We start from the raw sequence: 55848 nt of genomic DNA, 5'->3' as shown, positions 1-55848 counted from the left end.
CGCTGGCCTTTTTCCCGGACTGGCCTATGATTTCCCGGAATGTATGCGCCCGGTCGAACGGAGTTTCGAAATGCTCGAACGAAATCAGCTTCCTTTGCGCCCGGCAGCTCCCGGTTTCGCCGTCGCCTGGGTCACGGTCATTGCCGGCGCCAGCGTCGCTCTCAGCCTGCTTTTCGCCTGCGTCACGCCTTTCGTTGCCCTGGCGGCAGTCTCGGCGGTCGTTCTTCCCCGAAAAATGGCGATAATGGCGGTGCTGCTCGCCTGGCTTGCCAACCAGACGGTCGGATATCTCATACTCGGCTATCCCCAGACCTTCGACAGCTTTGCCTGGGGGCTGGCGATCGGAATCGCCGCATATGGATCGCTCGTGGCATCACTCGGCGTGCTCCGCCTCAAGGCCAGCCTTGCCGTCACCATGGCCGGCGCCTTTATCGCCGGGTTCGTCGCCTATGAAACAGTGCTCTTTGCCGCGACGGTCGTGCTTCCGTCCGGCGATGGTGCGTTTTCGGCAGCCGTCGTCGCCGAGGTTTTTTTGATCAATTCTCTCGCCGCAATCGGGCTGATCTGCCTGCATGCCGGTGCAGCGGCCGGCCGCGCGCTCGTTGCAGCACAGCCGGGACCGGCGCTGCCTTAGGCCTTTGCCTTCACACATGTCGTTTCGGCTGCCCGGTCGCCTTCCGACACTATGCAGAATGCGCGAAGGCGGGTTGAGATAGCGGCGGGCAACGGCTATCTCGTTCAGACCCGCAAGCGGATCCTCCGCCAAACCACAAGGCGCATAGCTTCGATGAGCCCCGATTTCCTCGTTACCCATTCCGGTGGTTTCCATGCCGACGAGCTGCTGTCGAGCGTCATTCTGACGCGGCTTTTCCCCCAGGCGCGTCTGATCCGCAGCCGGGCGCTGGAATGGATCACGCCAGCCCCGGACCGGATCATCTATGATGTCGGCGGGGCCTATGATCCTGCCGCCGGCATATTCGATCATCATCAGCGCGGCGCGCCGCTGCGCGACGATGGCCAGCCCTACAGCTCGTTCGGCCTGATCTGGAAACATTATGGCCGCGAATATCTCGCAGCCACCGGTCTTCCCGATCTTCATCTCGAGGCCCTGCACGCCGCTTTCGACACCGGTTTCGTGCTGCCGATCGACCTGACCGACAATGGCGCGCTCAGCCCCTCGGGGCCTTTGGCTGGCCTGACGCTGCCGGTGCTGCTCGAGACCCTGAAACCGGTGTTCGATGAGGAGGAACCCGAGGCTGACGATCGTGCCTTCCATGCGGCGCTGGCCATTGCCCGCAGTTTCATCGATGCCGGGATCGCCCAGAGGGCCGCAAAACTGCGGGCCGAGGCGATCGTCTATCGGGCGATCGAGGCTGCTGGGCAGGGGCGCATTCTGGAGTTGCCGAGAGGGATGCCCTTCCGTCCCGCCATCGTCAAGGCCGGCGCCGATCACCTGCTGTTCGTCGTCCACCCGCGCGAAAAGGATTGGTGCGTGACCGGCATTCGCCGTGGCGACGACGGGTTCGAGCTCCGGGCCGATCTGCCGGCAACCTGGGCCGGCCTTACCAATGGTGAGCTGGAGGCGGTCTGCGGCGTCGAGGGCGCGAGCTTCTGCCATAACGGCCGCTTCATCGCTGCCGCCAAGACCCGCGACGCGGCGCTTGCCATGGCCGAAATGGCGGTGCAGGAGGCGCTTTCGATCGAAGTATAAGTCGGATGGCGCGGCGCCATTCTCCAGCAGATCACCGAGTGCTGGCCGGATTTCGGATCCGGTATTGGCGTTGGGGCCACAGGCTATCGGTTTTCGCCCAGGTGGCATCAATCGTGGAAGCGATTGACTTGCATCCGCAAAGGACTAACTTTAACCCGTAGCAACCACCACCACCGCGCGAATGATGGCCGAGGGTGAGAGTGGCTGGCGACCTTAAGGAGGATGAGGTTTGCCGTGGATTACCGTGTTATTCTGCTGATCACTGCATCCGTCATCGCCCTTTTCCCTCTCAACGCTGGAGCGCAGGAGGGGGACGCGACGGCCGGCGCCACCGTTTTCAAGAAATGTGCCACCTGTCATGTCGCCGAGTCCGACACGAACAAGGTGGGTCCGTCACTGAACAAGCTGTTCGGCCGAAAGGCCGGGACGCATCCTGATTTTGCGTATTCTGCGGGGATGAAGGCGGCCGGCGAGGGTGGTCTCGTCTGGGACGAGGCGACGCTGCGTGAGTATCTGCACAATCCGAAAGCGAAGGTGAAGGGCACCAAGATGGCCTTCGCAGGCGTGAAGGATGACCAGGAGATCACCAACCTTATCGCCTATCTCAAACAATATTCCCAATGATGGGCCATACTCCAAATGACGGGTTGCCGGCGGCGGCGCATGCCTAAATCGCCGTAATTGCCGACATTTTCTATTTGTGCGATAATAAACTCGACATTTGTGGAGTGCGGTTTCACGGTCGGTCGGCCCAGGAGGGGCGGAAATGGCTGTTGTACTGGTTCTCGTCCTGGTTGTCGTTGGCTCCGTGCTCTTCCATGTGCTGAGCCCGTGGTGGTGGACCCCGATCGCGTCCAACTGGAGTTATATCGACAACACGCTCGTCATCACCTTCTGGATCACCGGCATCGTCTTCGTGGGGGTGATTTCCTTCATGGCCTATTGCGTCTTCCGCTTCCGCCACAGACCGGGCAACCGGGCGCATTATGAGCCTGAAAATCGCAGACTGGAATTGCTTCTGGCCTCGGGAACGGCGGTTGGCGTCGCGGCAATGCTGGCGCCCGGCCTGATCGTCTGGAACCAGTTCATCACAGTACCCGCCGATGCCGCATCGGTCGAAGTGGTCAGCCAGCAGTGGCTGTGGAGCTTCCGCCTGCCGGGTGCGGACGGAAAGCTCGGTCGTGCCGAGACGCGTGACGTCACTTCCGACAACCCGCTGGGCCTCGACAAGAACGATGCAAACGGCCTTGATGACATCATCGTCGAAGGCGGCGAGCTTCATCTGCCGATCGGCAAGCCCGTGCACATATTGCTGCGCTCCGTCGATGTGCTCCACGATTTCTACGTGCCGGAATTCCGCGCCAAGATGGATATGATCCCTGGCATGGTCACCTATTTCTGGCTGACACCGACGCGCACGGGCACGTTCGAGATCCTCTGTGCCGAACTTTGCGGCGTCGGTCATCCGCAGATGCGCGGCACCGTCATTGTCGACAACGACGCGGACTATCAGACCTGGCTCGGGCAGCAGCAGACATTCACTCAGCTGACGGCGTCATCGGGAGAGCCGCCACCGGCGAACTGAACTGGCGGGAAGACGGCCGAGGCCGCAGGCCGGTTGAACCAACCGGCTGACATAGGAGGAGATATCATGGTCGAGATTCCGTCCGGCAGCGCAGGTGTCATCCCGACCGCCGAAGTCGAGGATGTCGAGCTTTATCATCCGCACAGCTGGTGGACCAAATATGTGTTCAGCCAGGACGCCAAGATCATTGCCGTCCAATATTCGCTGACCGCCATCTCTATCGGCCTGGTGGCGCTGGTGCTCTCCTGGCTGATGCGCATTCAGCTCGCCTTTCCCGGCTATTTCGCCTTCATCGATGCCGATCACTATTACCAGTTCATTACGATGCACGGCATGATCATGGTGATCTATCTGCTCACTGCGCTCTTCCTCGGCGGCTTCGGCAACTACCTCATCCCGCTGATGGTGGGTGCGCGCGACATGGTGTTTCCCTATGCGAACATGCTGAGCTACTGGATCTATCTGCTTGCGGTGCTGATCCTCGTCGCCGGCTTTTTCGCGCCCGGCGGTCCGACAGGGGCCGGCTGGACGCTTTATCCGCCGCAATCCGTCTTGTCAGGCACACCAGGCGGCAAGGACTGGGGCATCCTGCTGATGCTCACCTCGCTGATCGTCTTCATTATCGGCTTCACCATGGGCGGCCTGAATTATGTGGTGACAGTGCTGCAGGGCCGCGCCCGCGGCATGACGCTGATGCGGATGCCGCTCACCGTCTGGGGCATCTTCACCGCAACCGTCATGGCACTCTTGGCCTTTCCGGCCCTCTTCGTCGCCTGTGTGATGATGCTGTTCGATCGCCTGCTCGGCACCAGTTTTTTTATGCCCGCGATCGTCGAGATGGGCACGCAGCTGCAGCATGGTGGCGGCAGCCCGATCCTGTTCCAGCATCTGTTCTGGTTCTTCGGGCATCCAGAGGTCTATATCGTCGCGCTGCCGGCCTTCGGCATCGTTTCCGACCTGATCAGCACGCATGCGCGCAAGAACATCTTCGGCTACCGCATGATGGTCTGGGCGATCGTCATCATCGGGGGCTTGAGCTTCGTCGTCTGGGCGCACCACATGTATGTCAGCGGCATGCACCCGGCCTTTGGCTTCTTCTTCGCCACCACGACGCTGATCATCGCCATCCCGACGGCGATCAAAGTCTACAACTGGGTGCTGACGCTGTGGCGCGGCGATATCCATCTGACGCTGCCGATGCTCTTTGCGCTCGCCTTCATCGTCACCTTCGTCAATGGCGGCCTGACCGGCCTATTCCTCGGCAATGTCGTCGTCGACGTGCCGCTGTCGGATACGATGTTCGTCGTTGCGCATTTTCACATGGTCATGGGGGTCGCGCCGATCCTCGTCATCTTCGGGGCGATCTATCACTGGTATCCGAAGGTGACGGGACGCATGCTGGACAATACGCTCGGCCATATACACTTCTGGATCACCTTCCTCGGCACCTATGCGATCTTCTTTCCGATGCATTATCTCGGTCTGCTCGGCGTGCCGCGCCGTTATTTCGAGATGGGGGAGACGGCCTTCGTTCCGCCTTCTGCTCACACGCTGAATATCTTCATCACCGTCATGGCGCTTGTGGTCGGGGCCGGGCAGATGGTCTTTCTGTTCAACCTGGTCTGGAGCCTTTTGCGGGGGAAGGAGGCGGGGGGCAATCCTTGGCGGGCGACGACGCTCGAATGGCAGACGCCACAGACGCCGCCCGCACACGGCAACTGGGGCACGGATTTGCCCGTCGTCTACCGCTGGGCCTATGATTACAGCGTGCCTGGGGCGGCCGAGGATTTCATTCCGCAAAACGTGCCTGCAACGGGCGGCACCACGCGGGAGGTTCCGGCATGAACGTCATGCTGACCTTCCTCGCCGCTGTCGCCGCCATCATCATCTGGTGGCTCTCCGGACAGCGGCTGGCCTCGAAGCCCTGGCTCGAAACCGGATCGGTGCAGCTGCCGGCGCATGGCGGCGCCGAACGGCCTCCCGTACCGGCGGTCAAGATCGGCCTCTTCGTGTTCTTGGGCGTCGTCGGCGCGCTCTTCAGCCTTGCCGTCAGCGCCTATTTTATGCGTGCGGCCTCGGCCGACTGGTGGGGGATGCCGGTTCCGCGCCTGCTCTGGGTAAATACCGCAGCCCTTGTGCTCAGTAGCGCGGCGCTGCGATGGGCCAAACGCGAAGCGCAGCATGGCCGCATGGAAAGTCTGCGACCGGCGCTCGTCGCCGCATTTGCGCTTGCCGTCTTCTTTCTCGCCGGGCAGATCCAGGCATGGCGGGAGCTGATGGCGGCCGGCTACGTGCTGGCCGATAATCCCGCCAACAGTTTCTTCTATATGCTGACCGGCCTGCACGGGCTGCATATTTTGGGCGGGCTTGCCGTCCTCGCTCATACGACGGTCAAGGCGTTCGCAGCCGATGTTGCGCCGGAGAGACTGCGCCTCAGCGTCGACCTTTCGGCCATCTATTCGCATTTCATGCTCGCCGTCTGGCTTTTGCTGTTCGCGGTCTTTGCCGGCTGGGCGAATGATTTCGTCGACCTCTGCCGCACGTTGATAAGCTAGGGGATTTGCAGATGGCACAGACTATCGAGACACACGGCGATGCAAACCTCAGGCCCGGGGGCCTACGCGGAGTCGCCGCCGATTTCAGCTCGGATCAGCGCGCCTTCAAGACCGCCTCCTGGGGCAAGGCGATGATGTGGATCTTTCTGCTGAGTGACACCTTCGTCTTCGGCTGTTTCCTGATCGCCTATATGACCGCCCGCATGTCGACCCCCGTCCCCTGGCCCAATCCGAGCGAGGTCTTCGCGCTGCATATTGGCGGCCAGGATGTTCCGCTGATCCTGATCGCGATCATGACCTTCGTGCTGATCTCCAGCAGCGGCACCATGGCGATGGCGGTCAATTTCGGCTATCGCCGCGACCGCCGCGTGACCGCGATACTGATGCTGCTGACAGCACTTCTTGGCGCAACCTTCGTCAGCATGCAGGCTTTCGAATGGACGAAACTGATCACCGAAGGAGTGCGCCCCTGGGAGAACCCCTGGGGCGCGGCGCAATTCGGATCGACCTTCTTCATGATAACAGGCTTCCACGGCACCCACGTGACGATCGGCGTCATCTTCCTGCTCATCATCGCCCGCAAGGTCTGGCGGGGCGATTTCGACGTGGAACGGCGCGGCTTCTTCACCAGCCGGAAAGGCCGCTACGAAGCCGTCGAGATCATGGGCCTCTACTGGCACTTCGTCGACCTTGTCTGGGTCTTCATCTTCGCGTTTTTCTATCTGTGGTGAGGTCGTCATGAGCGAGACAACGGCGCATGCCCAAACCCAAACGGTGCATGCACAAGCACACACTGGACAGCAGCATCCGATCCGGCTCTATCTCTTCGTCTGGGGCTTGCTCTTCGTGCTCAGCGCCTTTTCTTACCTTGTCGACTATTTCGGCATTCAGGGTTATCTCAGATGGACGCTGATCCTTCTGTTCATGATGCTGAAAGCCGGGCTGATCGTAGCGGTCTTCATGCATATGGCCTGGGAGCGGCTGGCGCTCGTCTACGCCATCCTGATGCCGCCGGTGCTGGTGCTGGTCTTCGTGGCGCTGATGGTATCGGAATCGCAATATACGATCGTTACGCGGCTCGCCTTTTTCGGAGCAGCCCCTTAAATATTGTCATCGGGGCCGAGTGCGACGCCTGAGATGACTGCCGCAGGCCCAGTCTGAACTCCTCTGAATTTTCTTATCGAGCGGGCCAACACCTCGACGGGAGACGCCTTATGACTGAGATCTTGCTGTTCCATCACGCACAAGGGTTGACCCCTGGAGTGCGTGCCTTCGCAGACGACATCAGGGCGGCGGGCCACATCGTCCACACGCCCGATCTGTTCGACGGACGCACGTTCCATAGCATCGAGGAGGGGCTTGCCTATGTCGGCGAGATCGGATTCGACGCCATCAGGGAACACGGCGTCCGGCTCGCCGACGAACTGCCTTCCGAACTGGTCTATGCCGGCTTCTCATTTGGCGTGCTGCCAGCGCAGAAGCTGGCGCAAACACGGCCTGGAGCCCGCGGGGCTCTGCTTTTCTATTCCTGCCTGCCGATCAGCGGCGAGTGGGCCTTCGGACCCTGGCCAGACGACGTCCCGGTCCAGATCCACGGCATGGACAAAGATCCGATCTTCGTCGGCGAGGGCGACATCGATGCCGCCCGCGAGATCGTGGCAAAAGTCGCGGACGCGGAGCTTTTCCTCTATCCCGGCGACCAGCACTACTTCGCCGACAGCTCGCTTCCGTCATATGACGCCGATGCGACCGTGCTGCTCACTGACCGCGTGCTTGCGTTTCTGGGGCGCGTCTGATTCCGGCGTTCATGGTTCGCTCGAACGCCGCGACCGCCAATCCAAAAATTCCCACATAAAATATGTTCTAAAACATGATGGAGGTCGCGCTGGGCGGCGGTCTCGGCAATGATGGCGCCGTTCGTCATTCCGATCTTGGAGTCCCATGATCTTCATTCCGCTTCCCTTCGTCGTTGCTCTCCTGCTGCTCATCCTCTTCGCCACTGTTCTCAGGCGCGATGAGGAGGTGGCGCCGAACCTGCCTTTTCTGGCGCTGATCTTGGTCTCGGCGCTGCAATCCGCGCTTTCCGGCCTGCGTTGGGGCTATGGCGTGCAGGGGGTGGGGCTGGTTGCGCCCGTGATTGCAGCAGTGGTGCCGCCGCTTGCCTATGCCGGGGTTTCCAGGTTGGTGAGGACGAGCCGGCGGTCGCTTGCTGCGCGGATCGGGCTGCATGCCGTGCCCGCTATCCTCATCCTGCTGCTGGTGAGCTTCTGGCGGGATGCGATCGACGTGGCGCTGGTGCTCGTCTTCGTCGGCTACGCCGTGGCGATCCTGCTTTTGATGCGCCCGGGGGCGGACGCGTTGCGGCTCGCGCCCTTCGAAGGCGCCGTTCCGGCCTATCGGGCGATCATCTTCGCGGCAGCCGCGCTTTGTCTCTCGGCTGCCGTCGATACTTTCGTCTTCCTCGATTTCATCTCGGCGCATAGCGAGCGGGCGCTGGCGCTGATCAGCGTGGGAAATCTCGCCGCCCTCGTTATCCTCGGCATTGCTGCGGCAGCCGCCAGCCGCAGCCGGGTGCCGCCGGAGATAACAGAGCTGGCGCCGAGGTCTGATACCAGCGAAGACAAGGCGACGATCGCGGCGGTCGATGCGCTGATGGAGGCAAAAAAGCTCTATCGCGACGCCAATCTCAATCTCGACCGGCTCGCCCGCAAGGCCGGGATCCCCGCCCGCCAGATCTCGGCAGCGATCAATCGGGCGATGGACAAGAACGTCTCGCAATATGTCAACGACTATAGGATCGACGAGGCCTGCCACCTGTTGTTCGCCACTGAAAAATCCGTCACCGAGGTGATGTTCGAGGTCGGCTTCCAGACGAAGTCGAACTTCAATCGGGAGTTCCGGCGCGTGACCGATATGACGCCGGTGGCTTGGCGGCGGAGGAAGAGGTGAGGTGCGGGGCCACCCGGCCTTGCTCTTCTGTAGGACTCGCCATCGATTGTTGTGGCGGGCGTGCCGTGGGACACCCCCCTCTGCCCTGCCGGGCATCTCCCCCCACAAGGGGGAGATGGGCTGGGCGAGATGGCTTCCTCAAACAACCAAAGCCCCAAAATAACGAAAGCATTGTAATTGTCGATGCCGTTGGAGAGGGACCAATGGTCAAGCCTCTTGCCGATCTCCACCCTTGTAGGGGAGATGCCCGGCAGGGCAGAGGGGGGGCCACACGGCAATACAGTTGTTGAGTGAGGCGCGCATGCGCAGTCACGGCCGCCAATAGTGCAGCCACCACGTACACAATCGCGATCGAGGCATGCCTGAAACATGTTCCAGGTCGCGGTTTTTTCGCCCGCGGTCATTCTGTCGGCATGAACACGACATCGGAACATGAACGACACCTTGCCGCCAGGCTCAGATCGCTTTCGATCGAGCCCACGGTCTTCGAGATCGAGCCGCGGGAGCGCCGAGCCCGGCGGCGGGGAGTATCGGCGATGCTGGCCCTTGCGGGGGCGGTGTCGCTGGCGGTGGCTCTTCTTTATCGGCCGGACGCGCTGGAGCGGATCGCTACCCTTGCAAGGTTTATGGGCGGTGACGCAGTTCTATCGGCTGGTGGAGCGGCGTTGCCAGTCACGACTTTGCCTGAGGATGCGGCGATTGACGACGCCACGCCACCGGGCATCGTCGCACTGAACCGGGGTACGCCAAGCCGCGAGATCACAGGCTCCGGTTATGTCGTGGCGCCCGACATCGCCACCGTTTTTTCCAAATATGAGGGGCGGATCGTCGCCGTCGAGGTCGAGGCAGGCGATCCGGTTGTTGCTGGCCGGGTGCTCGTGCGGCTTGATGATACCGGTACACGCTTCGCGCTCCGAGGCGCTTATATAGCAGGGCGGGCGGCGGAGCTGGCGCTGGAGGCGAGGAACATCACACTTGCCCAGGCGCGGTCGTCGCTGGATCGTGCAGAGCGGTTGGCTGGGCGCGACGCCATGTCGGCCGAGGCGCTGGAGGCAGCGCGCACCACTTTCGATACGGCCGGGAATGCCGCGGCACAGGCAAGGCAGGATCTCGAAAAGGCGAAGCTCGATATCGACAGGGCGCGCGAGCAGATGGAGGCGCTGACCGTGCGGGCGCCGATTTCCGGCACCGTGACGCGGCTTGATGCGCATGTCGGCGACACCGTGCTGTCGCGCGAAGATAGCGTACGGGAGAACGAAAGCCTGCTTGCCATCACCGATACCGCAAGTCTGGTCATCGATGCCGATGTGGCCGAGGTCAATATGGCGCTGCTGCACCCGGGTCTCAACGGCGAGGCCGTGCTCGACGGCTTCCCCGATAAACCATTCACAGTCGAAGTGGCGAAAATTGCGCCGGTTATTTCCAAGGAGAAGGGCACGGTGACATTGCGCCTGTCGCCCTCTTCGCCGCCACCGGGCATGCGGCCTGCAATGGCGGCGCGCATTCGGCTGGTGGTGGGCGAGGGGGCGGGTGTTGCTGTTTTTAGAGGCGATCCTGCGGATCGCGCGTCAAGATGAGAATGGCGGATGCCGCGGTTGTCCCCTGCGGGAGGCCTTCTGGCCGGAGAGAGGACGTGCCCGCGCAAAGTCCGCGGCTTGCTCCCCCTTCTCCCCAGCGGGGAGAAGGTGGCCCGAGGGTCGGATGAGGGGGCCGCACGGCACGCCGTTCATTGCCCTTCGCTTGCCCCTATGGAGAAGGGCATTCACGGCAGCCTCTCCGTCCCCTCAAAGCTCGGACTAGTCAAGCAACACCAAGGAGCAAAACCATGACCGACACCGCAGAACCCTATATCGCCCTTGTCGGCGTCAGGAAGTCCTTCAGGATCGGAGCGGAGACGATTTCGATCTTTTCCGGGCTCGATCTCTCCATTCCGCGCGGCGATTTCGTTGCTGTCATGGGACCCTCTGGCTCCGGGAAATCGACATTGCTCAACATGCTCGGCGGTATCGACAGCCCGGATGCCGGTGAAATCAGGGTCGGCCGCAGCCGTCTCGAGCAGATGGGAGAAGGGGCAAGAGCGGTCTGGCGGGCACATGCCATGGGCATCGTCTTCCAGTTTTACAATCTGCTGCCGATGCTGAATGCGGCGGAGAATATCGAGTTGCCGCTGCTGTTGAAGCCGCTCGGCCGCAGGGAGCGGCGGGCTCGCGTCGATACGGTCATGGATCTCGTCGGGCTTGCGGGCCGGCAGCGGCAGTTTCCGTCGAGCATGTCGGGCGGGCAACAGCAGCGCGTCGGCATTGCCCGCGCCATCGTCACCGATCCCGATCTTATTCTGTGCGACGAGCCGACCGGCGATCTCGATCGCAAATCGGCCGATGATATCCTGGCGATGCTGAGTTTTCTCAATCGCGAGCTTCAGAAGACCATCATCATGGTCACGCATGATCCCGAGGCCGCTTCCTTTGCCCGTCGCACTCTCCGTCTCAACAAGGGTGAATTCGTCAGCGAGGAACGGACGGGCCGATGACCTTCCTTCAGCTCATGCGGCGCAATGTCTGGCGCAAGCGGCTGCGCGCCATTTTGCTGATGTTTTCAGTCGGCGTCGCCTTCCTGATCTACGGGCTTACGGCGAGCTTCGTCAGCGGCAGCCAAGGAGCGGCCGGCGCCAGCGACAATCTGCTCGGAGTCTTCAACAAAGCGAGCCGCGGGCTGCCGTTGCCGCTTGCTTACCTCAATCGGATCGCGGCCGACCGGGATGTCGTCGCAGTCGCCTATACCGCACGGATGCGGGGCTTCGTCGAGGTCGAAAAGAATGTGGTTGCCGTCAGCGCCGTCGATCCACAGGCGATCGCCGCCGCCAACGGCGACGAGCTCAAACTGACGCCGGAGTTGGTCGCGGCATTGGACGAGGCCGGTGATCGGGTGCTGGTCGGCAGGGCACTGGCGGAAGCCGAGGGCTGGTCGATCGGCCAGCGCATCGGCTTTACCGGGCAGCTTGCAAGGGCTGACGGCAGCCGCAATTGGAGCTTCACGATCGCGGGTATTTTTGAGGGCGCGGATGCCAACACCGATACCTATTTCATGCTCGCCCGCTACGACGCCCTCAATGCGGCTCGTGCGCGCGACAAGGATACTGTCGACGCCTTTGTGGTACGTCCGCGCCCAGGCGTGTCACCAAGTGTGCTGGCAGCGCGGATCGATGCTCTATTCGCCAATTCGGCGGCGCAGACGAGGACGCAGTCGGAAAAGCAGTTCCTTGAAGCGTTTCTCCGGCAATTCGCTGATATCGGCCTGATCGTGAGCCTCGTCGTGGGGGCGGCCTTCGTCACCATCCTGATGATCGCGGTCAACACTATGCTCTTCGCGGTGAGAGAGCGGCGTTTCGAGATCGGCGTCTTGAAGGTGCTCGGCTTTTCCAGTCCGCGGATTCTCGCGCTCATTCTTGGCGAGACGTTGTTTATCTTTCTTGTCGGCGGCGCGGGCGGACTTGTTCTCGCCAAGCTTGCGACGCTTTTCATCGGACCGGAGTTCGGCCTCGTCTTCGGCACGAGCGTGCTTGCGAAATCTCTCGCCATCATGGCAGGGCTCGGCCTGCTGACCGGGCTGTTGCCTGCGGTGATCGCAGTGCGCCTGCCCATCGTCAACGCCTTCAGAACGAGATAATCCAATGTCATCAACGCTCAAGCAGACCTTTCTTATGATCAGAGTCAACCTTGGCAGCTTGCCGCGCCGGCTGTGGATCTCGTTGTCGATGGTGCTGTCGGTCGCTCTCGTCGTGGCGGTGCTCTCAGGTTTCCTGGCGATGGCGCGCGGCTTCGAGGCGGCGCTCGCCGGCGCCGGCTCGCCTGATATCGCAGTCATTCTCGGCGGCGGCACCAACCAGGAGACTGGTTCGGAGGTGCCGGCCGAGGCAATCCGCAGCCTTGCGGCCATGAGTGGCGAGACCGGGATCGCTCGCGACGGCGCGGGCGGGCCCGCATTGTCGCGCGAGACCGTCGTTCCCGTCGACGTCAGACAAGATGAGGGCATCGAGCAGACGCTGTCGCTCAGAGGCATGGATCCGGCAGGCCCCGGCTTGCGTGAACGCGCGCGGCTTTCGCGGGGGCGGCTGTTTTCGCAAGGCGCGCGCGAGATCGTCGTCGGCGCCCGCATCGCCGATACTTTTCCCGGCTTTGCGGTCGGCGACACGATCCGACTCGGCGCGCTCGACTGGAGGATCGTCGGACATTTCACTTCAGGCGGCAGCGCCTTTGAATCCGAGATCTGGGCGGATCTGGAGGCGGTGCAATCGGCTTTCGACCGGCAGGGGCAGGTGCAGAGCCTGCGTGTGCGGCTCGACGGCGAAGGCGATCCCGCAAGAGCACTGGCGGCATTGCGCGATCGGTTGTCGGCCTTGCCTGGCACGCCGCTCGTGGCCGTTTCCGAGATTGAGCTCTACGCCGGCCAGGCCGAGCGCACCGAGAGCCTGATCCGCCTGTTCGGCTGGCCGATCGCGCTGCTGATGGCGATCGGTGCGGCGGCGGGTGCCTTGAATACGATGATGAGTTCGATTTCCGACCGCAGCGTTGAGATCGCTACGCTGCGCCTCCTCGGCTTTGCCCGCCTGCCGGCTTTGGTCGCTACCTGGGTGGAGGCGGTGCTCCTGTCGGTGGCCGGCACCGGCCTCGGTGTCTTCGCCTCCAAGCTCGCTTTCGATGGTTGGCAGGCAAGCACGATGGGCGGCAACACGACCAGGATGGCCTTTCAGCTCGACGTCACTCCCGACGTGGTGTTCACTGCCGGCCTGCTGGGCCTTGCCATCGGCATCCTGGGCGGCGCCCTGCCGGCGATTGCCGCCGCTCGCCTGCCGTTGACTTCGGCGCTGCAGGCGAGGGGAGAAATAGCGCTGAGATGATCACCCGCCCCGTCATTCGAGAGGCCCTCTGGCCTGCTCACGATTGGGGCTGCTTGGCATAGCTGGCGCTGTGGCTTCATGCGAATCGCAAGCAGAATCACTGCGGTACAGCCTGGAAAGAAGATATCTCGCTGCCCCGACGTTCCTCGATTTTATTCGCCTCTAAGTGGCTCTTTTCCCTGTTTTGGTTGCGGCTTTTCAGCGCCTTGTCAGACCGGGCGCCGTTGCCTGTGGAACAAAACCCGTAAACCGGTCGCTGCCGCATTGACAACATCTTCTCGCCTTCTTGCCGTGGACGGTTGCCCCGGCCGCAGGACGATTGGCCGATCCCGGTCGGTCTCAGTGGCGACATAGCGATCCGACGAACAGGGCAACATTGGTGATATGACAATCTACTATGTGAACTCAGCGACTGGCTCCGACCGCAACAATGGGACGAACCAGAACTCGGCTTTTGCGACTTTGTCCAAAGTGGAATCCTTGGCACTGAAACCAGGCGACAGCGTGCTGCTCGCCAAGGGGAGCGTGTTCAACGAACAATTCGATATCAAATATTCCGGTAGCGCGAGCGCGCCCATCAAGATCGGCAGTTACGGGACGGGGGCGGCACCCGTCATCCATAGTGGCGGCGACGGCATTCATAGCCTTTATGCATCGAACATTGTTATCGAGAACCTTAAAATAACAAACAGCGGTGGCTCGGCCATCTCTGGCGGCAGTGTTTCGAACTGGGCGGTTCGCCATGTGGAAGTCGACAAGGCGGGATTGTCGGGTGAAACAGGCGCCATGAATTTCCGCAACAGCAAGAACATCACGATCGAAAGCAGCAAGATTTCGGACGCTAAGGGCGACGGCATCTGGATCGACAAGGTCGAGGGCCTCAAACTTCTCAACAATACGGTGACGAACAGCCACGGCGCCAAGGCCGATGCCGTCCAGGTGAACGACAGCAGCAACATCCTGATCCAAGGCAATCATCTCGACCAGACGCAAGCCGATAGCCCCAAGGGCGTCCTCGTGCTCATCAGGCCGGTGAACGCGGTGGTCGAGGATAATACGCTGAGCGGCGGCGGCTTCGGCATCAGCGCACAAGCGGGCAAGAACGTCGCCATCCGCGACAACGATATATCGGGATTTCACGGTTACAACTGGTCCTTCGCCGTCGGTCTCGGTGATGACGGGAATGCGAGAGACTACGATATTGCGGGCAACCACATCCACGATGGCGCCTGGGGCGTCGTCATTACCGCCCCCGCCGACGCTCCGAGCTATACCCGCACGAATATCAAGGTCCACGACAATGTCTTCGACGACCTCTCGCAGTCGGCGCTGAAGGTCGACAGACCGGCCTCCGGCTCCTTCTCCAACAATACAATCGAGAGCGGCACCAACGCCACCAGCATATCGCCTTCGATCGTCGACGCGCACACCTTCACTGTCAGCAACAACCATACGGTCGCCAATGTCGAGACGGCGCTGGCGAGCCCGGTTGTCACGACTGCCGCAGTCACGGAGGCGTCGGCGGATCCGGCGGTTGTCGCCGTCCACGACAATTTGAAGATTCTCACGGATACGGGCGACGCCCACCGCGGCAATCTCCTCGAAAACGACAGCTCCGATAACGGCACCCTGGTGCTGCGCCGCTTCGGTAACGAAAGCGTCGGCAAGGACGGCCTGACGCTGACCGGCGACTACGGCGTCATCCACGTGGACCGGGACGGCAACTATGCCTACACGCTCGATGAAACGAAGCTCCCCGACCATGACCATGACGGACATGTGAGCGAGACCTTCAGCTACGGGATCGACGATGGAAACTCGTACCACAGCGACGGCGATACGCTGACCGTCTACCTCCATATGGATAGCTTGCTGAGCTGAGGGCGCGCAGCTGAAACTGAACCAAAGAGAAATCCCGGATAATTTCCGGGGTTTCATGAGCGGCAGCCGGCCGCTTTGCTGCTGCGGGACTGGATTGACGACCAGCCGCGGCCGAATGAACGCAACATTCACCAGAATTGCGCCCTGATCGTGCATCGAGCGGGTACACGGGTCTGGCGTTCTCACCCCGCCTTTGCCTTCGGAACATTGCGGTGTCTCACGATGAGCCACAATCGCATTCAAAGTGCACCGGGAACCGGCAAGACCGCGGTCAACATCATTTCAACAGCCCTTGCCCGCAGGCAGTCCGATACCGTTCATTCACCTTTTGGTCGTTGTTCGATGGATTATTTTCGTTGAGGTTGTAGCCTTGAGGGTGCCGCCACCGCCAGGCGCTTCTCGGGACCAAGGCAGGCCGATGGGCCTTCGATCGCTGTAACCGCAGCATTGGGGGCGTTTTCGGCCTTAGTCCCGATCGCATCCGATCCACTCGTTGCAGTCGAGCCAGTCGACTGCGCGACAATGTGAGAACAAGGCGATATGACAGTCTATTATGTGAATTCAGCGACCGGCTCCAACTCGAACACCGGAACAAGCGAGGATTCCCCCTTCGCATCGTTCTGGGCGGTGGAAAACCTGAAACTCCAGCCGGGCGACAGCGTGCTTCTCGCCGCCGGAAGCGTGTTCAACGACCAGCTCGATCTCAAATATTCCGGCACTGTCGACGCCCCGATCACCATCGGCAGCTACGGGATCGGCGACGCTCCGGTCATTCATAGCCCGGGCGACGGCATTCACAGCCTTTATACCTCGAACATCGTCATCGAGAACATCAAGATCACCGACACCGGTGGCGCGGCTATCTATGGCGGTTATGTTTCGAACTGGACGATCAACAATGTCGAGGTCGACCACACCGGTTTGGCGGGCAAGGCCGGTTCCATCAGCATCAGGACCGGCTCGAACATCACCATCGAAAACAGCACGATCAACGATGTCAACGGCGACGGCATGTGGATTGAGAAGATCAACGGCGTCACTCTCCTCAACAACACCGTCACTAACGCCCACGGCACCACGGCGGATGCCGTCCAGATAAACGACAGCAGCAGCATCGTCATCAGCGGCAATTATCTCGATCAGACGGGTGCGGTGACGCCAAAGGGCGTGCTGACGCTCATCCGACCTGTGGACGCTGTGATCGAGGGGAACACCATCATCGGCGGCGGCTTCGGGATCAGCGCACAAGCCGGCACGAATATTGCGATCCAGGACAATGATATCTCCGGCTATGGCGGCTACAGCTGGTCTTACGCCATCGGTCTCGGCGACTCGGGCGATACGCGCAACTACGATATATCAGGCAACTATATCCATGACGGCGTCTGGGGCGTAGCGGTCAGCTCCGCCGGCACGACGACCTATGTTCGCGAGGGCATCGATATATCAGGCAACCTCTTCGATGATCTTACCCAAGCGGCATTGAAGGTCGACCGGCCGGCATCCGGATCCTTCCATGACAATTTCATTGCGAGCGATGTCACGCCATACAGCATCTCCCCGTCGATCATCGCTGCAGGCACTTTTCCCGTCAGCGATAACACGATCATCGAAGAAGGTCCTACTACGCTTGCAAGCGCCGACAGCCTCGCCGCCGCCGATGCGAGTGTCAGCCTCGTATCGGACACCGGGCTCACATCCCACAACGACCTGAAACTTGCGGCCGACAAGATTGCAGCGGATAAGCTCGGCGCCCACCACGACAATCCCGTCTGGGAAAACGGTATATCGGATGAAACCCTGCTGCTTCGTCACTTCGGCAAGGCGGCTGTCGAAAAGCACGGGTTCACACTTGGCAACGGCGATCACGGCGTCACCATCGAAGCCGCCGATCTTGCTGGCCCGGAAAACGGCAGCGAAATTTCACACCATGAGATCGCGCCTCAGCCGTTGCATCATTCAGAAGCGGACCCGCTGATCGTCTCTATGCTTCAACACGGCGTGCTGCACTGAGGATAGCCGGGCGCATCGCCGCTACGGCGAGAAGCCGTGGCGGCATCAGAGGTCGCCGAGCAGCGTTCGGTGAAAGGACTCTCCTGACGCTCCGCCGTTATCGGCTCACGAAGACAGGCCGATCGTAATCGTGGCGGAAAGCACGCCGCCATCGAGCTTTTCAAAATCGAAGATGTGATCGGTGGCGTCCTGCGGAATGAGGCCGTCATCGTCGTTGCGCGTATCCCGGCGGGGGCGTCCACGATAGTCGGGGTGCTCACCATAGATGATGTCACTCAGGACATCGTCGAAATAGACCTGGCTGACGAGAAGCTCCTTGCCATCCACGAGGATGCGGCAATGAACATGCGGCGTGCGGCCACTATACCATCCGGGATAGGCGGTCAGAAAACTTGCCTGCCCGGCCTTGTCGGTCAGCTGGCGGCCGCGAAAGGCGAGCCCGCTTATTGCCTCGGCATCACCGAGCGTACACATCTTCGCAGCCTCTCGGCCGGAATAGATGCCACGGTGATCGGTATGCCAGATTTCGATATCGGCGTTTTCGACCGGCCGGCAATCGGCTGCATGGACGATACGGAGGGCCAGCCGCAACGGCAGTCCCGCTTCTCCTTCAGAGATGTCCTGGCGGGGCGGGACGTCGTTGACATGGCAGGGGCCAAGGGTCTGGGCGATGGTCACGACGCAATTCGGGCGAGTGCGGAAGAGCGGCGCGGGCAGCTTTTCCAGGGCGACGGACTTGGTGCCGCCACTCAGGAAATCAGTGCCCTTCCAGTCGAATGTCCTGGCTGCCGCCACGACATGTCGCGGCCAGATTGCTGCAGCAATGACCGACGATGCGGCAATCGCGGCGCCGCCAAGTACAAGAGTCCGCCTCTTCATATGTCCTCCTATGTCTCAAGACCTGGCGTGTAGGGGGGATAGGCCGGGACTTCCAGTTAAATCCCGGCAATGATCGACGATGCCGAGGATGTCGCCGCGAAGCGGGGCGAGGCCATCAGACTTTATATGGCAACTTGTTCGCCAAGCTCGACGACGCGGTTTGACGGCAGGTTGAAATAGTCGGAGGGATCGATGGCAAAGCCTTCCAGCGCCATGAATATGCGTTCCTGCCAGCCGGGCAGGCCGGTGTTCGGCGTCCTGACGAGGTTGCGGCGACCGAGATAGAAGGACGTTTTCATGATCTCGAACTTGAAACCTCCTTCTCTGCAAAGCGCCAGCGCCCTGGTGACGTCGGGATCGTCCATGAAGCCGAAAGTGATGTCGAGACGGACGAAACGCGGCGAGAGCTGGCTTATCTTGATGCGCCTGTTGTCGGGAACATAGGGTTCGTCCTCGGTCCAAACAGTCAGGATGACGTTCTGTTCGTGGAGCACGTGATTGTGCTTGAGATTGTGGAGCAGAACGTTCGGCGTCCGGTCCGGCACGCTGGTTAGAAAAACCGCCATTCCCGGAACGGTAACCGGTGAATGGTCCGACTTCCGCTCGATCGACCGAATGAAGGAATCGAGCGGAATCTCGTTGTTGGCCCGCAGTCTCTTGAGGTAGGCCTGTCCGCGGGTCCATGTCCACATCAAAATCATGATCGCCAGCGCCAGGGCGACCGGAACCCAGCCGCCATCGTAGATCTTCAGCAGATTGGCCGCGAGGAACAAGACTTCGATAATGAAGAGCGGCAGCAGCAGCATGGCGGCGAGCGTGAGAGAGTAGCCCCAGACAGCCCGCAGGAATTGGAAGGCCAGCATGGTGGAGATGACCATGGTTCCGGTTACCGAGATGCCGTAGGCCGTCGCCAGTGACTCGGAGTCGCCAAAGGAAAAGATCAGCATCAGTACGCCGACCAGCAGGAGAAGATTGACGCTCGGTACGTAGATTTGGCCGGTGTTGGTCTCCGATGTGAATTTGATCCGCAGCCTCGGCAGGAAGCCGAGATGAACTGCCGAGCGGGCCAGGGAAAACGCGCCTGTGATGACAGCCTGGCTGGCGATGATCGTCGCCATCGTCGCCAGGATGACCACCGGGAGCAGGATCCAATCCGGATACATCAGAAAGAACGGGTTGGTAGCCGTTTCGGGATGGGAGAGAACGAGCGCGCCCTGGCCGAGATAGTTCAGGAGCAATGCGGGAAAGACGAGCACGAACCATGCCGTCTGGATGGGGCGCCGCCCGAAATGTCCGAGATCGGCATAGAGCGCTTCGGCACCCGTCACTGTCAGAAAGACGGCGCCGAGCACGATGAGGCCGACTGTGCCGGCATGGGCGAGGAATGAGAGCGCATTGATCGGATTGAGGGCGGCCAGAATCCTCCAGTCGTCGCCGATATGGATCAAGCCGCCTGCAGCCATGGCCAGAAACCACAAGACCGTTATCGGCCCGAAAAACATGGAGACAGCTGCAGTCCCCCTCGACTGCGCGGCAAAGAGAACGATCATGATCCCAGCCGAGGCGAGCGGGACATAATCGGCAAAGGTGGGCGTGACCAGCTTCAAGCCTTCGAGCGCTGACATGACCGAGAGGGCAGGCGTGATCATCGCATCGCCGATGAAGAGGGCTGCTCCGATCAGGCCCGCGAAGAACAGCACCGGCACGTTTCGTCCCATCTTTTTCATCAGGAGGGCAAGAAGCGAGAGGGTGCCACCTTCGCCGTCATTGTCCGCCCTGAGAAGGAACAGCACATATTTGAAGGTCACGATGACGGTTAGCGTCCAGACCATCAGCGAAATAAGACCAATTACCTCGAACTCGTGGATGCCATCGGCCGTGAACGGTCTGAGCGCCTCGCGAAAGGCGTAAAGCGGGCTGGTGCCGATATCGCCATAGACGACGCCGACTGCGCCGACGACCAATCCGACAAAGCCGGTCCGGCTGAGGGCATCACCGGTTTTCTCCGCATGTGTTGAAGTCATGTTTCCCCGCTCATGCCGCTTGCTTTCAGACAGAAACATATGCCGCATTGGAGAAGGGCAAGTAAATTCGTGTCGTTGCAAACTTTTCGTGGCGAAGCGAGCATGGGTGCCGGCCCGACATGGCTGCCGCGAGGAGTTCAGAATGAAGCCGATTTCGGCCCGGAAAATAATGTAGTAGGCATTCGAAAGCAGTTTCTAGGCAGGGGCCGAGCGAGATGGAACCCACTCAATTGTTCGAGTTGGTCGTTGCGATGTTTCTGGCGATCATCGCGCTGCATTACGCTGCCCATAGGCTGGGTTTACCGCCGTCCGTGGCGCTGCTGGCCGGCGGCGCTCTGCTGGCCTTCGTGCCGGGGCTGCCGGCGATTACCGTCGATCCCGGGCTGGTGCTCGTTATCTTTTTGCCGCCGCTCTTGATGGACGGCGCCTGGGCCATTGCTCTCGTGCGGCTACGGCGCCATATGATCGGCATCGCCTCGCTGGCCGTCGGAGCGGTATTCTTCACCTGTGCCGTCGTGGCCGTCGTGACCCATTTTCTCTTTCCGTCACTTCCCTGGGCCGCCTGTGCAGCACTTGGCGCGATCGTTTCACCGCCTGATGCGGTATCGGCCCGTGCCGTGCTGGAGCGTGTAAAGCTGCCGCGGCGGCTGCAGATTCTGCTGGAAGGCGAGAGTTTGCTGAACGATGCGAGCGGTCTGGTTCTCTTCCGCTTTGCCGTCGCCGCCGCCGCAACGGGAAGTTTCAGCGCGGTGGAGGCGGCTGCCAGCTTCCTTGTGCTGGCGCTCGGCGGCGCGGTCGTCGGCGTCGTTGTCGGAACGGCGTGGGTGAAATTCGTCCGGCGCCTGGGTGACGAATATCTCATCATCGCCGCCACCGTGCTGCTTGCCTGGATTTCCTATCTGCTCGGCGAACTGCTGCATGTTTCCGGCGTCATCGCCACCGCTACTACGGGTCTGATCGCTTCCTGGCACCAGCACACCGTATTCTCGGCCGCAACGCGCATGCGAGGCACGTCGTTCTGGACTGTGATGATCTTCCTGATGGAGGCTTCTGTTTTCACATTGATTGGGCTGTCGCTGCGCGATGTCGTTGAGCGCGGCGGCGGTTTGACCACAGTGATCGCCACCATGGGACTGCCGATGCTGGCGATCCTCTTGACGCTCGTGATCGCCCGATTTGCGTGGGTCTTCGCCTCAGATCTCGTCATCCGGCTCTGCGCGCCGCTGGGGTTCGAACGTGCCCAGCCGCTGGGCGCCGGCGGCGCCACCGTCCTCAGCTGGGCCGGCGTGCGCGGTGTGGTGACGCTTGCCCTGGCGCTCAGCCTGCCAGAAGAATTCCCCGGCCGCGACTTCATCCTCGCAACATCATTTGCCGTCATTGTCGGAACCGTGCTCGTCCAGGGAACGAGTTTGGGGCGGATTATCGCCTGGGCACGGCTGGTGGAGCCGGAGACGGAGAGAGCGCGTCTTACGATGAGTCAGGCCGAAGCCGCCATGGCGCAGGCGCAGCTTGGAACCATCCAAAACCTGGCATATGATCCGGAGGGAAATCTTATCCACCCTCAATTGCTCGAACGATACCAGCGCCGTGCAACAGCGATCGTCGATTACGCCGCCAGAACGGAACATTATATCCCGGTGCTCCATGCTCATTTCGATGTCGTTCTCGAGGCGGTTGCCACCGGACGCCGGGAACTCATTCGGCTCCATCGCGCCGGCGATATAGATGACGAGACGCTGCAGGAGCTGGAGCGGGATCTCGATCTCGAGGAATTGAGCGCGATCTCAGCCAAAGCCTAATTTTCGCGGTTCGGCCAGATTGAAGACAGCCGGTCTTCAATAGTTTTCGAGCAGATCGAAGTATTCCACGCGATCTCGAAATATAAATCGCCTCGCGGCTAATAGCCTTACCTTTGCCTCTTTGTGAGGTGTCGGCGGGCGGCCCGCCATGAGTATCCTCATTGCGCGGGTATCTCGTTGCCTCCGGGCCGAACTCCCCATCGTACGGCTTTACCAATGGAGCGTTTGGATACTGCCACATTCTCTGTTTTCATGGCGATGCTGCAGTCTACGTAAAGTTTTGTTTCTGTAAATTCTGAAAACATACGCGGTTAAATTGCTTCTAATTGCCGCCATGATTCAAATATACGTTCCGACCGCGATTTTTTCTTCGCCACATTTCGGATGTTCCAAATTATCCAAACAATGGTGAGAAGCAATGAAAATTATTCTCGTCATAGCCCTCACGGTCTTTGCCGTGCCGTGTGAGGCCGACATGCTCGTCACGGCTTCGAAATATAATCGCATGCACGAACGTTCTATTTCCTTTCTCGGAATCAATCCCCGCAGAACGTCGTGGTGCGGAGCCTTCCTCGCCTTCGTCGCCAAACGATCGTCCCGCCAGCCGCCGCCCAATCCCAATATGGCAGTTTCCTGGAAAAGCTTTGGCAAGCCTGTCTTCTTCCGCTCCGCAAGGCGGGGAGATGTCGTTGTCATTCGAAGCGGCAGGCGCTTCCACGTCAGCCTGTTCGACCACTTCGACCAACGACGCCAATACGTTTATCTGTTCGGCGGCAACCAATCCAACCGCGTCCAGCTGTCACGTTACCGCACCAGCTCGGTCGTTGCCGTTCGACGATGATGCCGGAAATTTCAGCTTTCCGCTGGTTCCAGTAAATCCAATAGCTTTGTGAGCGATGTGTGGTGGCCGGCCTCGTCCTTCGAGGCCCTGCGGGGCGCCTCAGGATGAGGGCGGAGAGAGGGCGACGACGGTCAATCAACCCCGTCCAACGCACATGTCACACCGTCGGCGGGAATGGCTGCCAGCCTTTCGCGCTTGATGTCGAACCGCCAGGCTTTGACCACATTTTCGGATCGATAGGAGCCATCCGGTTGCTCCACCATCCTGCCGAGGGCAAAGACGGCGACGTCGGGAAACCGGCTGGATGAGCAATAGGCCGGCTGCAGAAGCTCGTGGCGGAGCGACGGCTTTGAGATCGTAACCTGGTCGATCACGGTCCAGACGGGAAGGATTCCATTCCTGCCGGTCTGGCGTTGAAGCACCAGCGACAGCTTTGCGCCGCATTTGACCTCGGCTGCCGCATAGGCCGGGCCTTCGGCTGTTCCCGACAGAGCAGTTCCGCTGACCTCCACGCAGTCCTTCGCCGGAGGAGGCGTGGATTTGCCACGTGCCTCGCTGGCATGGGAGGCGGCCGGGATCAGAGCGAGAAGAGCGGCAACCGTAGGGAGATATTGAGACATGGGAAAGCCGTGGAACGTGAAGAGGGAGGGGGTGCTGGTTTCAAATCCGCAATCCAGAAGAGAGGACGGTAGCTTTGCTCGGAGATGAGTCAATAGCCGATCCGCTACAGGGCGCCGCTTGTCTCGCCCGGCAGCTGTAGCGGCATGGTACAAGGGTCGGCCCTCATCCTGAGGCGTGCAGGTCAGGGGCCGGAGCCTCGAAGGACGGGGCGGTGGTTGGGCACCTGGCAGCATCGCGCCATACACAACGAATTGGCCGGCCTGACACAATGCCAGTCAGCGCAGACGTCAGCCGCGGCTGACACTCCGGAAGGCAGCGATGATGCTGTCGGCGGCCAGCCGGGCTTCGTCTGCGGTCGTCTGGAAATTGGTGACGGAGAGGCGCAGGACGTCGCGGCCGCGCCATTTGGCGCCGCCGGCGAAGAGGGTGGCGTCTTCGCGGATCTTTGCGATGGTCTCGCGGGTGATCGCGTCGCATTCATCGTCCGCGCGGTCGGCGGCGAAGCGGAGGATGAGCTGGTTCAGCGTGATCTCGTTCAAAATAGTGACTCCGGGTTCGCGCTGGAGATGCTCGGCCAGCAGGCGGGCCGACGCGCAACATTGGTCGATGAGGGCGGCGATGCCATCGCGGCCGAGATGTTTCAGCATTGCCCAGGTGGCGAAGCCGCGGGCGCGCCGGGAAAGTTCCGGCACGTAATGGGAGGGATCGCGCTCGCCCTCGGCTGCGAGCGGCAGGTAGCTTGCGGCGATCGTCATGGCGCGGCGGTGGGCAAGCTCGTTGCGCACGATGGCATAGCCGCAGTCATAGGGCGTCTGCAGCCATTTATGACCATCCGTCGCCCAGCTGTCGGCCGCCTCGACGCCGCGGCTGAGATGGCTGAATTTTTCCGATGCCTGCGCCCAGAGGCCGAAAGCGCCGTCGACATGCACCCAGGCGCCTTTTTCCCGAAGAGCCGGGATCAAGCGGATGAAATCGTCGAAGCCGCCGGTATTGATCTGCCCGGCCTGGAGAATGGCGATGCAGGGGCCGCTGACCGGGGCAAGCGCGTCGGCGACCGCGGCCGGATCGATCCGGCCCATCGGATCGGTCGGCAGGCGCAGCACGCGGTCATGGCCGAGGCCGAGGAATTGAAGCGCCGAGAAGACCGTCGTGTGGGCGTCGTCGCCGATCAACACGGTGATCTCGGGCGCGCCGAACAGGCCTTTGGCATCCGCATTCCAGCCTGCCTTGCGCAGCACCTCGCCGCGAGCGGCGGCAAGGCAGGTGAAATTGGCGACCGTGGCTCCCGTGACGAAGCCGACGGAGCTTTCGGCCGGCAGCTTCAGGATATCGAGAAGCCATCTCGCCGCGATGGTTTCGACGGCGGCCGCGGCCGGCGCCGCGACGTGGTTTCCGGCATTCTGGCCCCAGGCGCTGGTCAGGAAATCGGCCGCGACGCCGACCGGATGAGAGCCGCCGATGACCCAGCCGAAGAATCGCGGGCCCGTCGTGAAATGCAGACCGGGCTCGGCGTCCGCGGCGAGCTGCCTGATGACATCGGCCATATCGGCGCCGGCCGCCGGCAACGGCTCATCGAAGGCGGCGAGCGAGGCGGCATAATCGTGCCGGGGCACATGGCGGGCCGGCGCGCTCTCGCGAAATCCGGCCGCAAGCCGGGCGGCTTCCTGAAACAAAGATGCGATTGCCGACATACGGGTCCCTCTGCGCCGGACGCCCGCCGGTCACTGGGACCGCCCCCAGGCAAGCTTGCCGGCGCCGGCAAGTCTAGCCGATATCGCCGTCGCTGTCTTGGTTCGCGAAAAATCGATCCCAGGCGGGTTTAGCTTCGGCTGAAGCATTGCGGCGCGGAGCCAAAGCCTACAGCATATCACCCAGGCTCCAGTGGTTGTTCCAGCGGGCGTCGATTTCGTCGTCGACGTTCTGGTAGCGGATGTCGGTGGAGAGGCGCAGGCGCCGGGCGCGGTCTTCGTTGTTGGTGGCGGCGTGGATCATGTAGGGGGAGTGCAGCACGACGTCGCCGGCCTCGTAATCGGCGGCGAGCCAGCGGGCGTCGAAGCGCTCGGCCATGTCGGGAAGATCCTTGGAGATCCAGCCGCCTTCGGCCATGTGATTGTTATAGGCGCTGATCCGCTCCTCCGGCGAGAGAGTGCCGCTGTTCTCCTGGAATTCTGCCTCCATCCTGCGGCCGAGCGCATGTGAGCCTTCGAGATAGACGAGGCCGCCCATCTCGGCGGGGGTGTCGCCGATCGGAATCCAGGCGGTGACGAGCCGGCTGGTGCCGCCGCGGAGATAGACGAGGTCGTAATGGGCGGGCGTGGCCACCGCCGTGCCAGGTTGGACATAGCGCATCAGCTTGCGTTTATGGAGATAGGAGATGCCCTGGAGAAAGATGTCCATGAAGTGGACGAGCCGCGGTTGGGCGCAGAAGCCTTCATAGGCGGCGGAGCGGACGATCGACATTAGGCGGCGGTTGGCGAGGTTCCGATCGAAGCCTTCGGCGGCCGCGATGCCGAGTGCGAAATCATGGCCGGGCGCCAGCAGGCCGGTTTCGGCGAGGTGGGCGAAGACCCAACGGCGGAAGTCGATCACTTCGGCGCGCGCCAGGAGGTCTTTCAGCCAGACATAACCATCCTCCTCATAGCGGCGGCGAATGGCCTCGATACCGATACCGGGATCGGTCGGCGCGAGCGGGCCGAGCCTTTCAGGGGGGATTGTTTTGCCCTGGGCGGCGAGGGGCGTTTGTGTCACTCCCATCCCGGCGGCATTCGCGACAATTGACATTTCATTCATTCCTGCTTTGACTTTTCCTGCCTCCAGCTTGCTGGTTACGTGAGCCAATCGCCATGGAGGAAAGTTGCAGCTGGATTTTTCGCTCATGAGAGAAGCCGAGGCCATCTATCGATCTCCCCTTGCCGCGGCCAGCGGGCTTGCCGTGACCGGCAGCGGCAGGCAGCGTGCGCGCCATGCCGTCAACGACAGGAAGCTGCCGAGTTTTGCGGCCGTGCTGGTGGAGCGCGGGCAGGGGTTTCTCGAAACCGCCGCGGGCGGGCGCCAGCCCGTGGAGGGGCCGGCGCTCTTCTGGCTGTTCCCGAACCGCCCACATTCCTATGGACCTGACGAAGCCGGATGGGACGAGCGCTGGGCGCTGTTTGAAGGTTCGTTCACGCGCGATTTCGTGCGGATGCGGCTGATTGGCGAGCGCCATCCCCTCGTGACTCTGCGTCATCTCGATGAGGTGGCGCGGCTCTTCGCGCGGCTGCATGCCGATCTCGTCGACGACAGCCATCTCGGGCAAGCCTCGGCGGCATTGGCGCTCCATGGCATCGTCATCGCCACTGCGCGGCAGGCGAGCGCTGCTGCAGGTCGCGAAGGCGAGGACGCGACCGGTGATCTCGTCGAGACGCTGCGGAGCAGGGCGCTGCAGCCGCTCGACCTTGCCTCGTTTGCCGCCGAGCACGGCATATCGCCGGCGACGCTGCGGCGGAAATTCATCGCCGAAACGGGCATGACGCCCAAGGACTTCCAGCTTCGGGCCCGTATGGACCAGGCCAAGCAGCTGCTCGCCACGTCAGACGAGAAGATCGAAACCGTCGCGGCCATGGTTGGCATCGAAGACCCGTTCTATTTTTCTCGCGTCTTTCGTGAGCGCGAGGGCTGCAGCCCCCGTGAATTCCGGATGCGATATAAGCAGGGTTGAGCTGTTGCTCTATGGCTCGCCGTCTTTATCGCGATATTGAATAAATCAAGCATTGCGGGAGGAGTTGGACGATTTCTCCAATAAATGTTGATTTTACGCTGCCTGTTCTCGGAATTTCCCAAGGATCGGTTAAAATCTATTGCCATATTTCGAAGTATCCATCAATAATGTACGAAATATCATTCGCGCTGCTATCAAGGCAGCTCTGTCGATCAGCGAGGGATATGCACTGAAATATTTCATTCTCTATGCGCTCGTGTGCTCGGTAGTCGGGATAATTCTTCTCGTCGTCTTCCATCAAATTGCACCGGTTCAGATGGAGAGGCCTGGGGATCAGACGGCCTTCGAACCGGATGATCTGGTCGTGCGGTCGACACGCGAACCGGGGGCAGACCAGCCCGCTATGCGGCCTCCCAGCCAATGGGATCTACGGCTTGGCAATCAGCCGGCGCAGCGCGATCAATCAGGCGTGCGCAAAGGTGGCCGGGTGGGAACGCCGGCGCAGTAGGTGGAGTTGGCGCTGCCGCTTGTTTGACGGCGTACGGCGCGCCTCTTCCTTTGAGGCTGCTGCGGGTACTACTTCCGCTCCCTCACCAATTCCTATGTCTTCAGGGCTGAGGGAGTTTGGAGCAGCGTTCGCGCCGAGGCCTCCCAACTTGTCAGGCGCGGTATCCTCCAACGCCTGCCACTATAAGTGAGCGGCATCCTCCAGCCTCCCTCATGCTGAGGCGCGCAGCCCGGAGGGCGGAGCCTCGAAGCACGCGGCCCAACGGCCGCTTCTTGCATTCATCACCGCCGACACACCCGCCTCGTCCTTTGAGGCGATTCTACGGATCGCACCTCAGAACAAGGCTCTCTTGAGTCTTGGCGGGGCCGCGGTGGGGCAAGGCGCCAATCGAACTCGCGCTTCCGGGTTGCATCCACTGCAGCCGGCTGCGATGACATATCTCCGATATTTCGGGAGGTGGCGATGGATGCAGGTGGCGTGACGATCAGGCTCATAGGTGCAGACGAGGTGGAGGCTTTTCGGCGCATCCGCCTGGAAGCGCTTCGCGTCGATCCATCCTCTTTTGCCAGCCGTTACGAAGACTGGGAAATTCTATCTCTGCAGGAGTGGCGCGATCGGCTGAACGAGCCGGTTTTCATCGCCTTTCAGGAGGACGAACCCGTCGGTATCATGGGCTTGTTTCGGCAGCGGTCGAGCAAGATGGCCCACCGCGCCACGATCGTCATGGTCTATGTCTGCGCCAAACTGCGCGGAACGGGCGTTGCCGTCAAACTGCTGGAGGCGATTTCCAATCACGCGCGCAATATCGGCATCCGTCAATTGGAACTCTTCGTCAGCGCCGAAAATTCGGCGGCGATGCGGTTCTACCAGCGGCAAGGTTTTGCCGAGATCGGCCGTATCCCCGGCGGCGTGCTGGAGGATGGCCGGGAGATCGACGATGTCATGATGGCGCGGCGGCTGGTGGGTTAGGCCCGTCGCGGCGCGGCGTGCCATCCGGCCTCTTGACCTCAAGCGGGATTGGGGTTGCAGGATGCAGCCTGAATCGGAGGTTGCCGTAATGAAAATCCTGATGGACAAGGATCTTGACGATAGCGGGTTGATGGCGATCGCGATCGATGCGCTGGAGACCGCCTTCCATGCCAGGGCCGCCAACCGGTTGATCTCGCCGCCGAGGCATCATGTGTCGTTTGCTGACCGAGGCGATCTCGTTTTTACCGTTGGCGGTATCCTGGGCGAGAAGCCGCTTGCGGGCTTTCGCGTCTACGACACATTCGATGGGGCTGAGCATGCGCAGATCGTCGCCGTATGGTCGGCCGACGACGCCAGGCTCAAAGGCATTGTTCTCGGATCGCGCTTGGGAAGCCTCAGGACTGGTGCGATCGGAGGTCTCGCGATCCGGCATCTCGGCGCGCCTGACGCCAAGATCGTCGGCATCATCGGCAGCGGAGCGCAGGCGCGAACCCAGCTTGCAGCGGCTGCCGCCGTTTGTAACCTCGATCGCGCCCGCGTTTACAGTCGCGACGAGAAAAATCGTGCTGCCTTTGCACGCGAGATGCAGCTCGCCCTGGGTCTTGAGGTGGAGCCTGTCGGCAGCGTCTCGAAAGCCGTTGTTGACGCCGACATCGTCATCTGCGCGACGACAAGCCAAACGCCCGTCCTCCACGTCGGCGATTTAAAGGCCGGCGCGCACGTCAACACAGTCGGCCCGAAAACGCTTCACGGGTACGAACTCGGCCTGGATGTCGCCGACGCCGCGGCCGTGATCGCGACGGATTCTCACGAACAGGCGCGCGCATACGCATCGCCCTTTTTCCTGGCAGGCTCCGGCACCGACGGCCGCCTGGTCGATCTCGCCGACATCATTGCCGGGAAAGCGGCAGGGCGGGCATCGCCCGAAGAGATAACGCTGTTCTGCTCCGTGGGCCTTGCCGGAACTGAAGTCGTCGTCGCCGCGGCGGTGCTCGATAGGGTGGGGGATGGGTGTGGACTTTGAGTCAAAGACGCGCTTCAAGCCTCTGTTCACTCTATCTATTCGCGCCCTGCCGTGAGGCCCAGCACATCCCGCATGCCATATTCGCCGGGTGCGCGCCCTGCGATCCAGCGGGCGGCGGCAAGCGCGCCGCGGGCGAACATGCCGCGATCGAAAGCCGAATGCGACAGCGTCACGACTTCCTCGGCGGCGGCAAACAGGACGCTGTGTTCTCCGACGATCCCGCCGGCGCGCAGGACGGCAAAGCCGATCTCGCCGGGCGGTCGCTCGCCGGTGACGCCGTCACGCCCGCGCCGCTCGACGGACGCCAGGGAAACGCCGCGCCCCTCGGCGGCCGCTTCGCCGAGCATCAGCGCCGTACCGGACGGGGCATCGATCTTCCTGTTGTGGTGGGCTTCGAGGATTTCGATATCCCAGCCATGCGCGGGAAGAGCGCGCGCAGCCTGAGCGACGAGACCGACGAGGATGTTGACGCCGATGGCGAAGTTGCCGGAGCGCAGGATAGGAATCGTTCGGGCGGCCGCTGCGATCCTTTGGATCTCATCGGGCTCGAAACCTGTCGCTCCGATCACCAGGGCCGGTCCGCCTGCCGAGGCGCAGAGGCCGGCGAGTTCGGCAGCGGCATTTCCCGTCGTGAAATCCAGGATCACGTCGGCGGCCGCGATTGCGGCCGCACGGTCGATCAGCCCTTCACCGACGGAGCCGGGACGGCCGATGCCGCCGATCACCGCAAAAGCCGGATCGGCCGCGAGCAGCGGCAGTATGGTGCGGCCCATGCGACCGTTCGCGCCTGCGACGGCTACTTTGATCGGTGAAATCACGTTCTTTCCTTAGCTGGCAATTGCCGGCAATTACCGCAGTTCTGCTCCAAGCGCAAAGTGGGATCTGTTGGCCGATGATCTGAGGCATCACCAATTGCCGGGATCGGCGGTGTGATCGATGCTGGCGAATTCATCAGCCTTGTTCCGATCCAGCTTGATCTCCGTGGTCACATTCGTCTCGTCGGTGACCGAGTAGCGGTCAGGGACGGGTCCCTTCGAAAGTTCCTGGTACAGGAGCAAGGCTGCCTCCTCGGCGGTATCGGCCTCGATTTCGCGGGTGAGAGTAACGGTGAACTTGTGCATGGGTTCGGCCCCTTCAATCGGCGCGCAGACGATGCGCAGCTTGCGCAGTCTGACATGCTTTTTGCGGTGCGAACACCGCAAGCGTGCCGGGTGTGCGTGGATCAAACCGAAGAGCCTTTGCCGAAATAACCTCCATGGGCTGGAGAAAGGCGATTTCCCTCTTATTTGAGTGGGAATTGCAAACCAAGAGGAAGGACCGCGCCATGGCAAAAAACACGATCTGCCTATGGTACGACAAAGACGCTGAGGACGCCGCCCGCTTTTATGCCGCGACCTTTCCCGACAGCGCTGTGGGTGCTGTCACTCGTGCGCCGGGAGAATATCCTGCCGGTAAGCAGGGAGACGTTCTGGTTGTTGAATTCACCGTCGCGGGTATCCCTTGCATCGGTCTGAACGGCGGCCCTGCAATCAAACACAGTGAAGCCTTCTCGTTTCAGATCGCCACGGAGGATCAGGAGGAAACCGATCGCTACTGGAACGCCATCGTCGGTAATGGCGGCCAGGAAAGCGAGTGCGGCTGGTGCAAGGACAAATGGGGTTTGTCGTGGCAGATCACCCCGCGCGTCCTCTCAGAAGCGCTCTCGGCGGGTGGTGATCAGGCAAAGCGTGCTTTTGACGCGATGATGACGATGAGAAAGATCGATGTCGCGGCGATCGAGGCGGCTCGGCGCGGTTGAGGCGCCTTCGCCCGCCCGAGGCCGACAGATGATGGCCTGTCAAAACCAGAGATCGCGTACACAGCGCCCGTCGGAGGGAAGGTCTTTGAATGTTTCCAGCCCGTCGAAGTGATCGATAGGGAGATCGGCGACGAGTTCCGGAGGTGCAAGCCGCATGTTGACCGCCATGCGGCGGCGGCCATCCTTTTGCAGGCGCAGACCGCGCCAGCTCAAGACGCAGGCGCAGGATGGGCAGAACAAAATTTCGAGGGATGACGTCTCCCTGCCGGAGCGGGTATAGGAGGCGGTCTGGCCGGTGAGCGCAATACGCTCTCCTTCGTAATCATAGGCCCAGAGCGCGCCGTAGCGCCGGCAGAGGGTACAATTGCACGCGGTGATCGATCCAGGATCGCCTTGGAGCGTCCAACTCGCCTTGCCGCAATGACATGAGCCCGTCAGCATGAGCGTGAGTTCACTTGCTGCTCTCCTTCAAGCACCGCATCGTGCCTTAATCGCGCGGTGACCGCAATTGCCGCTTGCCTATTGATCCGGTCGGCACATGACGATGTCAGATGCAATCCTTTCGAAATCCGGATCATGCTGCCTGTAGGCCGCCGCCGTTCAAGGGGCCTGTGGCCATGCTTCTTCATTTCAAAGGCCGTATAACGAGATCGCGGAGCGAACGCGGAATGCCTCGTGTCCTATTCCACAAGCCCGAAGATCGGGCCATAGCCGCCGTGCCAGGAGCGATCGTTGCGGCCCATTGCCGGATAGAAGAGTCCGACACCGCGTCCACCATCGAGAAACAACGCGTCGGGACATTTCAGCCGGTCGCGGAAGAGTCGTGCGAAATCGTGGAAATTGACGCTGTCTTCGCTGATCGCGAAGCGAACTGCGCCGCTTGTGCAGATGCCGACACCGCTTCGGCGGGTTCGGTCTGTCGAGCCGAAGATGAAGATCGGGCTCAGCTTTCCAGCGATGACGAGCATTGGGCCGGACTGCGTGGCGAACCGCACCTTAGGGGCGCGCTTCAGAAATTCGTCGGTCGGAAGTATGCCGGCGCCTGCTTCATCAAGAAAGAACACGCCGTTCGGCCTCTTATAAAAATTCGGGACCTGACCGGCAGAGCCTCCGGCCTCTGCCGTATTGAGAGATTTCAATTCCCTGGCGTTCTCGACATACAGTCCCATCGGCGAAAAGTCGGCCCGGTACATTCCGGCGTTGACGGCAAAGGCCAGCGTTTTCCCTTCGGAGCGAAGGGCTTCGGCGAGGCTTGAAAAAGCGCGGTATGGTTCGCCATCGGCGCCCTTCCAGAACAGGCGCAGATCGGCTTTTCCTGCTTCCAGCGTGCAGACGACGTATGTCGCCTGTTCGAAAGTTTCCTCATCGCATGGCTCTGCATGCGCCTGAGGCAGGAATGTCATCATTGCCGCCAGCATCACGGCCGCGGCGAGCATGGCTTGTTTGAGATAGGGCATTGGTGTCAGAATAGTCATTACGAGATCTAATTTCCTATCGTGCGGCTGCGGCGCCGGGTTTTTCATCGCCATCGGTGACGCCCAGAATAGGAATTTTTGCCGGCACAGCAATGACTGTCAGCCGCGATTGGTATTCCAAGATTTTCGTGAAACGCCGAGGCCGCGTCCTGCCTCCTTCTTCTGCAGGAACGCAACCATAGCATCCGGCTCCAATTCTCCCGCTGGCAGAAGAAGTGGATCAGGCAGATGAGGGGGAAGGAGCCTCAGCGGCAAACGTCGCGATCATCAGAACCCAGACACCCCAAAGCTTGGAACATTCAATCCTACCAGGCGGTACGGGCGGTGCCGAGTGCTGTTGTATGAGAGGATGAGACCTGGGCGACGTGCGCCTTGACCGACACGACGCAGTTTCCCGGGAAGCTAAGTTTGTGCATCGTCAAGTGCTTCAGCAACGCCTCTGCGTCACGCTTCTCGGTCAGCGGAAATGTCACAGTCATGCGGGTTCCTCCAACGAACATACTGAGCACCTGCGGAAATAATGGTTAAATTCTCTCGCGCCGCAACAAGAAAATTTGAATGATAAAATTAAAATCGATTAGCTTTTTGGTGGTTTTTTTAAAATCGTTTGAAATTAGCTTCCTCGGTTTTCCCATGGATTGGTCAGCGGATCGGCCGCGAGCGAGATCCGCATCGTGCGCTCCACAAGCACTCGAAGCGTTGGGAGCAATGCCCTTGATGAAGGCATTGGCAGATGCTGAGAGATGGCGCTGCTGAGTTAAGATCAGCCGCTCACCGTCTATTGCGGACCGCCCAACTTTTGAGCCGCAAGCCATTGAGCCTGATGAAGCCTTCGGCATCATGATGATCATAGGCGATGGAGCTTTCCTCGAAGCTGACGAGGTCTGAGGAATAGAGTGAGGAGGGCGACGTGCGAGAGATGACCGAGGCGCTTCCCTTATAGAGCCTCATTGCCACTTCGCCGCTGACGAAGACCTGGCTTCGGTCGATCAGGGCCTGCAGCATCTCCCGCTCGGGGGCGAACCAGAAGCCGTTGTAGATCATCTCGGCGTAGCGTGGCATGATCTCGTCCTTCAGGTGCGCGGCGGCGCGATCGAGCGTGATCGATTCAATTCCGCGATGCGCGGCAAGCAGGATCGCTCCTCCCGGTGTCTCGTATACGCCCCTCGACTTCATGCCGATAAACCGGTTTTCAACCAGATCGAGCCGCCCGATGCCATGCCGGCCGCCCAATTCATTGAGTGCGGTCAGCAAGGCTGCCGGTGTCATCGCCTTGCCGTTGACGGCAACAGGGTCCCCGCTCTCGAAGCCGATGGTGACGATCTCAGGGGCATCGGGAGCGTCGACAGGATCGACCGTGCGCCGGTAGATATGATCGGGTGCGACCTCCGCTGGATTTTCAAGAATTTTGCCTTCCGTCGAAGTGTGCAGCAGGTTGGCGTCGATCGAGAACGGCGCCTCGCCACGCTTGTCGCTCGGCACAGGGATGCGATGCTTCTCGGCATATTCCAGCAGCTGCGTGCGGGAGCGGATGTTCCATTGACGCCACGGAGCAATGACCTTGATTGACGGATCGAGCGCATCGACGGCCAGTTCGAAGCGGATCTGGTCATTGCCCTTGCCTGTCGCACCGTGGGCAACGGCGTCCGCGCCGATCTCCCTGGCTATGGCGACCAGATGCTTGGCAATCAGCGGTCGGGCGATGGAGCTGCCGAGGAGATACTGACCCTCGTAGACTGTGTTAGCCCGCAGCATCGGAAAGACAAAGTCGCGGACGAACTCCTCACGCAGATCGACGATGCGGACATCCTTGACCCCGAATATTGCCGCCTTCGCCCGCGCCGGCTCGAGCTCTTCGCCCTGACCGAGATCGGCGGTAAAGGTCACGACCTCGCATCCGTAAGTCTCTTGCAACCATTGGAGGATGACTGAGGTATCCAGTCCGCCCGAATAAGCGAGCACGATTTTCTCTATCTTTGCTGCCATAGTCATCTCCACATCAATTGCGTGGAACGATAGGCCAAGTCGTGCGCAATGAGCTTGCGAAGCATTCCGGAAATTGCAAAAGATTGGCATATTGTGCCGCGATGGCTCATCAGATGGGATATAAAATGCCAGTTCTTCTGGACGCGATCGATCGCCATATCCTGCGGGTGCTTCAGCGTGACGGCCGTATTTCGAATGTCGAGCTGGCAAAAGAAGTGGGGCTGTCGCCTTCGCCCTGCCTGCGCCGCGTGCGCCTTTTGGAAGAGGCCGGGATCATAGATCGCTACGTCGCCGTGCTGGATCCGGCAAAGGTCGGGGCCGGGCTGACGGTTTTTGCCCGCGTGTGGTTCAGGACCCAGGATGCCGAGGTCACGCTGCGCTTCGCCGAAGCCGTCAGGCGGTTTCCAGAGGTGATGGAATGCCACCTGACGACGGGAGAATGTGATGCCGTGCTGCGGATCGTCACGGCCGATCTGCACAGCTACTGGCGCTTCCAGGCCGACCACCTGACGCGCATTCCAAGCGTCCTCAGCGTCAAGACCGATGTGCCGATGGAAACGCTGAAGCGGAGCTTCGAACTGCCGTTGCGATAAGTGTCGCTCTCGCTGGCGGCTGATGTCGAGCACCTGCGTTGCTGAGGTGGGGTGGCCGCCCTCGTCCTTCGAGGCTCCGGCCTCTGGCCTGCGCACCTCAGAGTCTGTGAATCTTTAGGATTTTCGTCGTTTTTACGAGAGCTAAGTCATTGATTTGACTCGCATCGAAAAATCGAAAAATCGATAGATTCACAGGCTCTCAGGATGAGGTCGGAGAGAGGTCGCGGCTCACCCTGCCACTGCCGTAGCGGCATGGCACATCGAGCAGAAGCTGCAGCGGCACGGCACAGCGATCAGCCCTCATTCTGAGGCGCGTAGGCCCGAGGGTCGGAGCATCGAAGGACGGGGGCGGGTGGTAATGCGCTGGCCCGGCGATGACATGATCGGAGCTGCGTCTGCCGCTTTCCATCCCGATAGAAGAAGGGCCGCAGCACCACTCTCGATGCTATCCTCGGCCTGCGTGGAGGATCTGCTGCACCGGTTGCAAATGCTCGGCACAAGGCCGAGCATGACGACAAGGTGGCGATTATGCCTTCAGCGCCGCGGCGTAATCAGCGGCGTAGGTGCAGAATATGGACGCAATCTTTGCGTCGCAGCGTGCTTATGATGAAAGGGATGCCGGTTGACGGCGCCGGCGCTCCGAAGCATCTGGTCGGGCCGTGGCGCACGTGGTGTCGTAAGCAACATCTGCTGTCACTCGCTTACGCGGTCCTCATCCGGCGCAGGCGTGCTGCGCACCACCGCCATGCAGGCGCAACGACGTAGCTGACGGCCGGGATGGCCGCAAGGCCGAGGAGGATGCCGACGAGACCTGAGCCGACAGCTTGGACCAGCCAGGAAACCACGCCGCCAACGGCCGGCATTGCGTGCGCGGCGCCTTCTCCGGCATCGTGGAGCAGATGGCTCAGCCAGGCAAAGCCAAAGCCTTCGGCGCCATGCACAATGATGCCGCCGCCGACCCAGATCATCGCCGCCGTCCCGATGAGAGCCAGCACCTTGAGAAGATAGGGCATGCCCTGCACAAGGCCGCGCCCGAGCATGCGCGGGAACGCGCCTGTCCGCGAGCGGGAAGAGCGCTGGGCAAGCCAGAGGCCGAAGTCGTCCGCCTTCACGATCAAGGCGACGACGCCGTAAACGGCGGCCGTGATCATGATGCCGACCAGGGCGAGGACCAGCGCCTGCATCGCCAGACCCGACTCCGACAGGGAGCCGAGGGTGATCGCCATGATCTCGGCCGAGAGAATGAAATCGGTTCTGATGGCGCTCGCGACCTTTTCGTCCTCGAAGGTTTTGGGGTCGACGCTGATCGTCTCGAGGGCGTTCTCATGGGCATGGGCCGCGTGCGGCACGACGAGTTCGTAGACCTTTTCGGCGCCTTCGTAGCAAAGGTAGAGCCCACCGAGCATGAGCAGCGGCGTCACTGCCTGCGGCATGAGAAGGCTGAGGATGAGTGCGGCCGGCAGGAGGAACACCAGTTTGTTCTTGAGAGAACCAATGGCGATTTTTGCGATGATCGGTAGTTCGCGTGCGGCCGAGAGGCCGGTCACATAACGCGGCGTGACGGCTGCGTCGTCGATCACGACGCCGGCGGCTTTGGCGCCGGCTCTGCCCGCTTGGGCAACCACGTCGTCCAGAGAAGCGGCGGCCGCCTTTGCAAGCGCTGCGACATCATCAAGGAGGGCAATCAGGCCGACACTCACAAGCAAACCTCTCATTCAGGGACAATGGATGGCGAGAATATCCAATCGGGCGGCAGCCGGGAAGGGCGCCCCTTCGGATGGTTAGTGGTGCCTGATCAAAAGGTCAGGGATCACCCCGCCGGGACGGAGTACATGGCGTAGGTGGGACCGTGTGCAAGCGAGCCGCTCATTCAATCTGGATATGAATATGGTCATCATGACGCGCGGCTCGGCAGCCTTGGAAGCGGACATGGGCGTCGGTGATGCCAAGCGCATTCTTCAGATGCGGCTCGATGAAGATCTTCTGCAGGCCAAAGCGTGCGACGCCTTCCGTCGTCAGCCAGGCGATCGCTGCCGCGGTGCGCTGCTCCTCGATTGGATAGACAGGGAAGAGCGGCTGCAGGGCATCGAAATCCCAACGTGTGGTGAGCCAGTCGTGGCGACCCGCGCAAGGCAGTTCGTCGCGCGGGGCGGGCTCCTCGAAGGCAAAATAGCCGATCGGGGAGCGTGTGGCGCCGCTCAGGAAGGCGCCGTCGGCATCTTTGTAATAATAGGCGAAATCGAGCTTCTTGCCGTCGGCGTGAGAGAGATGCGGCAACAGCGGAAAACCGTTGACGAAGGGAAAGTTCGCATCCAGCGCGACGGTAACGGTACCGGGAAACTGCTTTTCCATGTGGGCGGCGAGTGCCTCTGCCAAATCGCGCAGTCCACGCGTCACGTAGTTGCGGTTGAGCGCGCAGTAGATCGGCGAGCGGATGACCAGCGGATCGGCGGTGCCGGCGAAGCAGGAAAGCGGAACCCGGCCGAATGTGGGTGCGGTGAGGTGCGCGACGAAGGTGGCGCCGGCGTAGAGAAGCAGAAAGAGCGCGAGGTTGGCCGCAAATCGGCGCAGGCGCAAGGCGCGTGCGACGGCAAACGTAATTAAATAGGCGACACCGCCGATCTGGGTGAGCAGCGTCAGGATGACGACGATCAGAGCGTGGATGACAAAGCGGAGCATCGGGCAGCCTTGCGGGGGAGGTTGCGTTGGCATAGGTGAGGGAGTGAGGATGCGCAAGATGGGCGGCGCATCCGCCTCGCTCTTCGAGGACTTCGGCCCATTTGTCGCTCCGTTTTGGCGGCCGGAATTGACAGCGGAATTTATCTGACCTAAGTCAGATAATATGGTTGCCGATCCTGTCGCCCGCGTCCGTCGCTTCAACCGCGCCGTCACCTCCGAAGTCGGCGCTCTGGATACGTCCTTCCTTGGACGCGGTCGTCCGCTCGGTGCTGCTCGCGTCCTCAATTCGATTGGTCGTGGCCAGTCGGATGTTGCGGCGATCCGCGATTATCTCGGTCTTGACTCGGGCCTGATGAGCCGTCTGTTGCGCGGGCTGGAGGAGGAGGGGCTGATCGAGACCATCCCGAACGATTGGGATGCGCGTCGCCGCATCACCAGGTTGACCAGCACCGGCGAGTGCGAATTTCAGGCTTATGAAGCACTTTCCAATGCCCAGGCCGAAGCGTTTCTGGCGCGTCATCGCCGCCCGGACGAACTCCTGCGCGCCATGGATATCGTCGCCTGCTCTCTAAGACGCGACCAGATCGTGCTGGAGGAGAAAGATCCTCAGCACGACGATGTCCGCTATTGCCTGGACGAATATTACGGCGAACTCGCACGCCGTTTCGACAAGGGTTTCGACGTCTCGCTTTCCCGCGATCCTGATGCCAAGGACATGATCCGCCCGCGCGGCGCGTTCCTGGTCGCGATGTCCGACGGCTTGCCGATCGGCTGTGTCGGGTTGAAGGGCAATGGCGGCGAAGTGGCGGAGATCAAGAGGCTCTGGGTCGCCCCGTCCGCGCGCGGCCTCGGGCTGGCAAAACGGCTTATGTCGGCTGCCGAGACGATCGCTCGCGAGTTGTCCATCCGGCTCCTGCGTCTGGATACCAACAGCGCGCTTGCCGAGGCGCAGCAGCTCTATCGTGGTACCGGCTGGACCGAGATCGAGCGGTTCAATGACGATCCGTATCCGGATACGTTCTTCGAAAAAAGTCTTTGAGTGCGACCGGCTTTGTCCTGAAGTGGCTGGCGATGGTGCTGTGCGACGCTTGTGCGCGGCGGCGCGGCCTCACCCTTGACGCCATTGCGGACATCCAAGGGTGAGGGCGCGGAGCCAGTTGCGAATGTCCTCAGACGCGCATCGACAACTCGATATCCTCTTCGAACGGGACCGAGAGATAACCAGCGGCGGCGGAGCGAACGCGGGCGCGATATTCGGGGCTGACGTCGGCATTGTCGGCGACGATGAGGGCGCCGGGTCTCAGGCGGTCTTCGACCAGTTCCAGGATGTCACGATAGAGCCCCTTGGCGCCGTCGAGAAACAGGAGGTCGATGGTATCAGGAAGATCGGTGCCGAGGGTGCGGAGGGCGTCTCCCTCACGGATTTCGACAAGGTCGATGAGGCCGCCGGCCGTCAAGTTTTCGCGCGCGCGCCTGACTTTCGACGGTTCGAACTCGCTGGTGATCAGCCGGCCACCGCCATTGTCGCGCAGTGCTGCAGCAAGATGGAGGGTCGAGATGCCGAAGGATGTGCCGAACTCGATGATCGTTTGAGCACGGCAGCTGCGCGCCAGCATGTAGAGCAGCGTGCCGGCCTCGCGCGAGACGGGAAGCCAGAGATCCTTCAGTCGCCCGTAAAGGTCGAGATATTCCGTCTTGCTGCTGATCAGGCGCATTCTCTCCTCGCTGGAAAGATCGGATATGGCGGGGCTCGTCGCCGCCGCGGCTTCTTCGAACAGGCCGTCGAGGAGAGGCGCGAGCGGTGCGGTGGTCAGTGTCGTCATTGGAGGGCTCCTTGGAATGATGAGGTTCTTGCGCTGAATGAAAAATACGAATAATCCCTCGCATTTTCTAATCGCATTGCGGAGCGCCGCCATGAGCGACCGGCCAAGTACCTGGATTTCTTCACGAAAGCAGCCGAAGCAGGCCCGCTCGACGGAGCTCGTGGGGGCGATCCTCGATGCTGCTGCTCAGGTTTTGGCACGGGAGGGAGCCCATCGCTTCACCACGGCGAGGGTAGCGGAGAGGGCGGGCGTCAGTATCGGTTCGCTCTACCAATATTTCCCCAACAAGGCCGCAATCCTCTTCCGGCTGCAGAGCGACGAATGGCGGCAGACGAACGACATGCTCGCGGACATTCTTGCCGATGCACAAAGACCGCCGTTCGAACGGCTGCGCAGCCTTGTTCACGCCTTTCTTCGCTCCGAGTGTGAGGAAGCGGCGATGCGAGTGGCGCTTCACGACGCAGCGCCGCTCTATCGCGATGCGCCGGAGGCGCAGGCGGCGAGGGCGTCGGGAGACCGCATCATCGGGCTGTTCATGCAGGAGGTGCTGCCATCGGTCCCGGAGGCAAGCCGGGTGCTTGCCGGTGACCTGATCGTCACGACGCTCGCCACGGTGGGGAAACAGTTCTCGGAGGCTCCCCGAAGCTGGGGCGAGATCGAAACCTACGCCGAAGCCATGGCCGAGATGTTCGCAGCCTACCTTGAAAAGCTCGAATCCGGCCGCGACACGGTGAATTCCTAACAAAGGACCGCAACACGGCAAATGAGAGGCTTTCTGCGAGCCGGCCACGGATTATCGCAACCCCTGTCACGGCGCAGGCGGCAGCCCTGATGGACCGATTTCGGATTCCTATTGGTGATCCAACTGCTTCGACAGTTGGGCAAAAAGCCCGTCGCGGGCGGTGTTCATCTGAACGAGATCGACGGCAACGGTGATGGCGCGGCGTCCTTCGACGCTGTCGATGTCGAGCTTTTTCTCGCAGCACCATTGCCGAACGGCATCGGTGACGATGGTTATTTGGCTGTCGTCGAGTGAAATAAGCGACAAGAGCATCTTCGTACCCTCTATGAAGCGGCAAGAGCACGACGGTCTCTCAAGCGGTCGTGCCGATGATCCGATGGGCCGATGACGGTACTCTACGCTCATTCTGCAGCAATGCCACAGCTATTTGGACACGCTTAGTTGACGACAGGCCGAGAACAGGACTGCCGGGCGTTATGGTTCGCTGAGGCAGTCCGGATGTTGCAGATAGCGAATGCCGAGATAGGCGATGTCGAACGGGAAAAGCTTCTGAAAACCCTGGCGCAGCCTTTCCGGGCTAATCCGTAAGACTTCTGCTTGGCCAGGCTCCGTTTGATCCGCACGGACGAGCGTCTGCTATAATCGCGGCGATCTCCGGTCGCATGGCCCGGCCGAACTTTGCGAGGCGTCAGATGACTGACGTTCAGGAACGGCTCCTTGAGAGCAAGATGACCGAGATCCGGCAGGCCCGGTCCTGGAGCCCTCGGGGCATCGCCAAATTCGAAAACCTGATCCGCAGCGGTGACGATCTGTCCCTCTACCGCATCAACCCGCTGGCTTTCGCGCACGACGGCGCCATTTCGGAGGCGGAAAGCATCGATCTCTTTCTCTATGCGACGCGCAGCGGTTTGTTCGAGATGAGCTGGGACGTCGTATGTCCCCAATCCGGAATGGTGCTCGATAGTTTCGGCGCCTTGAGGACGCTGAAGACTCACTATGTCTGCGGCCTGTGCGACGTCTCCGGCGAAACCGACCTCGACGATTTCATCGAGGTCACCTTCACAGTGTCGCCGCAACTGCGCCGGCTGTCTTTTCACGATCCCGGCTCGCTCTCGATCGAGGATTTTCACTGGAAGGCACGCTTTCTCAGCGATGCGCGACTTCCAGGTCAGCAGGTCCGCTTTCTCGACGTCTTGAAAGGGCTGGTGCGCGGCCTTTCCTTCCTGGCGCCGGGTTCGGTCACGACGATCAGGGCTGAACTCGGCGCCGGGGCGCTCGCCGGCATCAATGTAGAGACCCAGGCGAGCTTTGCGCTGCCGGTGAGAGGCGAGCCCGTTACGGCGCCGGCACTCCTCAGGATCGGGTATGACGGTCGGCGTTTTTACCCTTCGTCCTCAGCGGTTCGGCCCGGCCCGGTCATCGTCGAAGTCGAGAACTCGGCTGCCGCGCGCGGCTCGCTGCTTCTCATCAACTGGCCGCCCGAGATTCTGGCGCGGACCACCAAGCCTGTTCTCGATTTCGATCCTTACATGTCGGGCGGGATGCTGCTTGCGCGCCAGACCTTTCGGCGGCTGTTTCGCTCCGAATGCGTTGATGAAAGGGAGGGCCTCGGCATCCGTCAGGTGACGCTTCTCTTCACCGATCTCAAGGGGTCGACCGCGATGTACCAGCGGCTCGGCGATCTCAATGCCTATGCGCTGGTGCGCGAGCATTTCGCCCTGCTCGGCGCCACGGTGCAGGAGCATTCGGGCGCAATCGTCAAAACGATCGGCGACGCGGTGATGGCGGCCTTCTCCCGTCCGAGCGACGCAATCTCGGCTGCTCTGCACATGCTCGAGGAAATCGAACGCTTCAACGGCGAGCATGGCGATCCCAGCATCATCCTGAAGATCGGCGCCCATTGCGGTCCGTCGATTGCCGTGACCTTGAACGACAACCTCGATTATTTCGGGCAGACCGTCAATGTCGCGGCACGGGTGCAATCATTGGCCGAGGCCGGCGAGATTTGTCTATCCGAAGCCCTGTTTTCGGCGCCTGACGTCAGCCGGCTGCTCTCCGGCCACAGGCTAGTCGCCTTCGAGGCTCCGCTTCGGGGCGTGGAGGGGATGGCATGCGTCTATCGGGTGATGCCGGGGTAATCTCAGGTCCTTGATTTGTGCATGTCTTCATCCCGCGCCGCGGCACGTTCTTGAGCACATGCATTTCACCATTTGCAACGGGCAATGTTGCCCAAAAGAAGGAGAATACAATGTTGAAATGCACAGCTATAGCCATCGTTGCCGCCGTCGCATCCGCACTGCCTGTCCTTGCACAGGATGTGATGATGAAATGCGACGAGGCGTCGATGATGAAAATGCAGTCCGACATGGACGCCATGACCGATCCGGCCATGAAGGAAAAGAAGGAAATGGCGTCCAAGGAAATGATGATGGCTAAGGATTCCATGACGGCCAACAAGATGGACGACTGCAAGATGCACATGGAAAACGCCATGAAAAGCATGGGCAAAACGTGACGCTATTGATGCCGGGCGAGATGGCCTTGGACAGCCGCCTCGTCCAGGCGCCGGGATGAAGGTGTTTCCGGCGCCGCTCACCCGGGAGAGATCGCCGGACTGAACCAGCGGCTCGGTTATTTCGCCAGCACGAGATGCGTGGCCTTTTCGCTGGCGACATGCTCGGTGATGCGAAAGCCCAGCGCAGGAAGATCGATGCCTGCAAACATTGCTTCGCCCCTGCCGAGCACGACGGGGGAGACGGCGAAATGCAGCTCGTCGATCAGACCCGCCTGCAGATACTGGCGGACAGTCGCCACTCCGCCGCCGATCTTCACATCTTTATCGCCGGCCGCCGCCTTCGCCTGCTCGAGCGCCGCATGAATGCCGCCGGTGACGAAGTGGAAGGTGGTGCCTCCTTCCATGACGAGCGGTTCGCGTGGATAATGGGTGAGGATATAGGTCGGTGCATGATAAGGCGGGTTCGGACCCCACCAGCCTTTCCAGGCATCGTCGGGCCATTCGCCGCGGATCGGGCCGAACATGTTGCGCCCGAGAATGAAGGCGCCGAAATCGGCCATGGCGCGGGACGCATAATCCTCGTCGATGCCGGACGAACCGTCGTCTTTACCCATCATCGCGCGGAAGGTGCGCGTGTGAAAAAACCACTGAAACATTTCCGGCCCGCGCTTTCCGAGTGGATCATTCAGGCTTTGCTCCGGCCCGGCGCCGAAACCATCCACGGAAACGGAAAATCCTGCAACGCGCACCTTGGACATGCTTTCCTCCATCTGATTGCGAATCGAAACTAGTTGTTATCTCGCACAAGTGATCCTATAATGCAACTGGTTTCCATAGGAGATGCTTCGTGGATATAGAATTGCGGTCCGGCTGTCCGATCAACCTGACGATGGAGGTGCTGGGCGACCGATGGAGTCTGATTATCATCCGTGACATCATGTTCGGCAACCGCCGGCATTTCCGCGATCTGCTCAACCATTCGGAGGAGGGGATCGCCTCCAATATCCTGGCGGCGCGGCTGAAGCGGCTGCTCTCGCTTGGCTTCATCAGCAAGCGGGACGATCCGAGCCACAGCCAGAAAGCAATCTACAGCCTGACGGAACCGGCAATCCAGCTCGTTCCCCTCTTCGCCATGATCGGCGCCTGGGGCAGGCGTCACCTGCCGGTGAGCGAGGATCTCAGCATTCGCGCCGAGTTGCTGGAAGAGGGCGGGCAGCCGCTCTGGAACGAATTCATGGAGGATCTCCGGCAGGTCCACATCGTCGATCCGATCGGCGGGGCGAACGGGACGGTGACCTCGCCGGTGCTGGCGCGGCTGACGGCGGCGTTTCTGGAGGTGCGGGGAAGAATGGCCGCGGGGGCGGCTTGATGTAAGAAAAAGATGATTGAAAGACCTACTGTGTGGCCCCCTCATCCGACCCTTCGGGCCCCTTCTCCCCGCGGGGGAGAAGGGGAACCGTGGCAACGCCTCGCTCCCTCTGACATTTCGGCTGAAGGAGGGCCGTGCGGCTTGGTCCCTTCTCCCCAGCGGGGAGAAGATGCCGGCAGGCAGATGAGGGGGCCACACGGTAGGACGCTTCTTTCACTTTCTACCAAAAATATCCGGCCGTGCCTGCTGGTCTCGGCATCCGCTATCTCACGAACAGTATAACCAACGGCCCGGCCAGCAGGCTGGCGAGGATGAAGGCGGAGAGGAGGTAAGTCTCCAAGATACGAAGAATGGATCTGAAGTGGGGCATCTTGTCGTCCTGAATTGTGATGCCCGATCCTCGGCCGCAACAATTGCAGCAGCATGACCGGCTGCCTTTCAAGTTCCGCAATGTTGCTGCAACCCTTGCGGCCGAAACTTGGGCGCAAGGAATGGTGGGCGATGCGGATTCTGTTGATCGAGGACGAGAGGGAGCTGGCCGGAGCGCTGTCGGCGGCGCTCGGCAAGCATGGCATCGTGACGGATCACACAATGCATCTCGGCGATGCCGTCGAGCTGACGCGGCAGAACCACTATGATGCGATCCTGCTCGACCGGCGCCTGCCTGATGACGAGGGGCTGCGGTTCATTCCGGAGCTCAGGCGAACGGGGAGGGATACGCCGATTATCGTGCTGACGGCGCTGAACGAGCCGAAGCAGCGGGTGGAAGGGCTCGATCTCGGTGCCGACGACTATCTCGGCAAGCCGTTTCTGGTCGAAGAGCTGATGGCGCGGCTCAGGGCCGTGTTGCGCCGGCAGCCGAACCTTTCCGAACTCAAGATCAGCGCCGGGCGGATGGTGATCGATCCCTTACATCTCAGCGTTACCGTCGGCGATACGCCGCTCGATCTGCCCCGGCGCGAGCTTCTGGTGCTCGCCGCTCTCGCCAAGCGCAAAGAGAAGACCGTGCTGCGCTCAACGTTGGAGGCGGCGGTCTACAATTACGAGGAGGAAATCCAGTCGAACGCGCTCGATGCGCATATATCGCGGCTGCGCAAGCGGCTAACCGATGCCGGGGCTGAGGTTTCGATCCACAATATCCGCGGTGTCGGCTATCTTATGAGGGAAGAATGATGGTCGGGGGGAGCAAGGCCAATCCTTCGCTCTGGTGGCGGCTCAGCTGGCAGCTCGGCCTGGGTTTCGTCGGCGTGGTGACGGCCGTCATCATCGGGCTCTGCTTCTACGGCTCGACGATCCTCTCGCCGAACGTTGCGCTGGAAGACCACATTACCGCGGTGCTGGCTCCGGCCGTTGCGCTCGATGCCGAAGGGCGGCTTGAAATCAAGGATACGCCGGAGCTCGACGCGCTGAAGCGAGAATATGACGGGCTCTGGTATGTCGCGGCCACGACGAAAGGTTCTTACGTGTCCTACGGAAGCATTCCTGCCGTCTACGGCGAACTTGCGCGTCTGACCTATTTGTTCGAAGGGGCCGATATCAGGGGATCGGCCGCGACGGACGAGATCGCCTCCGTGGAAAGTGTAGAGACCGCGATCGGCGAGCTACGGGTGCTGTTCGGCGGCGTCGCCGACAAGGGCTGGCCTGTCTTTACGCTGATGGGCATCGCCTATCCGATCTACATCCCGCTGCTCGCCATCGCCTTGCCCGCGGTTTTTCTCGCCGTTCCCAGAATCGTCGGGCGCAGTCTCGCCAGCGTCAGCGAGGTCGCTCGCAAGGCATCGGAGATCGAACCGCGCCGCTACGATGCGCGCCTGCCGCTGGATGGCATTCCGAGCGAGGTCGCGCCGCTGGTGATCGCCTTCAACGAGGCGCTCGACCGCTTGGAAAACGAGCACCGCAAGCGGCAGCATTTCCTGATCGATGCGGCGCATGAATTGAGAACGCCGATCGCCATCATGCAGACGCGGATCGATGGAACGGCCGAAGGGCAGGAGCGCCGGCGATTGCTCGACGACGTCGCGCGTCTGGCCGAGACGGCCGAACAGCTGCTCGATTTCGAGCGCAACGACCAGGCGACCGATCTCCATGAGACCGTCGATCTGGTCGAAATCGCCCGGACCGTGGTGGCCGATCTTGCGCCGCTCGCGATCGGCGCCGGTTACCAGATCTCGTTTCGGAGCGCGGTCGAATGCCTGAAACGCAAGGGCAGTCCTTCGGCCCTGCCGCGGGCGGTGAGCAACCTCCTGCGCAACGCCATCGACCATGGCGGCGGCGGCGGCATGATCACTGTCTCGGTGTCGGCTGCCGGCGGCGGGCGGATCAGCGTCGCAGACGAAGGGCCGGGCATTGCGGCCGTGCACCGGGAGCTGGTATTCGAGCCCTTCTACCGCGTCACCCCGAAAAGTAAGGGGGCAGGGCTCGGCCTCAGCCTCGTCAAGCAGATCGTCCTGAACCACGGCGGCGAGGTCCACATCGAGAACAGGGCTGCCGGGGCCGAGGTGACGATTCAACTGGAATAGGCCGAATTGTTCCGACAGCCTGCGCTGCCGGGAGCGATGTAATGCTGCGGCAATTCTTGGCCGGCACTTTCGCCTGAAATCAACGGCGACGGAGGCCAAACGGAGTGCGCAGCAATCGATTTACTTCATCCTTTTCAAATCGGGTGTCGAGAGCCTTTTCCCTGGCCCTGCCGCTGGCGCTTGCCGTGGCTGCGGGTGGCTGCAGCACGGTCCCACTCAAGGAAGGCGGGACGCTGACGTCCTACTCTCATCTCGGGCCGGCCAAGGGCAAACTCTCGAAATCGCGCGTCTATGTCGATGGTCTCAGCCTCGCTCCGATAAAGACGGTCGCGATCGAACCGACGAGCTTCGCCTTCAGCGCCGCGACGCGCATCAAGTCGCCTGGTGACCGCGCGATGGTCTCCAATGCGCTCGACCGGGCGCTCTGCATTTCCCTCAGCGATCGGTATCAGATCGTGGCGTCAGGCGAGCCCGCGGATCTGACGATCCGCTCCGTCGTCACCGACATCGTACCGACCAACAAGACGATGGCAGGCGTTTCCACAGTCGTAACCGTCGGCACCGGCTTGGCGCTGCCGGTCGGCGTGCCGCGCCTGCCGGTCGGGCTCGGCGGGCTGGCGGTGGAGGCCGAGGCGGTCGACAGGTCGGGCGCGCAGCGCGCGGCGATGGTCTGGGCGCGCGGCGCGAATTCACTGCAGAACAACCCGCGTGTGTCCGAGGTGGGCGATGCCTACGGCCTGGCTGGAAAGTTCAGCAGCGACTTTTCCCGTTTGCTGATCGCAGGCAAGGAGCCGAAGGGGTTGGACCTCCGGCTTCCCTCGCGCCAGCGGATGAAATCCTGGTTCGGCGGGAAACCGAAATACGTCGCCTGCGACGCCTTCGGCCGCGAACCCGGGCTGGTCGGGATGGTGGCCGCCAAATATGGTGCGCCGCCGCAATGGACTGAGAAGAAGCCGAAGCCGGCAGCTGCCTATTGACCGAGTGCTCAGCCCACCCCGAGCTGGGCCGATCGGACGGACGGAGGGGCGACAGCCTTGCTCCGTCCGTCTTTAGTGCTCGGATGTGTTTTCAGGCGGCGGTCCGGGATGTAGCCAGAAATAGAGTTTGGTCCGCTCCGGCCTGTCGGAGGGGTGCGGACCGCGCATGAAGAATTGCCCGCCGTTGCGCTCGATCACGCGCCTCGAAGCGTCGTTGTCCTCGTCGCAGAGAACAACGAGGCGGGTGAGGCCCTGCTTTGCCGCCACATCGAGCAGGAGGCCGAGCGCGGCGGTGGCGCGGCCGCCGCGCTGCTTCCACGGCACGACCGAATAACCAACATGGCCCGAGACTTCGGGCGGCAGCTCCTCTGTGCCCTGATGAAAGCGGAGGTTGATGCTGCCGCAGAAATCGCCATCCCATATCCAGAAGAGAAGAACCGTCAGCGGCGACCCGGACACGGTGCGCTGTCTGTCGCCAGGACTAAGATCGTCGAGAAATTTCGATTTGTCCTGGCGCAGCCGCTGGAGTTCTCCGCGGATATAGGCCTGGTCGCCGGCACGGCGCGGGTCGGGAGACCAACCGGCCGCAAGCGCTGCTTCGAAGCCCGACAGGTTTTCCGGATCCGGCGCAAGCAGGGCCACGCAGCCGGAGGGTGTCGCGGTGTCTCCTGATGTCATAGGTCGCCTTGCAAATGCAGCCGCTCGGAAGGTTCGATCCTGGCTAGACAAGCACGACTGAGAGCCGCTGGGAAGCGCCTGCGCGACAGCAAAAAGCCCCGCGCGGTGACGCGGGGCTTACTGCAGTGCCGCAGGCTGGATTACCGGCACTGACGGCGCGGGCCGTAGTACGGCTGATAGGTATTGTCCCAGGCTCGGTATGACCGATAGCGGGCGTAGCAATATTCGGCATGCGAGCCATAGGCGCGCGGAGGCTGCGAGGCGATGATGCCCCCGATGATGGCGCCTGCGGCCAGGCCGCCGATGATGGCGCCGGTATTGTCGTGGTGGTGGTGGCGCCGCCATCTGCGGTCATAGCGGCGGTCCCAGCCATAGCGGTCGTCCCGATAATAGTGGCGATCGCGGTAGTAACGCCGGTCGCCGTAATATCTGCGGCGATCGCCGTAGCGTGAACAGACGATCGAGAACCTGCTGCAACCGACGGTCATAATCCGAGCATCGGTACTTGCCGGTGCCGGCTGCGCCGCCTGTTGTACCGGACTCGGCACGAAGGTTGGGCCTGCGGATGCAGGCATTCCGGAGAATGCCGTCGCAATCGACAGGGCAATGATGGCGAATCTTTTCATCTCACTCACCTTCACGGGCATATGAAGAAACAACGCGGACTGAGAAGATAAGTTTCATTTTGGGAATTGGGAACGGGGGACTTATGTGCGTATCCGCTAACGCAATAGGACTGGGCGGCCGGACTATTGCGATCGGGGCGGTGGTGGGGCCGCACCTCTCTGAAACGCGCAACGGACATTATCTCATTTGAGCGGACGCATCAGGTCTTCCGGGCGTTGAGGCGTGGGCGGGGGAGTGGGATTTGCTAAAGGATAAGTTTCCGACCCTCGGCCAGGACGACCGGAATTCGCAAGAAGTTCAAATTGCAATTAGATCCTAAACTGGTTCTTATCGAGCGGCTGCTTCAATGCCTGACATGTAACGCGTCACCCTTAATGTCAGAAAGACGACCATGCAGCTCTCCAGAATCATCGGCCTTCTCTGTCTATCCACCAGTCTTGCGCTTGCGCCCCTTAACATTGTCTTTACCGATACATCGCCCGCCTTCGCAAAAGGTGGTGGCGGTGGCGGCAACGGCGGTGGCGGTGGTGGTCACGGCGGTGGCGGAGGTGGCAACGGCGGGGGTGGCAACGGCGGGGGCGGTAACGGCGGCGGCAGCCATAGCAGCGGTGGTGGAAAGGGAAGCTCCAGCTCGAGTGGGAAGACGGAAAACGACCGTGGCTCGAGCAAGTCCAGCGGCAAGACAGGCAAGGCGAATACGACCAAGCAGAGCTTGACCACGAAGGGCGCCGCCAAGAAGATGACATCCGTCAAGGCGCCCGCGGAAAAGTCGGCCAAAAAACCCGCAGCACAGCTTGCCGGTCTCAATTCCTTGAAACGCAATTTCCATGCCCTCATGAAGACGGCGGATCCGCGTATGACTGCGATCGCGGCGTACGCTACCGCTTACGCTCAATATGAGCTGGCCAACGGGGTTGCCCCGCCGGCGGACGATCCTGTTCTCGGCGACGCCGCTCTAACGGCAGCACTGGCTTCGGCGACCAAGACGGGCACGCTCAGCCCCGAAGCTTTGGCCTGGGCCAAGGACAGGCTCGGCATCGGCACGGTTGTCGGCACGATCGACCAGATGAGAGACGCGTTGGCGGCTGCGGCGCCGGTCGCGGAAGAACCGGTGGCGGAGACCCCGACGACAGAGACTCCGGCAACCGAGACTCCGACTGGCGAAACCGCCGACGGCAGCGAGACGACAGATCCTAGCGCGACCGCGGAAACGCCGGAAGCCGAGACGGGCAGCACGGAAGAAGTATCGGGAACGACCGAGTCGGCGCCGGCTGTCGATTCAACCGAAACCTCGGCCACCGCAACGGGTACCGAGGCGACCGGCCTCTAAATCACCGGAAATGGCTAGCGTATCGGCTCGAAATTGGAATAGTTTTTCGGGCCGATACATAGATTCAGAGTGTTAGCGCGCCCTTTGTGCGTCTGAAACGAGGATTACGGGCAGAGGTGTCGCGAGGAGACTGACGCGCGCCGTCAGACCCGCTTCCCGCCGGCAAGCAGTCGAAGCTGGTCTTCATCATGCACACCCTGCCGATAAAGCTCGATGATCAGGGCTCCGAGACGATCGGCTTCCCCGCCTGCTCTATCAATGTCGAGCCCGCTACACAGGGCTTCGTGCACACGCCTGCAAATATCGAGATCTGCGGAGGCGAGTGGTTCGTCACGCGTGCTGAAAAGCTTGTCTGACATCGCAATCAGCCCTTTTGGGATGCCGTGAATCGCTATTGTGCAAAAAGATAATTTCGCAGCCTTTGCTTCGCAAGATGGGCGAACGTCCGAAATCAGAACAATATGGGAGCCGCGGCAAGACGCGGCGCCGGGGTGGAGCTAAAATCAATCGGCGCCTCGGCCGGACGAAATAGGCGGGCAGACGATCTCTATTTGGCCGCGGGGTCCTTACCGCCCTGCTGCGACAGGCGCAGCTCTTTCAGGCGTTTGGTCTTTTCCCGGCGAGCCCGCTGCTCCGCCTCGATGGTTTCCTTTGCGGCTCGCTCGGTATTTTCGAAACGGTCCTGCCGGTAAGCCTTTGATGAGGGTTCACGTTCTCTTTTCATGGCCGCTAAACGCAAATCGACGAAAACGGTTTCATGATAAAACCGTTTTGCCGAAAAGCGGCGCGGGCGGCGGGCGCCTCGTCAGCGCCCGGCGACACGTCGGATCAGCCTTTGATAAAGGCGAGGATGTCCGGGTTTATGATATCGGCATGGGTCGTGCACATGCCGTGCGGAAATTTCTCATAGACCTTGAGCGTCGCGTTCTGCAGGAGCTTGGATGAAAGCAGCGCGGAGTCGGCGATCGGCACGATCTGGTCGTCGTCGCCATGCATGACGAGGGTCGGCACGGTAATGATCTTCAGGTCTTCGGTGAAGTCGGTTTCCGAGAAGGCCTTGATACCGTCGTAATGCGCCTTGGCGCCGCCGATCATGCCCTGGCGCCACCAATTGTTGATGACCGGTTCCGACACTTTCGCACCCGGCCGGTTGAAGCTGTAGAACGGGCCGGCGGGAAGGTCATGATAGAATTGGGCGCGGTTGGCAGCGAGCTGTCTGCGCAGGTCGTCGAAGACTTCGATCGGCAGGCCGCCGGGATTGGCATCGGTTTTCACCATAATCGGCGGTACGGCGCCGATAATGACGAGCTTGCCGACCCGGCCCTGCGGCTGGCCGTGGCGGGCGACATAGTGGGTCGCTTCGCCGCCGCCGGTGGAATGGCCGACATGGACGGTATTCCTGAGATCGAGATGCTCGACGACGGCTGCGGCATCGGCAGCGTAATGATCCATGTCGTGGCCGTCGGCCACCTGGGTGGAGCGGCCGTGGCCACGCCGATCATGGGCAACGACGCGGTAGCCCTTGTCGAGGAAGAACAGCATCTGTGCGTCCCAGTCGTCGGAGCACAGCGGCCAGCCGTGATGGAACATGATCGGCTGGGCGCTCTTCGGTCCCCAATCCTTATAGAAAATCTCGACGCCGTCCTTCGTTGTGACTGTGCTCATATCTCATGGCTCCTTGTGGTTGGATTTGACTAAACAGGCTGCTGCAGGCGGGATTGGCAGCGCCACGAGCGCCGTGACGCCAATGACGGGATAAGAAAGTCGCGCCTGGGGATGGAAGCGACAATATGATGATGTTCTTATTGAATGCCTTGTTCTACTCTATTGATATGACAGAAGTTTGCATGATCAGTTGCCAGAATGCTCAGTGCCCTGTTAACCGGTGACGGCGACGCAATAGGGCGGGTCCTTACCCGACTGCTTCGCGCTGCGACATTCCTTGATCACGGTACCTCGGTAGCGCAGTGAAGGCGGCCGGGCTAACGGGCAATGTCCGCAATGAGCCACTTTATTCCCGTTCGTGCAATCTATACGTTCGGGTAGGTGTGTTTCGCCTTCGATTATGTTGTGCCGGATCCAGCGCACTGGCGCTCACTTGAACGGAGATCGACGCCCAACCATCTAATCCCTCACAACAACGTTATGGCGACGATCGCATCCGCGATTGCTTTGCCGACGGCGGGACGGCCGTCTGCCGCCTGAGGATCAAAACATGGGTTACATGGATAAGGATATAGTGCCCCAGAAAGACGGGGCGCTGATCGATGCCTATTCGCAATCGATCGCAGCAGCAGTCGACACGGTCGGCCCGGCGGTCAGCCGCATCGAGCGGGCCGGAGGACGGCAGGGGCACGGGTCGGGCTTTGCTGTCTCGCCCGACGGCCTGATCATTACCAACAGCCATGTCGTCGACGACGCCAAGGTGGTTCGCATCACGACGCCTGATGGATTCGTCACCGAAGGCCGGGTGCTCGGCCGGGATATCGATACCGATATCGCCCTTATCCGCGCCAATGCCAGCACCGGGGCCTGGGCGAGGCTCGGTGATTCCCAGCGCCTGCGCAGGGGCCATATCGCGATCGCGATCGGAAATCCGCTGGGCTTCGAATGGACCGTCACTGCCGGTATCGTTTCGGCGCTGGGCCGGTCGATGCGGGCAGCCAGCGGCCGGCTGATGGACGACGTCATCCAAACCGATGCCGCGCTCAATCCCGGCAATTCCGGCGGGCCGCTGGTGTCTTCCGGCGGCGAGATCATCGGCGTCAACACCGCTGTCATCCAGGGCGCACAGAGCATCGCCTTTGCCGTCGCATCGAACACCGCCAATTTCGTGGTGTCGGAGCTTCTTCGCTATGGCCAGGTCAGGCGCGCCTTCATCGGCATAGCAGGTGACACGATCGTGCTGCCGCGACGGGTCGCACTTGCGGCGGGCACGGTTCAAACGACATCCGTCCGCGTCCGCAGGGTCGAACGGGAGGGGCCGGCGGCAAAGGGCGGGCTACAGGAGGGCGATTACATCCTCGCCATCGACGGCAGCCCGGTCGGCGGCGTCGACGATATCGTCAGGTTGATGGATGGCAGCAGGATCGGCAGGGAGACGGAGATTTTGGTTTTCTCAGTAGCCGGCCGGATTGAGAAGAAGACATTGCTGCCGATGCCGCGGTCATGATGACTGTTGCCACGAAAGGTTGCCGACAGCCGCGGCTTACCGAATGAGCGCGCGACCGCGGCTCGTTGAGAAGGCGCGCTCCAGGCGCCAGCCATGACTTGCTGGTAAAAAACAGAGACACCGTTCCGTCACGTCAGGCGCTGACCGCCTCCGGCTCCATCCCGGAAAAGTCCACTGCCGCGAAAGCCGCCGCCAAGACCTCCGGTCCGGCACCGTTTTTTGCCGCGTCGGTAGAGAGGATCTGGCGGTAGCGACGCGCCCCGGGCAGGCCGGTGAAGAGGCCGACCATGTGCCGGGCCACCTGTTGCAGCCGGCCGCCGCCGGCGATATGGCGCTCGGCATAGGCCATCATCCGGTCGCACAGCGCCTGCCAGTCGGGCTCGGCCGCCGGCGCGCCGAAGAAGCGCCGGTCGATGTCGGCGAGGATCGCCGCGTTCTGATAAGCGGCCCGGCCGAGCATGACGCCGTCGACATGGGCGAGGTGCTGGGCGGCCTCGTCGAGCGTGCGGATGCCGCCGTTGATGCCGATGAACACATCGGGCCAGCGCTGTTTCATCCGGTAGACGATCTCGTAGTCGAGCGGCGGGATCTCGCGATTTTCCTTCGGGCTCAAGCCTTTAAGCCAGGCCTTGCGGGCATGGATCCAGATCGCGTCGGCGCCGGCATCGAGAACGCGGGTGATGAGTTCCGGCAGCGCCTCTTCCGGCTCCTGCTCGTCGACGCCGATCCGGCATTTCACCGTCACGGGCGCGGTCGCGACCGCTTTCATCGCCGCGACGCATTCGGCCACCGTCTCCGGCGTCAGCATCAGGCAGGCGCCGAAGGTGCCCGATTGCACGCGGTCGGAGGGGCAGCCGACATTGAGGTTGATCTCGTCATAGCCATAGGGCTCGGCGATTTTCACCGCCTCGGCGAGTTTGGCCGGATCCGATCCGCCAAGCTGCAGGGCCAGCGGATGTTCCGCGGCGTCGTGGCCTAGCAACCGCTCGCGCGGGCCATGGATGATGGCGTCGGCCACCACCATCTCGGTATAGAGCAGCGCCTGCCGGCTGATCTGGCGGTGGAAATAACGGCAATGCCGATCCGTCCAGTCGATCATCGGGGCCACCGCAAATATCGGCCTCTTCTCAGTCATCGACGGTCCATTGTTCCTTGTAGCCGCGGCGCCTCAATGTTGGCGCCCTGATCGCCGCTCAGGCGAGATCATCATTAAGGGCGCATATAACACCTGGCTTTGCGATCGACAAATCCAAGCGTGGCAAACAAAAACGGCGCCCCTTTCAGAGCGCCGTTCCCGCCGAAGCGATAATCTAGCTTACGAAGCCGAGATGTTGACAGCCTTCGGGCCCTTGCCCATGCGGTCCGGCTCGGTGTCGAAGGTGACCTGCTGGCCTTCGCGCAGCGACTGGATGCCAGAAGCCTGCAGCGCGGAGATGTGGACGAAAACGTCCTTTGCGCCGCCGTCCGGGGTGATGAAACCAAAACCCTTGTCCTGGTTGAAGAATTTTACGATGCCTTTGGTGGCCATTGGGATAGTCCTTTTCCCTTAGTCTGTGTTTATCCGCGCCCCCGAGAGGAAGCGGACGGCTTTAGCTTTCGTCCCGATTGGGGT

Annotated in this window: 57 protein-coding genes; 34 read left to right on the top strand and 23 right to left on the bottom strand. The window is 61.4% G+C overall.

Annotation, left to right across the window (positions count from 1 at the left end):
- The first annotated feature begins 70 nt into the window (after positions 1–70).
- From QWJ46_RS23175 to QWJ46_RS23100, 16 genes are all read left to right on the top strand, one after another.
- Positions 71–634, top strand: coding sequence for a hypothetical protein (locus QWJ46_RS23175; RefSeq protein ID WP_302754118.1), 564 nt, complete (start codon positions 71–73; stop codon positions 632–634).
- A 153-nt stretch (positions 635–787) separates the two neighbouring features.
- Complete coding sequence (locus tag QWJ46_RS23170; RefSeq protein WP_302754117.1) at positions 788–1711, top strand: MYG1 family protein; 924 nt, start codon at positions 788–790, stop codon at positions 1709–1711.
- A gap of 234 nt (positions 1712–1945) precedes the next feature.
- A complete protein-coding gene (locus QWJ46_RS23165) occupies positions 1946–2335 on the top strand; it encodes a cytochrome c family protein (RefSeq protein WP_302754116.1) in 390 nt (129 codons plus the stop codon).
- 142 nt (positions 2336–2477) lie between these two features.
- Entirely contained in the window at positions 2478–3296 is an 819-nt protein-coding gene (locus QWJ46_RS23160; protein WP_302754115.1) for a cytochrome c oxidase subunit II, read from the top strand.
- 66 nt (positions 3297–3362) lie between these two features.
- Positions 3363–5141 (top strand): cbb3-type cytochrome c oxidase subunit I, encoded by a 1779-nt coding sequence (locus tag QWJ46_RS23155; RefSeq protein WP_302754114.1) that lies wholly within the window; start codon positions 3363–3365, stop codon positions 5139–5141.
- On the top strand, positions 5138–5851 hold the full coding sequence (locus QWJ46_RS23150; protein ID WP_184460319.1) for a cytochrome c oxidase subunit 3: 714 nt from the start codon (positions 5138–5140) through the stop codon (positions 5849–5851). The genes QWJ46_RS23155 and QWJ46_RS23150 overlap by 4 nt, the downstream gene beginning before the upstream one ends.
- 11 nt (positions 5852–5862) lie before the next feature.
- A complete protein-coding gene (locus QWJ46_RS23145) occupies positions 5863–6582 on the top strand; it encodes a heme-copper oxidase subunit III family protein (protein WP_184460318.1) in 720 nt (239 codons plus the stop codon).
- Between the two features lie 7 nt (positions 6583–6589).
- Positions 6590–6955 carry a cytochrome C oxidase subunit IV family protein gene (locus QWJ46_RS23140; RefSeq protein WP_064803412.1) on the top strand — a complete coding sequence of 122 codons (366 nt, stop codon included), beginning with the start codon at positions 6590–6592 and terminating at the stop codon, positions 6953–6955.
- 110 nt (positions 6956–7065) lie between these two features.
- On the top strand, positions 7066–7647 hold the full coding sequence (locus tag QWJ46_RS23135; RefSeq protein WP_302754113.1) for a dienelactone hydrolase family protein: 582 nt from the start codon (positions 7066–7068) through the stop codon (positions 7645–7647).
- Positions 7648–7792: 145 nt separating this feature from the next.
- The gene (locus tag QWJ46_RS23130; RefSeq protein ID WP_302754112.1) at positions 7793–8800 is read left to right on the top strand and encodes an AraC family transcriptional regulator; all 1008 of its coding nucleotides are present in this window, start codon (positions 7793–7795) and stop codon (positions 8798–8800) included.
- A 413-nt stretch (positions 8801–9213) separates the two neighbouring features.
- Positions 9214–10377: an efflux RND transporter periplasmic adaptor subunit gene (locus tag QWJ46_RS23125; protein WP_302754111.1), complete on the top strand. Its 1164-nt coding sequence runs from the start codon at positions 9214–9216 to the stop codon at positions 10375–10377.
- A gap of 248 nt (positions 10378–10625) precedes the next feature.
- Positions 10626–11330: an ABC transporter ATP-binding protein gene (locus QWJ46_RS23120; protein WP_302754110.1), complete on the top strand. Its 705-nt coding sequence runs from the start codon at positions 10626–10628 to the stop codon at positions 11328–11330.
- Positions 11327–12466: an FtsX-like permease family protein gene (locus tag QWJ46_RS23115; RefSeq protein WP_302754109.1), complete on the top strand. Its 1140-nt coding sequence runs from the start codon at positions 11327–11329 to the stop codon at positions 12464–12466. The genes QWJ46_RS23120 and QWJ46_RS23115 overlap by 4 nt, the downstream gene beginning before the upstream one ends.
- A 4-nt stretch (positions 12467–12470) precedes the next feature.
- Positions 12471–13697 carry an ABC transporter permease gene (locus QWJ46_RS23110; protein WP_302754108.1) on the top strand — a complete coding sequence of 409 codons (1227 nt, stop codon included), beginning with the start codon at positions 12471–12473 and terminating at the stop codon, positions 13695–13697.
- 384 nt (positions 13698–14081) lie between these two features.
- Complete coding sequence (locus QWJ46_RS23105; RefSeq protein WP_302754107.1) at positions 14082–15578, top strand: right-handed parallel beta-helix repeat-containing protein; 1497 nt, start codon at positions 14082–14084, stop codon at positions 15576–15578.
- Between the two features lie 540 nt (positions 15579–16118).
- A complete protein-coding gene (locus QWJ46_RS23100; protein WP_302754106.1) occupies positions 16119–17591 on the top strand; it encodes a right-handed parallel beta-helix repeat-containing protein in 1473 nt (490 codons plus the stop codon).
- A 105-nt stretch (positions 17592–17696) separates the two neighbouring features.
- On the opposite strand, the gene QWJ46_RS23095 is transcribed toward QWJ46_RS23100, so the two are convergent.
- Both QWJ46_RS23095 and QWJ46_RS23090 read right to left on the bottom strand, forming a co-directional pair.
- Positions 17697–18470 carry a protocatechuate 3,4-dioxygenase gene (locus QWJ46_RS23095; protein ID WP_302754105.1) on the bottom strand — a complete coding sequence of 258 codons (774 nt, stop codon included), beginning with the start codon at positions 18468–18470 and terminating at the stop codon, positions 17697–17699.
- A 122-nt stretch (positions 18471–18592) separates the two neighbouring features.
- On the bottom strand, positions 18593–20494 hold the full coding sequence (locus QWJ46_RS23090) for a potassium transporter Kup (protein ID WP_184460308.1): 1902 nt from the start codon (positions 20492–20494) through the stop codon (positions 18593–18595).
- Between the two features lie 215 nt (positions 20495–20709).
- Here QWJ46_RS23090 and QWJ46_RS23085 point away from each other — a divergent pair, with 215 nt between their 5' ends.
- Positions 20710–22293 carry a Na+/H+ antiporter gene (locus QWJ46_RS23085; RefSeq protein WP_302754104.1) on the top strand — a complete coding sequence of 528 codons (1584 nt, stop codon included), beginning with the start codon at positions 20710–20712 and terminating at the stop codon, positions 22291–22293.
- Between the two features lie 418 nt (positions 22294–22711).
- The gene (locus QWJ46_RS23080) at positions 22712–23134 is read left to right on the top strand and encodes a TIGR02594 family protein (protein WP_064803389.1); all 423 of its coding nucleotides are present in this window, start codon (positions 22712–22714) and stop codon (positions 23132–23134) included.
- Positions 23135–23265: 131 nt separating this feature from the next.
- Here QWJ46_RS23080 and QWJ46_RS23075 read toward each other — a convergent pair whose 3' ends face one another.
- The 3 genes from QWJ46_RS23075 to QWJ46_RS23065 form a co-directional block, all read right to left on the bottom strand.
- Positions 23266–23754 carry a hypothetical protein gene (locus QWJ46_RS23075; RefSeq protein WP_210303394.1) on the bottom strand — a complete coding sequence of 163 codons (489 nt, stop codon included), beginning with the start codon at positions 23752–23754 and terminating at the stop codon, positions 23266–23268.
- A 288-nt stretch (positions 23755–24042) separates the two neighbouring features.
- Positions 24043–25446, bottom strand: a complete 1404-nt coding sequence (locus QWJ46_RS23070; protein WP_302754103.1) for an aspartate aminotransferase family protein — start codon at positions 25444–25446, stop codon at positions 24043–24045.
- 166 nt (positions 25447–25612) lie between these two features.
- Entirely contained in the window at positions 25613–26536 is a 924-nt protein-coding gene (locus QWJ46_RS23065; protein ID WP_184460305.1) for a phytanoyl-CoA dioxygenase family protein, read from the bottom strand.
- Positions 26537–26630: 94 nt separating this feature from the next.
- Here QWJ46_RS23065 and QWJ46_RS23060 point away from each other — a divergent pair, with 94 nt between their 5' ends.
- The 4 genes from QWJ46_RS23060 to QWJ46_RS23045 all read left to right on the top strand — a co-directional run bounded on the left by QWJ46_RS23060 (position 26631) and on the right by QWJ46_RS23045 (position 29953).
- Positions 26631–27452: an AraC family transcriptional regulator gene (locus QWJ46_RS23060; RefSeq protein ID WP_302754102.1), complete on the top strand. Its 822-nt coding sequence runs from the start codon at positions 26631–26633 to the stop codon at positions 27450–27452.
- A gap of 139 nt (positions 27453–27591) precedes the next feature.
- Complete coding sequence (locus QWJ46_RS23055) at positions 27592–27960, top strand: hypothetical protein (RefSeq protein WP_302754101.1); 369 nt, start codon at positions 27592–27594, stop codon at positions 27958–27960.
- Between the two features lie 462 nt (positions 27961–28422).
- Positions 28423–28929: a GNAT family N-acetyltransferase gene (locus QWJ46_RS23050; protein ID WP_184457676.1), complete on the top strand. Its 507-nt coding sequence runs from the start codon at positions 28423–28425 to the stop codon at positions 28927–28929.
- An 88-nt stretch (positions 28930–29017) separates the two neighbouring features.
- Positions 29018–29953 carry an ornithine cyclodeaminase family protein gene (locus QWJ46_RS23045; protein WP_302754100.1) on the top strand — a complete coding sequence of 312 codons (936 nt, stop codon included), beginning with the start codon at positions 29018–29020 and terminating at the stop codon, positions 29951–29953.
- A gap of 35 nt (positions 29954–29988) precedes the next feature.
- Here the strand turns inward: QWJ46_RS23045 and dapB are convergent, their stop codons facing one another.
- Positions 29989–30771, bottom strand: coding sequence for a 4-hydroxy-tetrahydrodipicolinate reductase (gene dapB, locus QWJ46_RS23040; protein ID WP_184457679.1), 783 nt, complete (start codon positions 30769–30771; stop codon positions 29989–29991).
- Between the two features lie 87 nt (positions 30772–30858).
- On the bottom strand, positions 30859–31074 hold the full coding sequence (locus QWJ46_RS23035; protein ID WP_184457681.1) for a hypothetical protein: 216 nt from the start codon (positions 31072–31074) through the stop codon (positions 30859–30861).
- Positions 31075–31277: 203 nt separating this feature from the next.
- On the opposite strand from QWJ46_RS23035, the gene QWJ46_RS23030 reads away from it, so the two are divergent.
- Positions 31278–31751: a VOC family protein gene (locus tag QWJ46_RS23030; protein ID WP_184457940.1), complete on the top strand. Its 474-nt coding sequence runs from the start codon at positions 31278–31280 to the stop codon at positions 31749–31751.
- Between the two features lie 39 nt (positions 31752–31790).
- On the opposite strand, the gene QWJ46_RS23025 is transcribed toward QWJ46_RS23030, so the two are convergent.
- The 4 genes from QWJ46_RS23025 to QWJ46_RS23010 form a co-directional block, all read right to left on the bottom strand.
- On the bottom strand, positions 31791–32192 hold the full coding sequence (locus QWJ46_RS23025; RefSeq protein WP_302754099.1) for a GFA family protein: 402 nt from the start codon (positions 32190–32192) through the stop codon (positions 31791–31793).
- 239 nt (positions 32193–32431) lie between these two features.
- Complete coding sequence (locus QWJ46_RS23020) at positions 32432–33208, bottom strand: phosphodiester glycosidase family protein (RefSeq protein WP_302754131.1); 777 nt, start codon at positions 33206–33208, stop codon at positions 32432–32434.
- A gap of 323 nt (positions 33209–33531) precedes the next feature.
- Entirely contained in the window at positions 33532–33705 is a 174-nt protein-coding gene (locus tag QWJ46_RS23015; RefSeq protein WP_184457687.1) for a hypothetical protein, read from the bottom strand.
- Between the two features lie 292 nt (positions 33706–33997).
- Complete coding sequence (locus QWJ46_RS23010; RefSeq protein WP_302754098.1) at positions 33998–35212, bottom strand: argininosuccinate synthase; 1215 nt, start codon at positions 35210–35212, stop codon at positions 33998–34000.
- 125 nt (positions 35213–35337) lie between these two features.
- On the opposite strand from QWJ46_RS23010, the gene QWJ46_RS23005 reads away from it, so the two are divergent.
- Positions 35338–35805, top strand: coding sequence for an Lrp/AsnC family transcriptional regulator (locus QWJ46_RS23005; RefSeq protein WP_302754097.1), 468 nt, complete (start codon positions 35338–35340; stop codon positions 35803–35805).
- A 701-nt stretch (positions 35806–36506) separates the two neighbouring features.
- Here the strand turns inward: QWJ46_RS23005 and QWJ46_RS23000 are convergent.
- Both QWJ46_RS23000 and QWJ46_RS22995 read right to left on the bottom strand, forming a co-directional pair.
- Positions 36507–37505, bottom strand: coding sequence for a DUF808 domain-containing protein (locus tag QWJ46_RS23000; protein WP_302754096.1), 999 nt, complete (start codon positions 37503–37505; stop codon positions 36507–36509).
- Positions 37506–37671: 166 nt separating this feature from the next.
- Entirely contained in the window at positions 37672–38484 is an 813-nt protein-coding gene (locus QWJ46_RS22995; protein WP_302754095.1) for a hypothetical protein, read from the bottom strand.
- A gap of 163 nt (positions 38485–38647) precedes the next feature.
- Between QWJ46_RS22995 and QWJ46_RS22990 the strand changes: the two genes are divergently transcribed.
- Positions 38648–39523, top strand: coding sequence for a bifunctional helix-turn-helix transcriptional regulator/GNAT family N-acetyltransferase (locus QWJ46_RS22990; protein ID WP_302754094.1), 876 nt, complete (start codon positions 38648–38650; stop codon positions 39521–39523).
- A gap of 130 nt (positions 39524–39653) precedes the next feature.
- On the opposite strand, the gene QWJ46_RS22985 is transcribed toward QWJ46_RS22990, so the two are convergent.
- The gene (locus QWJ46_RS22985; protein WP_302754093.1) at positions 39654–40307 is read right to left on the bottom strand and encodes an O-methyltransferase; all 654 of its coding nucleotides are present in this window, start codon (positions 40305–40307) and stop codon (positions 39654–39656) included.
- A gap of 91 nt (positions 40308–40398) precedes the next feature.
- Between QWJ46_RS22985 and QWJ46_RS22980 the strand changes: the two genes are divergently transcribed.
- Positions 40399–41049 (top strand): TetR family transcriptional regulator, encoded by a 651-nt coding sequence (locus QWJ46_RS22980; protein WP_302754092.1) that lies wholly within the window; start codon positions 40399–40401, stop codon positions 41047–41049.
- A gap of 108 nt (positions 41050–41157) precedes the next feature.
- Here the strand turns inward: QWJ46_RS22980 and QWJ46_RS22975 are convergent, their stop codons facing one another.
- Positions 41158–41361 (bottom strand): hypothetical protein, encoded by a 204-nt coding sequence (locus tag QWJ46_RS22975; RefSeq protein ID WP_302754091.1) that lies wholly within the window; start codon positions 41359–41361, stop codon positions 41158–41160.
- A gap of 380 nt (positions 41362–41741) precedes the next feature.
- Here QWJ46_RS22975 and QWJ46_RS22970 point away from each other — a divergent pair, with 380 nt between their 5' ends.
- Together QWJ46_RS22970 and QWJ46_RS22965 are read left to right on the top strand one after the other, a co-directional pair.
- The gene (locus tag QWJ46_RS22970) at positions 41742–43187 is read left to right on the top strand and encodes an adenylate/guanylate cyclase domain-containing protein (RefSeq protein WP_302754090.1); all 1446 of its coding nucleotides are present in this window, start codon (positions 41742–41744) and stop codon (positions 43185–43187) included.
- Between the two features lie 110 nt (positions 43188–43297).
- Positions 43298–43564, top strand: coding sequence for a hypothetical protein (locus tag QWJ46_RS22965; RefSeq protein WP_302754130.1), 267 nt, complete (start codon positions 43298–43300; stop codon positions 43562–43564).
- 116 nt (positions 43565–43680) lie between these two features.
- Here the strand turns inward: QWJ46_RS22965 and QWJ46_RS22960 are convergent, their stop codons facing one another.
- Positions 43681–44322: a dihydrofolate reductase family protein gene (locus QWJ46_RS22960; RefSeq protein WP_184457703.1), complete on the bottom strand. Its 642-nt coding sequence runs from the start codon at positions 44320–44322 to the stop codon at positions 43681–43683.
- A gap of 89 nt (positions 44323–44411) precedes the next feature.
- Between QWJ46_RS22960 and QWJ46_RS22955 the strand changes: the two genes are divergently transcribed.
- The 4 genes from QWJ46_RS22955 to QWJ46_RS22940 all read left to right on the top strand — a co-directional run bounded on the left by QWJ46_RS22955 (position 44412) and on the right by QWJ46_RS22940 (position 48429).
- The gene (locus QWJ46_RS22955) at positions 44412–44933 is read left to right on the top strand and encodes a helix-turn-helix domain-containing protein (RefSeq protein WP_302754089.1); all 522 of its coding nucleotides are present in this window, start codon (positions 44412–44414) and stop codon (positions 44931–44933) included.
- Positions 44934–45434: 501 nt separating this feature from the next.
- Positions 45435–46106, top strand: a complete 672-nt coding sequence (locus QWJ46_RS22950; RefSeq protein WP_302754088.1) for a response regulator transcription factor — start codon at positions 45435–45437, stop codon at positions 46104–46106.
- On the top strand, positions 46106–47452 hold the full coding sequence (locus tag QWJ46_RS22945; protein ID WP_302754129.1) for a HAMP domain-containing sensor histidine kinase: 1347 nt from the start codon (positions 46106–46108) through the stop codon (positions 47450–47452). The genes QWJ46_RS22950 and QWJ46_RS22945 overlap by 1 nt, the downstream gene beginning before the upstream one ends.
- Positions 47453–47556: 104 nt before the next feature.
- Positions 47557–48429, top strand: a complete 873-nt coding sequence (locus tag QWJ46_RS22940; RefSeq protein ID WP_302754087.1) for a DUF3313 domain-containing protein — start codon at positions 47557–47559, stop codon at positions 48427–48429.
- A gap of 72 nt (positions 48430–48501) precedes the next feature.
- On the opposite strand, the gene QWJ46_RS22935 is transcribed toward QWJ46_RS22940, so the two are convergent.
- Positions 48502–49107: a GNAT family N-acetyltransferase gene (locus QWJ46_RS22935; RefSeq protein ID WP_302754086.1), complete on the bottom strand. Its 606-nt coding sequence runs from the start codon at positions 49105–49107 to the stop codon at positions 48502–48504.
- Positions 49108–49247: 140 nt separating this feature from the next.
- Positions 49248–49733, bottom strand: a complete 486-nt coding sequence (locus QWJ46_RS22930; protein ID WP_302754085.1) for a BA14K family protein — start codon at positions 49731–49733, stop codon at positions 49248–49250.
- Positions 49734–50125: 392 nt separating this feature from the next.
- Between QWJ46_RS22930 and QWJ46_RS22925 the strand changes: the two genes are divergently transcribed.
- The gene (locus QWJ46_RS22925; protein WP_302754084.1) at positions 50126–51064 is read left to right on the top strand and encodes a hypothetical protein; all 939 of its coding nucleotides are present in this window, start codon (positions 50126–50128) and stop codon (positions 51062–51064) included.
- Between the two features lie 143 nt (positions 51065–51207).
- Here the strand turns inward: QWJ46_RS22925 and QWJ46_RS22920 are convergent, their stop codons facing one another.
- The 3 genes from QWJ46_RS22920 to QWJ46_RS22910 all read right to left on the bottom strand — a co-directional run bounded on the left by QWJ46_RS22920 (position 51208) and on the right by QWJ46_RS22910 (position 52729).
- Complete coding sequence (locus QWJ46_RS22920; protein ID WP_085778548.1) at positions 51208–51423, bottom strand: hypothetical protein; 216 nt, start codon at positions 51421–51423, stop codon at positions 51208–51210.
- A gap of 188 nt (positions 51424–51611) precedes the next feature.
- The gene (locus QWJ46_RS22915; protein ID WP_167358499.1) at positions 51612–51788 is read right to left on the bottom strand and encodes a hypothetical protein; all 177 of its coding nucleotides are present in this window, start codon (positions 51786–51788) and stop codon (positions 51612–51614) included.
- Between the two features lie 104 nt (positions 51789–51892).
- Positions 51893–52729, bottom strand: a complete 837-nt coding sequence (locus QWJ46_RS22910; protein ID WP_302754083.1) for an alpha/beta fold hydrolase — start codon at positions 52727–52729, stop codon at positions 51893–51895.
- A 550-nt stretch (positions 52730–53279) separates the two neighbouring features.
- On the opposite strand from QWJ46_RS22910, the gene QWJ46_RS22905 reads away from it, so the two are divergent.
- Positions 53280–54236 (top strand): S1C family serine protease, encoded by a 957-nt coding sequence (locus QWJ46_RS22905; protein WP_302754082.1) that lies wholly within the window; start codon positions 53280–53282, stop codon positions 54234–54236.
- Between the two features lie 133 nt (positions 54237–54369).
- On the opposite strand, the gene dusA is transcribed toward QWJ46_RS22905, so the two are convergent.
- Both dusA and QWJ46_RS22895 read right to left on the bottom strand, forming a co-directional pair.
- A complete protein-coding gene (gene dusA, locus QWJ46_RS22900) occupies positions 54370–55371 on the bottom strand; it encodes a tRNA dihydrouridine(20/20a) synthase DusA (RefSeq protein ID WP_302754081.1) in 1002 nt (333 codons plus the stop codon).
- 180 nt (positions 55372–55551) lie between these two features.
- Complete coding sequence (locus QWJ46_RS22895) at positions 55552–55764, bottom strand: cold-shock protein (protein WP_064803342.1); 213 nt, start codon at positions 55762–55764, stop codon at positions 55552–55554.
- Positions 55765–55848 lie beyond the last annotated feature (84 nt).

The sequence above is a fragment of the Rhizobium sp. CBN3 genome (assembly GCF_030518245.1).
GTDB lineage: Bacteria > Pseudomonadota > Alphaproteobacteria > Rhizobiales > Rhizobiaceae > Rhizobium > Rhizobium aethiopicum_A.
This window is presented reverse-complemented; position numbering and strand designations above follow the sequence as displayed.

Bases quoted from the DNA above. Each gene is read 5' to 3' on its own strand.
- QWJ46_RS23070 (WP_302754103.1), bottom strand. From the start codon at position 25,446: ATGTCGGCAATCGCATCTTTGTTTCAGGAAGCCGCCCGGCTTGCGGCC.
- QWJ46_RS23020 (WP_302754131.1), bottom strand. From the start codon at position 33,208: ATGCCCTATCTCAAACAAGCCATGCTCGCCGCGGCCGTGATGCTGGCG.
- QWJ46_RS23100 (WP_302754106.1), top strand. From the start codon at position 16,119: ATGACAGTCTATTATGTGAATTCAGCGACCGGCTCCAACTCGAACACC.
- QWJ46_RS22910 (WP_302754083.1), bottom strand. From the start codon at position 52,729: ATGAGCACAGTCACAACGAAGGACGGCGTCGAGATTTTCTATAAGGAT.
- QWJ46_RS23035 (WP_184457681.1), bottom strand. From the start codon at position 31,074: ATGCACAAGTTCACCGTTACTCTCACCCGCGAAATCGAGGCCGATACC.
- QWJ46_RS23060 (WP_302754102.1), top strand. From the start codon at position 26,631: ATGAGAGAAGCCGAGGCCATCTATCGATCTCCCCTTGCCGCGGCCAGC.
- QWJ46_RS23075 (WP_210303394.1), bottom strand. From the start codon at position 23,754: ATGTCTCAATATCTCCCTACGGTTGCCGCTCTTCTCGCTCTGATCCCG.
- QWJ46_RS22980 (WP_302754092.1), top strand. From the start codon at position 40,399: ATGAGCGACCGGCCAAGTACCTGGATTTCTTCACGAAAGCAGCCGAAG.
- QWJ46_RS22920 (WP_085778548.1), bottom strand. From the start codon at position 51,423: ATGTCAGACAAGCTTTTCAGCACGCGTGACGAACCACTCGCCTCCGCA.
- QWJ46_RS23110 (WP_302754108.1), top strand. From the start codon at position 12,471: ATGTCATCAACGCTCAAGCAGACCTTTCTTATGATCAGAGTCAACCTT.
- QWJ46_RS22930 (WP_302754085.1), bottom strand. From the start codon at position 49,733: ATGAAAAGATTCGCCATCATTGCCCTGTCGATTGCGACGGCATTCTCC.
- QWJ46_RS23095 (WP_302754105.1), bottom strand. From the start codon at position 18,470: ATGAAGAGGCGGACTCTTGTACTTGGCGGCGCCGCGATTGCCGCATCG.
- QWJ46_RS22935 (WP_302754086.1), bottom strand. From the start codon at position 49,107: ATGACATCAGGAGACACCGCGACACCCTCCGGCTGCGTGGCCCTGCTT.
- QWJ46_RS23150 (WP_184460319.1), top strand. From the start codon at position 5,138: ATGAACGTCATGCTGACCTTCCTCGCCGCTGTCGCCGCCATCATCATC.
- QWJ46_RS23045 (WP_302754100.1), top strand. From the start codon at position 29,018: ATGAAAATCCTGATGGACAAGGATCTTGACGATAGCGGGTTGATGGCG.
- QWJ46_RS23025 (WP_302754099.1), bottom strand. From the start codon at position 32,192: ATGCTGACGGGCTCATGTCATTGCGGCAAGGCGAGTTGGACGCTCCAA.
- QWJ46_RS23140 (WP_064803412.1), top strand. From the start codon at position 6,590: ATGAGCGAGACAACGGCGCATGCCCAAACCCAAACGGTGCATGCACAA.
- QWJ46_RS22990 (WP_302754094.1), top strand. From the start codon at position 38,648: ATGGTTGCCGATCCTGTCGCCCGCGTCCGTCGCTTCAACCGCGCCGTC.
- QWJ46_RS22985 (WP_302754093.1), bottom strand. From the start codon at position 40,307: ATGACGACACTGACCACCGCACCGCTCGCGCCTCTCCTCGACGGCCTG.
- QWJ46_RS23145 (WP_184460318.1), top strand. From the start codon at position 5,863: ATGGCACAGACTATCGAGACACACGGCGATGCAAACCTCAGGCCCGGG.
- QWJ46_RS22965 (WP_302754130.1), top strand. From the start codon at position 43,298: ATGTTGAAATGCACAGCTATAGCCATCGTTGCCGCCGTCGCATCCGCA.
- QWJ46_RS23160 (WP_302754115.1), top strand. From the start codon at position 2,478: ATGGCTGTTGTACTGGTTCTCGTCCTGGTTGTCGTTGGCTCCGTGCTC.
- QWJ46_RS23175 (WP_302754118.1), top strand. From the start codon at position 71: ATGCTCGAACGAAATCAGCTTCCTTTGCGCCCGGCAGCTCCCGGTTTC.
- dusA (WP_302754081.1), bottom strand. From the start codon at position 55,371: ATGACTGAGAAGAGGCCGATATTTGCGGTGGCCCCGATGATCGACTGG.
- QWJ46_RS23080 (WP_064803389.1), top strand. From the start codon at position 22,712: ATGAAAATTATTCTCGTCATAGCCCTCACGGTCTTTGCCGTGCCGTGT.
- QWJ46_RS23085 (WP_302754104.1), top strand. From the start codon at position 20,710: ATGGAACCCACTCAATTGTTCGAGTTGGTCGTTGCGATGTTTCTGGCG.
- QWJ46_RS23015 (WP_184457687.1), bottom strand. From the start codon at position 33,705: ATGACTGTGACATTTCCGCTGACCGAGAAGCGTGACGCAGAGGCGTTG.
- QWJ46_RS22945 (WP_302754129.1), top strand. From the start codon at position 46,106: ATGGTCGGGGGGAGCAAGGCCAATCCTTCGCTCTGGTGGCGGCTCAGC.
- QWJ46_RS23155 (WP_302754114.1), top strand. From the start codon at position 3,363: ATGGTCGAGATTCCGTCCGGCAGCGCAGGTGTCATCCCGACCGCCGAA.
- QWJ46_RS23005 (WP_302754097.1), top strand. From the start codon at position 35,338: ATGCCAGTTCTTCTGGACGCGATCGATCGCCATATCCTGCGGGTGCTT.
- QWJ46_RS23120 (WP_302754110.1), top strand. From the start codon at position 10,626: ATGACCGACACCGCAGAACCCTATATCGCCCTTGTCGGCGTCAGGAAG.
- QWJ46_RS22950 (WP_302754088.1), top strand. From the start codon at position 45,435: ATGCGGATTCTGTTGATCGAGGACGAGAGGGAGCTGGCCGGAGCGCTG.
- QWJ46_RS22970 (WP_302754090.1), top strand. From the start codon at position 41,742: ATGACTGACGTTCAGGAACGGCTCCTTGAGAGCAAGATGACCGAGATC.
- QWJ46_RS23135 (WP_302754113.1), top strand. From the start codon at position 7,066: ATGACTGAGATCTTGCTGTTCCATCACGCACAAGGGTTGACCCCTGGA.
- QWJ46_RS23010 (WP_302754098.1), bottom strand. From the start codon at position 35,212: ATGGCAGCAAAGATAGAGAAAATCGTGCTCGCTTATTCGGGCGGACTG.
- QWJ46_RS22915 (WP_167358499.1), bottom strand. From the start codon at position 51,788: ATGAAAAGAGAACGTGAACCCTCATCAAAGGCTTACCGGCAGGACCGT.
- QWJ46_RS23170 (WP_302754117.1), top strand. From the start codon at position 788: ATGAGCCCCGATTTCCTCGTTACCCATTCCGGTGGTTTCCATGCCGAC.
- QWJ46_RS23090 (WP_184460308.1), bottom strand. From the start codon at position 20,494: ATGACTTCAACACATGCGGAGAAAACCGGTGATGCCCTCAGCCGGACC.
- QWJ46_RS22905 (WP_302754082.1), top strand. From the start codon at position 53,280: ATGGGTTACATGGATAAGGATATAGTGCCCCAGAAAGACGGGGCGCTG.
- QWJ46_RS22995 (WP_302754095.1), bottom strand. From the start codon at position 38,484: ATGCTCCGCTTTGTCATCCACGCTCTGATCGTCGTCATCCTGACGCTG.
- QWJ46_RS22895 (WP_064803342.1), bottom strand. From the start codon at position 55,764: ATGGCCACCAAAGGCATCGTAAAATTCTTCAACCAGGACAAGGGTTTT.
- QWJ46_RS23050 (WP_184457676.1), top strand. From the start codon at position 28,423: ATGGATGCAGGTGGCGTGACGATCAGGCTCATAGGTGCAGACGAGGTG.
- QWJ46_RS23065 (WP_184460305.1), bottom strand. From the start codon at position 26,536: ATGTCAATTGTCGCGAATGCCGCCGGGATGGGAGTGACACAAACGCCC.
- QWJ46_RS23105 (WP_302754107.1), top strand. From the start codon at position 14,082: ATGACAATCTACTATGTGAACTCAGCGACTGGCTCCGACCGCAACAAT.
- QWJ46_RS22925 (WP_302754084.1), top strand. From the start codon at position 50,126: ATGCAGCTCTCCAGAATCATCGGCCTTCTCTGTCTATCCACCAGTCTT.
- QWJ46_RS23125 (WP_302754111.1), top strand. From the start codon at position 9,214: ATGAACACGACATCGGAACATGAACGACACCTTGCCGCCAGGCTCAGA.
- QWJ46_RS23115 (WP_302754109.1), top strand. From the start codon at position 11,327: ATGACCTTCCTTCAGCTCATGCGGCGCAATGTCTGGCGCAAGCGGCTG.
- QWJ46_RS23130 (WP_302754112.1), top strand. From the start codon at position 7,793: ATGATCTTCATTCCGCTTCCCTTCGTCGTTGCTCTCCTGCTGCTCATC.
- QWJ46_RS22960 (WP_184457703.1), bottom strand. From the start codon at position 44,322: ATGTCCAAGGTGCGCGTTGCAGGATTTTCCGTTTCCGTGGATGGTTTC.
- QWJ46_RS23030 (WP_184457940.1), top strand. From the start codon at position 31,278: ATGGCAAAAAACACGATCTGCCTATGGTACGACAAAGACGCTGAGGAC.
- QWJ46_RS22975 (WP_302754091.1), bottom strand. From the start codon at position 41,361: ATGCTCTTGTCGCTTATTTCACTCGACGACAGCCAAATAACCATCGTC.